Origin of the sequence: Tenacibaculum skagerrakense, from assembly GCF_004345825.1 — a bacterium.
Lineage (GTDB): Bacteria > Bacteroidota > Bacteroidia > Flavobacteriales > Flavobacteriaceae > Polaribacter > Polaribacter skagerrakensis.
In genome coordinates, this window is record NZ_SLXM01000006.1 from 230,686 (window position 1) to 288,356 (window position 57,671).

Genomic DNA, 57,671 nt, shown 5'->3' on the forward strand with positions numbered 1-57,671 from the left:
CAAATACCATTCAATTTAGATTTGATACTTCAGATGGTATTTCAATTGGGTATAGAGTTGTTAACATAAATCTTCTTGATGCCTCAAACACCAAGTTATTATCAGATTCTTTTTTTGAGGAAGATAATCCAAATACCTGGATTGCTCCTGAGAATAGTTCTGTATCTAAAGGTAAAGATATATGGTTTAATGAAAATTTATGGAATCATTATACTTTAAAAAACAACCAAGGTTTTTGGTATGGTAAAACAATTCCTAGTAGAAGAACAATTAGAGCGAAATGTGCTGATTGCCATACTCAAGATGGAAGGGATCTTGAGATTTTTAGCTATTCTAATTTATCAATTATAGAACGTTCAAAATTTCATGGGCTAACGGAACAAGATGGAAAAGACATCGCAGCATATATTAGAAGTTTATCCGATGGAAATAATATAGCTAGAGTTGGTAGACCTTGGAATCCACCTTATCAACCAGGGCCCATTCTTAAAGATAAGTCTACATTAGAATGGACAGCAGGTGCAGGTTTAGATTGGGTTTTAGAAAAGGATGCTGATATGTTTCCTTATCTTTTTCCAAATGGAACTTCAAAACAAGCAGTAAAAGACGTTTTTGACTCTAATAAAATGGAAGATCGTACGCTTTTGCCACTAGCAATTCAATTTCCAGATTGGAAACATTGGTTGCCTATTGTTCATCCAAAAGATGCCTATTCAAAGAATGAATGGTGGAACAATTTAGAGTCAACTAAAAATCCGGTTAAAAATTATGAAGCTATTAGAGCAGATTTTGTTACTAATTATAATGAAAGTAATATTAAAAGTTTCAATGTTCCTCAGAAGTTACGTTACTTAGGGGTGGGACTTGACGGGAATTCAGGATTTAGATATTTTTTTGAAATAGGTTCTACAGATAATAAACATTGGAGGTCTAAAGGAGGTCAAGCTAATGCAAATTTAAAAGAAGGAATTGATTTAGAATTAGCTAAAACTAGCTTGGCAAGGTTGATGGCAGTTAAAAATTTTGAATTTATGAATGAATTCAATTTACAAGATAAAGCCCCTTTACTTGTGCCAGATCCAGCTTTAGATCAACCAGGAGAAAGACAATGGCCTGTAAAATGGTATTCAGTTTTTGAAGTTCCAGCACATTTTACATCAGACAATAGTAGGCATTATGAAACTCAACAAGATAAAACAGGTCATTATGAAACAACTACTTGGTATAACTTACAGTTTGTTTTAAATGGAGGGAATGGATTTGTTGGAGGTACAACTCCTACAGATTTTAATTATCATACACCTTTTATGGGATTTGCTGCTCATTATTCTGGAATTAATGAGCCGCTACGATATTTTTCTGCCATTAACCACATGTATCAAATTAGAACTTGGTCTGGTAATAATGGACCTGGTAATACTGGCTTTAGAATTAGAAATCAAGGAATTTGGGAAATGATGGGAACTAGTAACAGTAATCAGGAATTTTGGAATCCTTCCTATGATATTGTTAAACAGTTAGATGCTATTGAACCTGGATTGTCCGATAAAGTTTTAGAAGCCTTATTACTACAATTTTTAACCGAGGTAGAAAAGTATGATGTAAATACTTGGCCCAGAACAATGCATGGAGGAAATTTTGAACTAGATTCGGCCTCTAAAACCACGGAAGATTTAATTAATATTCCACATTTCGGAAATCCTAATCAGGGTAGGGTCAATGAGCGATATGCTGATAAATTTTACGATATTATTCCTAGAATTCAGAATAACTTTAATGTTAGTTGTAGTATAACTAACCGAATTATTAATTGGTGTAAGGAAGCTTGGCCATTAATTGACTTTGAAAAATATTTAGAGGATAACTGTTCTGATTCTAACTGTATTTCAGCAGATATAAAATCAGGAAATACTTATAGAATAATTACTACTCATGACAAATGTTTGAATGCAGTTGAAGCAAATGGTTATAATATTACACAACAAGTTTGTAATAATTCTGATTTAGAAAAATGGGTTATTGAAGATGCTACTAATGGTTGTTATTATATAAAAAATGTAGCTAGTCAAAAATATATAAGTGCTACAGGCGATAATAATGGAGATCATGTTGAAGAGGCTAATTTTACAGGAAATGACAATCAACAATGGCAAATTATTGAAAATAGTAATTGTAAATTAAATATTACAGCTAAAACATCAGGTAAATGTTTAGACTTAAAAAGTGGAAGTAGTGCTGATGGTACTCATTTTCAGTTATGGTCTTGCGTTACAACCAATGGTGAAAACCGAGAGTTTACATTTGAGTTATTGACTGAAGGTACTTTAGGGACAGATGATGTTTTGTTAGCTAGCATCTTCGTATTTCCTAATCCTGTAAAAGATGTTATATACATTAATACTTCTGATTTAATTTCTAGGGAAGATATCGGTTTGAGTATATATGATATGTCGGGGAGATTAATTTTAAATAAAAAATCAGTTGAAAACGTTACAGAATTAAATGTAAGTGCTTTAACAACTGGGGTTTATTTTTTACATCTTTTTAATGATGGGAAGGTATTAAAGAAAATGTTTATTAAGGAATAATTTAAGTGTCAAAAAAATCCGCCTAAAAAAGCGGATTTATTGAATTTGAAAAAAGAACAATCAACTTATTCTGCTGTTGCCTCAGCAACAACAACCTCTTGTTGATAGTTTTGTTGAGTTTGCTTAGTTTTTGTGTTTTGTGATAAGCCACAAGGTGCTGTACTACCACACGAAATTAATCCTAAAGAACCAACAATACAAATTGCAATAAATACTACTCTTTTCATTTTATCTTATTTAGGCGTTAAATTTACAAATTTTTAATTAATCTATCAGAATTAATCTTCTCCGATATAACGTTAAAGCCAACCATTTTATTTTGAATACGTGTCAATAAATTTTTTGTGATTGGTTTTCCATCGTTCCATTCAGTAATTGAAAGCCATTCTTGAATATCATTAAGTTGTTGTTCATACCTTATCGATAATGTTTTATCGATATCTGGAATTTCTTTAAAGTTTTCAGTACAAGAATTAATAATATTCAAGACTGTTTTTATTTGTTCAGGATTGTTTGCTAATACTTCGTCTCTAACAGCAATCACAAAACAAGGCCATGGAGTAGGGCAATCACCAACTCTTCTAAAAATACCTTCGTCTACATAGGGTTTAGTAGTAAAATGCTCCCACATAAAATAATCGGCGTCACCATTGGTTAAAGCATCTATTCCTCCCTGAAGATTTTTAACTACTTTAAATTTTAATTTATCAATGTCCCAGCCATTATTGTAAGCATTAACAATAGCCATTAAATGCGATCCAGAACCAAATCTACTGATAGCTACAGTAGCATGTTCTAAATCTTGTATTGTTTTAAATTTTGATTTTGCCCCAACGTGAATTCCCCAAACTAAAGGACTTTGTACAAAAGTTTGTAAGATTTTTGAAGGATTTCCATCAATGATGTCTTTAATAATCCCTTCCGTTAAAACAATGGCAATATCTATTTCGCTTTCTCGTAAAGCTTTACACATGGCTCCAGTTCCACCAGAAAAATCTGTCCAACGAAGGTTGATTTTTTGTTTTGTGTACTCTTTGTTTTTAAGTGTAATGTACCAAGGGTAGTTAAAATGTTCTGGAACACCACCAACTTTTAAATCCAGCATTTATTCAACTAATTTATCTAACGTGTATATAATTAATTTTTCTACTAACTGCTTTGGATTAGCACTAAAAGTTCCTATGGCTCTATTAGCCAAAATAGCATTCATAGAGCAAGCATGATGTCCTAATAATTTTGATAATCCGTAAATAGCAGAAGTTTCCATTTCTAAATTGGTAATTCGATTACCGTTGTAGTTAAAACTATCTATTTTCTTATTGATGTTTGGGTCTTGTAAAGGCAATCTTAATACACGGCCTTGAGGTCCGTAAAAACCACCCGCAGTTGCTGTAATTCCTTTATAAGTTTGCTCTGAAAAAAGCTTTGTTTCTAGTTCTTTAGAGTTTTCAATTATAATTGGATACGCTTTTTTACTTGACCATTGCGTATGTGCTACAAATGCTTCTTCAATTTCAGGATTTGAAATGTCCTCAATTTGATAAGCGTGTAGCATTCCGTTAATGTCAAGAGAATGTGAGCTTAGTAAAAAAGAATCAACAGGAATGTCATGTTGTAAAGAACCAGAAGTTCCAATTCTTGTAATATGTAAAGCAGTATGCTTTTCCTTTACTTGTCTAGTTTCTAAATCGATATTAACTAATGCGTCTAACTCGTTTATAACAATATCTATATTATCTGGTCCAATACCAGTAGAAATTACAGATAAACGTTTTCCTTTGTAATATCCAGTTGAAGTTTTAAACTCTCTTTTTTGAGTTGTAAATTCAATAGAATCAAAGTGTTGTGTTACTTTGTCAACTCTATCTTGATCTCCAACAAAAATAATATCGGTAGCTATATGTTCGGGTCTTAAATTTAGATGATAAATACTACCATCTGGATTTAAGATTAGTTCAGAATTTTGAATATTCATTAAGATGTTAATTTCAATAACTTGTCGTTAGCATTCATATACAGATAACTGTATTTTTTTGCTCCGCCAAGATACGAAAAATCAGAACGTAATTCTCTGTAGTAGTTAATTTGATTATTCAACACCTTAATTCCGTCTTTATTTAACTTAACTGGATTAAAGGAAGAAAATAACTTTTTCAATTCTTTAATCTTGTGCGCGTACTGAAGATCTCCAAATCCGTAAATATCTTGTTCTTCTAATAACTGTTGAATCAATTTAGTTTCAGAACTTGGTTTTGAGTTATATGCAGTTTTTATAATAGTGTTTTCAATGCTGTTTAAACCGTTATTAACAGATGGAAAGCGTTTTAAGTGTGCACTTATAGCTTCAGTTAAATAAATAAAAGGAGATGAAGGGTTGAATTTATGAACTGTTTCAAGTCGTAAAGGACTGTCTGAACAATACAACTGCCAAATATAATCGGCATATTCAATATCATCTTGTGTAAGTTGAACTCTATTTTGATATAAATTGATAAGTTCTTCTTTAGTTAAATGAGCAAAACCAACCATTTTAGAACGGTTTTCAGATTTACCACTTTGTATGATGGTGATGTTTCTTCCTTTTCGGTATTTTTTTAACCAACTAACTACGGCCAACATATTTACTTGGCAAAATAAGTCGTAATCAAACCATAAAACAATTTCATCTTGATTTTGTTTACAGAGGTTTCTGTATTCTTTTAGTGTAAAATCTATAAATGTTTTTTTGGTTACTTTATAGGCATTATGTAAAAAATCAAAACGTGTTTTCCAAAAATCTTCACTTCCAACATCTCTCGTAGTTTTACCTTCACATAGCATTTCACGCCACGTGATAATTTCACCTTCTATAGAAAGGTTTTCTAAAATTTTGGTTGTAGAATCACCATTTGTGATGTGTAAAAAAGAACTCATTTGTAGGGACTTAATAAAAAAATTTATCAATATTAATAAAAAAAAACAATACTCTTAGAATATTGTTTTGTTTGTGAATTATTTTTACGATATTGATAAACTTTATGTTAAAAAAGTAAATTTTAAAAAACAGTGGTAAGGCGATTTCTAAAACCTGTTAACAGTAAAATTTAGCTAACCACCAACTCTTTTTACATTGAAACCTTTCTCTTTTAAAAGTTCCATAATTGTATCTCGATAATCACCTTGAATAATTATAGTATCATCCTTAAAGCTTCCGCCAACTGAAAGTTTTGTTTTAATTTCTTTGGCTAATTTTTTAAAATCTTCAGTAGCTCCATTGTAACCATCTATAATTGTGGTAGGTTTACCTTTACGTTTTTCATATTTACAAAGTAAAGGTTCTTCTTGTAACCAAACATCAGGTTTTTCTTCAGGAGTTGGTTCTTCAAATTGATGATCAGGAAAAAGGTTTTTAAGTTGATCTTGTAAATCCATAATTACTTAATTAACCCAAGTTCTCTTAATCTTTCGTTTAAAAATTCTCCAGCAGTAATATCTTCAAATTGCTTAGGGTTTTCAGTATCAATACAGTTGTCTAAAACATCTAATTTCATGTCAGATATTGGATGCATAAAGAAAGGAATTGAATAACGTGAAGTTCCCCATAATTCTTTAGGTGGATTTACTACTCTATGAATTGTAGACTTAAGTTTGTTGTTACTATGTCTAGATAACATATCTCCAACATTAATCATTAATTCGTCTGGTTCAGCAATGGCATCAATCCATTCTCCTTCATGATTTTGAACCTGTAAACCTTTACCATGAGCTCCCATTAAAAGAGTAATTAAATTAATATCGCCATGAGCAGCAGCTCTAACAGCCCCTTTAGGTTCCTCTTTAATTGGAGGGTAATGAATAGGTCTTAAGATACTATTCCCATTAAAAATATATTGATCAAAGTATGTTTCCTCTAAACCTAAATGTAATGCTAAAGAGCGTAATACATATTTAGCAGTTTTTTCTAACATTTTATAGGTTTGTTTTCCAACTTCATTAAACTCTGGAAGCTCTTCTACAATAACATTATCTGGATACTCTTCTTCTAACTTTGGATTATTTTCTACATACTGTCCAAAGTGCCAAAACTCTTTTAAGTCTCCTTCTTTTTTTCCTTTAGCACTTTCTTTTCCAAATGAAACATAACCACGTTGACCACCAATACCAGGAATTTCATATTTCTGTTTTGTATCAACTGGTAACTCAAAAAACTTTTTGATTTGCTCGTATAAATTCTCTACTAATTCATTGTCTAAAAAGTGTCCTTTTAAGGCAACAAATCCTATGTTTTCGTAAGCATGACCAATTTCATTAATAAATTTTTGCTTTCTACTTTCATCTCCAGACAAAAAGTCTCTTAGATCAACACTAGGTATTCTATCCATTGTTAATAAGTTTGTTTATTACTTAGTGTAAAGGTAGTAAAATAGGAGGTATGCTCTAAAATTATTTATTAACAAAAGGAATTAAGTAGGTAAGTGTATAATTAAAACCGAAACCTGTACCGCTATCTAGTACTTCATTGAATCCAGGAGCATATAAGGTTTTAAAACCTAATTGATCTTCCATAGCAGTTACAATTTTAAAAGAACCACTAAATCCGACAAACAAGTTTTTAAATGTTTCTGCTTTAATTCCAAAGACAAACTCTAACCATTGGCCTGTTAATCCTGTTTCTGTAATTGGAGTTGTAACAGGTGAAGTGGGAAAGTAAATTGGAACATTAGTACTTCCAGTAGTAACATTTGGAGTATAACTATTTAATGTATGATCAAAAATAGCAACACCATACCTTCCTCCAACATAAATTTCGTTATTCATGTCGAGCCAGTTATTATAGGTGTTATAATTAGCACCAATTCTAATATAGTTTCCTTTTGAAGATGAAGTTGTATAGTCTTCAAAAGTGATTTCTTCTTCGTAACCAATTTCAGCAGCTAAATACCAACGAGAAGAAATACGGTAATCACCTACAATTTCTAACCCATTATAACTCTTATCAAAAAAACTTAATCCTGCTTTACTAAGATCTAAACCAAGACGAAGCCCGTAACCAGTTTTGTAAACAATTGAGTCTTGTTTACTTTCTTTTTTAGCCAACAAGTTTTGCGAATTAATACAAGTAAAACTTAGAAGTAAACAAAGATTAATGAAAAATGTTAACGTGCGCATTTTGTTGTGAAGTTATAGATTCTAAAGTTGTTATAGATAAGCTGTCAATCCAGTCTGTTTTTTCAAAAGTGATGTCTTTAAATACATATCTAAATCCACAAGAACGAGATAAGTATTCTTCTTCAGGTGTATATCTTATAGTTAAAGTTGCAATTTCATTATTGGCTACATTCCCATCAACTTCATTTCTTTTAAACGTATAAATTGTTTCCGTAGCATTTGAATTTAAAGGAATAGCAATGCTATCTACTGAAATATTTCTGTATAAACTATCTGATTTACCTTGAGCAATAATAGACAAGCGTTGAACAATTTTTAATTCATCATTTTCAACTTTATCATAAAAGCGAAGTACCAAACTTGGTGTAGGTGAGCTGAATTCACAAAAATCATCTTTTTCACAGGAAATAACTGTAATCATAAGAAGTGCGAAAACAAATAACTGTTTCAAGATTTTCATAATACCTTATTTTTCAAACAATACTACGGTTTCAATATGAGCAGTATGTGGAAATTGATCAACCAAACTGATTTTCTTTAAATTATATCCAGCTTCAATTAATTGCTCTGTATCTCTTGCTTGCGTAGCTGGGTTACAAGATACATAAACCATTCTATCTGCATTTAGATTTATGATTTTTTTAAGTGTTTTTGGGGCAATTCCAGCTCTCGCAGGATCTAAAATTATAGTTCTAATTTTATTATTAAATTCAGGATGTTCTTGTAAAAATTTACCAACATCAGCAGCGTAAAACTCAACACCATCTATATTATTTCTTTTGGCATTTTTCTTTGCGTCTTGAATAGCAGAAGCAACGATGTCAACACCGATAATTTTTGTATTTGTTCCTTTAGAAGCTAAAATTTGACCAATAGTTCCCGTTCCACAGAATAAATCCATTACAACTGTATTATCAATAGCTTCTTTATTTTCTAGAGCGTATTCAATAACTTTCGAGTACAATTTCTCGGCAGATTTAGGATTGGTTTGAAAAAAGCTTTTCATACTTATTTCAAAGTTTAAGCCTAATAGTTCCTCTACAATTTTATTTTTTCCGTATACTAACTTAATTCTTCCAGAAGTAGCAATAGTTCTATCACCAGTTTCGTCATTAATGGTGTGTAATAAACCGGCAACTCTTTCTCCAAAAAGCTCAACTAAATAGTTTGCGAACTTATCTAAATTGAACTTATTTAAATCACCTGAAGTAGTAACTAAATTAAAAAGTAATTCATTGGTTTTATATGATTTTCTAATAACAAAATATCTGAAAAAACCTTCTTTTTTAGGTCCATGCCAAGGGGCTAATCCTGTATTTTCGCAATACGTTTTTATGTTTTTGATGTTGTCTTCAACAGCTTTATCAAATAAACCAGAATCTTTTTTAAGATTTTCACCCATCCACCAAACACCTCTTTTCTTAAAACCAAGTGTAAATTCATCTACATCGGTGTTTTTCTCTGTATCAAAACCAATTGCAGAGAAACTGTATTCCATTTTATTTCTATAGTGAAATAGGTTAGGAGAGCTTACAAACTCATCAAACTTCTCTTCAATAGTAGCAACTTTTCCTATTTTTTTAAATAAATCTAAGGTACTCGTGTATTTATATTGATGTTGTTTTTCAATTGGTAATTTTATGTAAGGTGCCCCAGGAATCTCTTGATAATTCATTTCAACTTCATCTTCCGAAGGTTTAAGAACTTCAATTAATTTACACTCGGCATATTTTTTTTGAGATTTTGCAACTCTAGCTTTTACTAGTTGTCCCGGTAGTGTATTTGGTACGAATACTACAAATTCACCCAATTCAGATCGAATTTTACCAATACCTTTACCGCCAAAGGCATACTCTTCAATTAGCAATTCAATTACTTCACCGCGCTTTACAAATTTATTGCGTTCTCTTCTTGGCATCTGTTATAATTTAAGGTCTGCAAAATTAGTAAAACTTAGGTGGTTATAAGTTTCTATAAAACAAAAAAATCGTCCGAAAGGACGATTTTCTATTTGATGTTAGTAAACTTTAATCTCTAGGATTAGATGTCGTACTAATAGTATTGTCGCTATTTACTGTAATAGTATAATCTTCACAATAGTCTAGTGTTACAACTTCAACGAGTTCTTCACCTCCTTTTAGTACAATAGTATATGTGATTTCTCCAGGAGCATAACTTGTTGTCGCGGAAGTTCCATTCGGAGCAATATTGTTTAGATTTTCAGTATTTCCTCCAGTCGTCTTTACTTGTACGCTTACTTCATCGGTTCCTAAATTAGAAACTTTAGCAGTTGGGTTTTCATTATCACACCCTGAACAACTTTGTAAAAATACAATTGCAGACATTAATAATAATACTGCTGTTTTCTTTAATAAATTCATAATTTGTAATTTAAAATTATTAATTGTTACTACATCTTTAGACACTTTTTGAATTATTATGTCACAAATGAAGCTATAATCTAAAAAAAAATGAACCTTTTTAATTATTTCATCGTCAATACTATGAAAGCTAACTAATGAAAAACAAGGATAAAGAAATAGATGCAAAGTTAATTTTAGACTACCAGTCTGGAGATTCTTATGCATTTGTTGCATTAGTAAATCGATGGCATGTTTGGTTTTGCAAGCTAGCGAATTGGTATGTAAAAGATACCGCAATAGCTAAAGATATAGCTCAAGATAGTTGGACAGTAATTTATCATAAACTTACTGAATTAAAAGACCCATATAAATTTAAAAGTTGGGCGATAAGCATTGTAAATCGCAAAGCAATTGATTTTTTGAGAGATCAACAGCGAACTGATAAACGAATTGAAGAATATCAATTAGCCATTTCTAAAAATAACGAAGAAAATGAAGAAGCTGATGATGAAGTAAAAGTTATTTTATTAAAAGAGATTAAGAATTTAAGTATAGATCATCAACAAGTATTACAATTGTTTTATGTGCAGAATTATTTATTAAAAGAAATAGCAGAGGTTTTGGGTATTTCTGTAGGAACAACAAAGTCGAGGCTATTTCATGCTCGAGAACAATTAAAAAAAGTAGTAATAAAATATAGAAAAAATGGAAGAATATAAAGATTTAGATGAGTTAATTAAAGAGACACTAACGAAAGAAGAAGCAAAATTTTATGATGAGTTGGAAGAACAAAATTTGTGGCAAATGATGTTTGGTGTTTTTAATGGGAAAAATAGTTGGATTACTATTGTGATGAGTATTGTTCAGGTAATTTGGTTTGGAGTGTTTGTATATTGTGCAATTCATTTTTTTAATGCTACCCAAACAAATGAACTAATTCGTTGGGCAGTAGTTGGTTCAATAAGTTTGATGGCATCTTCTATGTTGAAGTTTTACACTTGGATGCAAATGGATAAAAAGGCTTTGTTAAGAGAAATAAAACGATTGGAATTACAAGTTTCATCTTTATCAGGAAAAATATCGAAGTAACATTTTAAAGCGAAGTTAATATTTAATAAATTGCGCATCTCTTAGGGATGATTTCTCTCCCACGCTGCTTTTTCGAAGCTTTTTCGAAAGAATAAAGGTACAGTAGGAATGGTTATTTTATAAATTTTTAAAAATTAAAGAAATGGCTGTTTTAGAAAAATTAACTTCACAGCAAGCAATCGATTTAGAAAACAAGTATGGTGCCCATAACTACCATCCGTTACCTGTAGTTTTAAGTAAAGGAGAAGGCGTTTATGTGTGGGATGTAGAAGGAAAAAAATATTATGATTTCCTATCGGCGTACTCTGCAGTAAATCAAGGACATTGTCATCCAAAAATTGTGGATGCTATGGTGAATCAAGCAAAAACCTTAACCTTAACATCTCGTGCTTTTTATAACGATATGTTAGGTCAGTATGAAAAATTTGCAACTGAGTATTTTGGTTTCGATAAGTTGTTACCAATGAATACAGGAGCAGAAGCTGTTGAAACTGCATTGAAAATATGTAGAAAATGGGCTTATGAAGTAAAAGGAATCGATGAGAATGAAGCAGAAATTATTGTGTGTAAGAATAACTTTCACGGAAGAACTACCACAATTATTTCATTTTCTAATGATCCTGTAGCACGTAAGAACTTTGGTCCCTTTACAAAAGGATTTATCAAAATTGAGTACGATAACTTAACAGCTTTAGAAGATGCGTTAAAAAACAACAAAAATGTAGCAGGTTTTATGGCTGAACCAATTCAAGGTGAAGCTGGAGTTTATGTTCCGTCTGAAGGATATTTAGCAGCAGCAAAAGGATTATGTGAAAAGTATAATGTGTTATTTATAGCAGATGAAGTTCAAACGGGTATCGCAAGAACTGGACGTTTATTAGCTACTTGTGGAAACTGTTCTTGTGAAGATAAAAACTGTTCTGGAACACCAGAGGTAAAACCAGATATTTTAATCTTAGGAAAGGCGTTAAGTGGAGGTGCATATCCAGTATCTGCTGTATTAGCAAACGACGAAATTATGAATGTAATTCGTCCTGGAAATCACGGTTCGACTTTTGGAGGAAATCCAATTGCAGCGGCTGTTGCAATAGCTGCATTAGAAGTTGTAAGAGATGAAAACTTAGCCGAAAATGCAGATCGTTTAGGAAAGATTTTCCGTGAAGAAATTGGAAAGTTAGTTGACGAAACGCAGTTAGTAACGTTAGTTAGAGGTAAAGGATTGTTAAACGCCATTGTAATTAACGATACTGAAGAAAGTGATACCGCTTGGAATATCTGTATGAGATTACGTGACAACGGATTGCTAGCAAAACCAACTCATGGGAATATTATTAGATTTGCTCCGCCTTTAGTAATGAATGAAGAAGAATTAAGAGATTGTATTTCTATTATCAAGAAAACAATTTTAGAATTCGAAAAATAAAAGACATCAGGTTTTTAAAAAACTAATATCAACCATAAAAGCAAAAGATTTGGAAATTAACTTCCAAATCTTTTTGTTTTTATATTAAACTGCTAACTGCTAACTGCTAACTGCTAACTGCTAACTGCTAACTCTATGTTAATTAGCCATTTCATAGATATTTAAATGTCTTTTTAATACTCCTGATGGTGTATCTTGAGTTTCATCAAAAATTCGAGTATCTCCAAATAAAATAAAGCTATCTTTTGCTCTCGATACTGATACATTTAACATGTTAGGTTTGTTATCTTTTTCAAAAAACATAGTGCCTTCATCATTAGCTGTGTAAACGGAACTGAATAAAATGATATCTCGTTCTGCACCTTGTAAAGCATGAACTGTTCCTAATTTAATATCGTTTACTTTGTAACCAGCATCTATCAACGCTTTTGAAAGTTCTCCTTTTTGACTCGCAAAAGGCGTAATAATTCCTAATACTTCTTCAATGTTATCAACCTCGTAAGTGTCTTGAATTTTTTCTTTATTCTGTTGTAACCAAGTAATAATAGCTTTAACTTCCTGTAGGTTCTGACGGCTGTTGTATTTTTGTTCGCTAAAACCTTCTATATGATATGCCATCATTGATGGAAAAGCTTGGTCTTTTTTGGCTTTACCTTTCATAGGTTTTAAAATACCGTCATAGGCTAATTCATTACAGAAATTAATAATTTCATCATTACATCTTCTATGTTCTAGTAGGATTAACCCCTGTTCTTTTTTATCATCAATTGGAGTTTCAAACTCACAAGAATTTTGAGCCATTTTCATAATACAACCGTTTGAAGCTAAAAAACCAGATTCTTCTAAATATGGGATTTCTTGTTCGTTTTGAATGATGTTTAAACTTGATAAATTTCCTCTGTCTATTCTAGAAGGAATTGTCCAAATAGGTTCAATTTGTTTTAAATCGCCAATTACAAAAGCTTTCTTAGCTATAGAAAACACAGGAATACTTACTTCAGGGGTAACTTGGCCTGCTTCATCAATAATTAATAAATCGATAAAATTATATAATGGAAAGTATTGAAATATTGGTTTTCCATTCTCATTTTCACCTTGAAATTGACTATATAAAAAATGACTTGGAGCAGTATAAAAAGTAGATACAAAACAAGGTGTTAACATTGCTCTACGTTTCCATTTTAATATGATAGCTTGTTCACCAGTTCCTTTTTCTGTGTTTTCTTCTAGCGCTTCTTTAGTGGCTAAAATCCATCTGCCTTCCCAATAATGAGTAGCTAAAAGAAATGCTTTATGACGAAGAGAAACATCAATCTCATCATAATAAAAACGAGGTGTAAAGTTTTTAGTTTCTAGCTTTTCAAATTCAGATTCCCATAATCTTTCTTCTTTAAGAATAGGAAAACTTTCAATAGCTACTTTTTGTCGCCAATCTTTTAGCTTTAAATTTGATTGTAAGGCAACAGTTAAATTCTTAATCAGTTCTTTTATTAACTCATGAATTTTTGTTTTATCGTTGAGTATTGATTCCTTAGTTTTAAAAATACAATCATTACTTTCAGAAGTACCACTAGAGTTTGAAGTAAAGTATTGGTTGACTAATGAAAGATACTCGGGTTTTTTAAAAGCAGCTTTTAACGAGTTTAATATCGTTCGCCATTCATTAATCTTTGTGATGTTTAAAAGATCTCTATCAATGTAATCAGTTTCATTGATAAGAAATTTATTAATAAACTTAATAGATTGTAAATAGTTGTTAGGAAACGTAACGCTATCAATCAAAAGTTCTTCTATAACAACAATTTCATCTTGAATATGTTCAATAGCATCTTCAATAGATTCTAATTGATTTTCAAAATAGGCGTTGAATTGTGATAGAAAATAATATTCAGCCTCATTTAAATATTCTGGGTTTTCAAGATCACATAAAGTCCCTTCGTGTTTAAATAAATTACCTTTTAAGTAATTGACATCACCCAAATACTTCTCATTTTTTCCATTGGAAGGTAAGTAGGTAGCATATCCTTTAAAATCTGGAATCCACCTTTCTGATAGCTCACTTAAACTACTTTTAGAATTGATAAAACTATCGATAATGTTGGTTACTGCTTGGTTATTATTTGAACAAGCTAATATTAACGGAGCTTCCTCTCCAATAATTGCACTTTTTACAAGTTCTGTTGCTACTAAACTTTGTAATAATGTTGTTTTACCAGTGCCTGGAGGACCATTTACAGCTGTTACAGAACTTTCTTCAGCAGATAAATAAGAGAGTAAAGTTTTACGTTGGGTTACAGACAAAGGAAAACGGTTAGACATTTGACCAAGATGTAAGTGATTGTATCTTAAAAAATCATTGTCTGTAATTGCGTCTCTCTTTTGTACTTGTGTAGGATTAATTATTTTTGAAAGTAAAGGCAATTGCTCTTCATTCTGTAATAAATTATCATATAAGAAAACAATACTTTTTGCGGTGGATATTTTAGAACTTATCGCAAAATAGGTTAGTTGAAATTTTGTGTAATATCTATCAACTCTGTAATACGTTAAGTTCTTAAAAGTAATTGCGTAAAACACTTCGTTTATATAGTTCCAATATTCATTCCATGGAATAATTTCATCTTCATTTTCTGAAACAGGAGGCTCAATTTCTCTAGCACTTTCTACGTTATCAATTGAAGTAAAGATGAAATCATTTTTAAGATCTGCTATTGGCGTCATATAGTTTCGCACAATCAACGGAAACAAATCTCTTGGAGCAGTTAATTGTCCTAATCTATTTACGGTTGCATTCATCCAAAAAGGATAAATAGTACGTTGTTTAAATTGAGGATTATCAGTTTGATATTCTAAATGAAATGGAGCAATTAAAATTCTAATTTCTTCAATTTTTCGCCATTGACTACTCTCTTTTTTAAGAACTCCACGCAGTCTGTTAATTCTTCTCTCTTCAGCATCGATTAATTGAACTGCTTGTTTTTGGTTAATAAAAGCGTTGCTTAAGTTAGAGTCGTTTTGATGATATAGATTTTTAATTTTGGTAATGTCGATAGCTAAATTTTCACTATCAACTAAACTGTTTTTATAGTATTGCAACCATTTTTTTTCTGCCATATTAATCCCCCGATTTTTGTAGAAGTTGGCGAAAATAGAAGAATTAAAAAGTTAGGAACTCTTTTTGTGCTACTTTTTATTAACGAAAAAAAGCAGACTTTTAAAAAGTCTGCTTTTTGTATCTTGATTGTAAAACTGTTACAAAAATTAGTTTCTTAAAAAAAAGTGAATTAGTTTATTGTAATTCGTTTAGTCTTTCTTGCATTTTTTGTGGGTCACCAAAATTTTCCCATCCAATATAATTGAAAATCCAAATGTAATATAAAAGAGCAAAAATGCTTAACACAATTCCAATGATTGCTAAAATTCTTCCTGTGTTTAAATTTGAGTAATTCTCATAAACACTTGGATTTTTATCATATAATTGTTTGTCTTGCTTATATAGTACTAAGGCAATAACTCCAATAATAATTCCTAAGACACCATAACAACAGCAAGTTAGTATAGATAATATTCCTAAAACTAAAACAGGGGTTGCATTAGGTAGTTTTCGTTGTTCAAATTCAAACATAGTATATTTTTAGTTAGTTTATTAATTTATTCATTTTTAGAACGTAAGCTATAATAATAACTGAAACGTTTAGAATAGCCAAAATAATTAAAATTTTAGAAGTGATTTTTTTCTTTACTAAAAAGTGAAATATTACAGCTAATACAAATGTAATTGTTGTGTAAATTGCAGGAAACATTTCAAAAGCTTCTTTAAATTCTCCTTTAGAAACCATAACAGCAGAACGTTGAAAACCACAACCCGGACAGTCAAAACCAAATATTTTTTTATTCAGACAAGGTAACATGTAGTCTTCTGTTTTACTTTTCTTTTCAGTTTTCATTTTAAATGAATCTATCAAATTCTCCAAGGCGGGTTTAACCTGTTATCACCTCCATAAAATAGTATCAACTGATTTCCATCAAAATCTTTAAGTTTAGCTTCTCTCCATAACCAGCTTTCATCCTTTGGTTCTTGCTCAAAAAGAATACCTTGTTCTTTTAATTCTTGAACTTTATCATCCAAATTTTCACATTCAAAATAAACGTAAATTCCGTTTACTTGAGGTAATTCATCTACTAAATGAATAGAAAATGTAGAGGTTCCGTTAGGACATTCAAATCGTGCGTAATGAGGTAAAGATTTAACAATAAGTTTTAATCCTAATTTTTCGTAAAAAGGGATGGCTTTTAAAAGGTTTAAAGAAGGAACAGTAACTTGATTTAGATTCATATTATTTAAGTCTAAAGTCTAAAGTCTAAAGTCTAAAGTCTAAAGTCTAAAGTTAATCAAACTTCTAACTTCTAACTTTAAATTATTCATTTCAACTATTTAAACATATCCATTCCAGGAATATTAGGCATACCACTTTTAGCAGCAATGGCCATTTCTTGTTCGTTTATTTCTCCAGCTCTTTTTAAAGCTTTGTTTAACGTTAAAATTAAATAATCTTCTAACTCTTCAGTATCATTTAATAAGCTCTCATTTATAGAAATAGCCTTTATTTCTCTATTAGCAGTAACGGTTACTTTAATGTTTCCATCAGCGCTAGCTTCATCAATTAAAACCGTATTTAAACGTAGTTTTGTTTCTTCAACTTTTTCTTGAGCTTTTTTAAGCTTATCCATCATTCCTGATAAATCTCCAAACATAATTTAAATATTTTTTAAAATAATTGTGTTGCAAAATTACTACATTACTGAACCAAAATAAATCAAATGAAAAAAATTCTTTTATTAAGTATTAGTTTAAGTGTTATTTTTGCTTCCTGCAAAAAAGAGAAGATGAAAAATAACAGTACTCCGCCAGTAGCAGAGAAACAACCAAAAAAACTAGAAAAGCACGGAGATATTCGTATCGATGATTATTTCTGGATGCGTTTAACCGATGACCAAAAAAACGCAGAAAACAAGGATGAGCAAACTCAAAAAGTATACGATTATCTAAATGCTGAAAACAAGTATTTTGAAGATGTAATGGGGTATACCAACGATTTTCAAAAGCAATTGTTTGAGGAAATGAAGGGTAGGATTAAAGAAGACGATGAGTCAGTGCCTTATAAAAGAAACGGTTATTTTTACATAACACGTTATGAGAAAGGACAACAATATCCTATTTATTCTAGAAAGAAAAGTAATTTAGAAGCTCAAGAAGAAATCATGTTTGATGTAAATAAAGAAGCAGAAGGACATGATTATTTTCAGTTAGGAGGTTTAAATGTTTCTCCTGACAATAAATTAGCAGCTTTTGCAATAGATACTGTAAGTCGTCGTCAATATATCATTCAGGTTAAAAATTTAGAAACCAATGAGGTTTATGACGATAAAATAGAAAACACTACTGGAGGAAGTGTATGGGCTAATGACAATAAAACATTATTCTATACCAAAAAAGACCCAGTTACACTTCGTAGTTATCAAATTTACAAGCATACTTTAGGAACAGATACTTCAGAAGATGTATTGGTTTTCGAAGAAGAGGATGAAACTTTTGGAGTATTTATATCTAAAACAAAATCTAAGAAATATGTAGTTATTGGTTCTTACAGTACAGTTTCTAGTGAATACCAAGTTTTAGAAGCTGACAATCCTGATGGGACTTTTAGAGTAATTCAACCACGAGAGCGTGATTTAGAGTATGATATTGCTCACTACGAAGATCATTTCTACATAAAAACTAACAAAGATGGAGCAACTAACTTTAAGTTAATGAAGACTCCAGAAAATAATACTACTAAAGAAAATTGGGTAGATGTTATTCCGCACAGAGAAGATGTGTTTTTTGAAGATTTCTCAATTTTTAAAGATTATTTAGTTTTAGAAGAAAGAAACAACGGATTATTCAAAATAAGAATAAAACGTTGGGATGGTAAAGAAGATTATTACTTACCGTTTGATGAAGAAACCTATTCTGCTGGTGTATACTCTAATCCAGATTTTGAAACAGATGTTATTAGGTACTCTTACAATTCTATGACAACTCCTAGTTCTGTTATTGATTTTAACATGAAAGATCAGTCTAAAGAAATCAAAAAAGAGCAAGAAGTATTAGGAGGAAAGTTTAAGAAAGAGAATTATGTAAGTAAAAGAATTTGGGTAACTGCCAGAGATGGTAAAAAAGTTGCCTTATCGATTGTACATAGAAAAGATACCAAGATAGATAAAAACACTCCAGTTTTACAATATGCTTATGGTTCTTATGGGTATACCATTCCAGATGGTTTTTCAACCACTCGTTTGAGTTTATTAGATCGCGGATTTATTTTTGCATTAGCACATATTAGAGGAAGTCAGTATTTAGGTAGAGAATGGTATGACGATGGTAAAATGTTGAACAAGAAAAATACATTTACCGATTTTATCGACTGTTCTAAATATCTAATTGAAAATGGTTATACGTCTCCGGAGCATTTATATGCTATGGGAGGTTCAGCAGGAGGACTATTAATGGGAGCTGTTATTAATATGAATCCAGAACTATACAACGGAGTAATTGCAGCAGTACCATTTGTAGATGTGATTTCTACGATGTTAGACGACAGTATTCCGTTAACAACTGGAGAATATGATGAATGGGGGAATCCTAATGATAAAGAATACTACGATTATATTAAATCGTACTCGCCTTACGATCAAGTAGAAGCAAAAGAGTATCCTAATATGTTAGTTACTACAGGTTTGCATGATAGTCAAGTGCAATATTGGGAGCCTGCGAAATGGGTAGCTAAATTACGTGAATTAAAAACCGACAATAATTTATTGTTCTTACATACGAACATGGAAGCTGGACATGGTGGAGCTTCTGGAAGGTTCGATTCATTAAAAGAAACAGCAAGAGAATATAGCTTCTTTTTAGCTTTAGAGGATAAGTTAGAAAAATAATTATATTTTTGCACCGATTTAAACCTGATGGTAATCACTATCAGGTTTTTTTATGAAGCATTTTGATGGATAGAAACAAAGTAATAGTAAACTCCGTACTAGAATTAATTGGTCAAACCCCCATAGTGAAACTTCAACGTATCACTAATGACTTACCAGGGAGTTTCTATGCTAAAATAGAAGCGTTTAATCCAGGTCATTCTGCTAAAGATAGAATTGCGTTACATATAGTAGAAAGTGCTGAGAAAAAAGGAATTTTAAAACCAGGAATAAGTACTATTGTCGAAACTACCTCTGGAAATACTGGTTTTAGTTTAGCTATGATTAGCTTAATTAAAGGATACCGTTGTATTTTGGCAGTTAGTGATAAATCTTCTCAAGATAAGATTGAAGTACTTAAAGCTATGGGAGCAGAGGTACATGTTTGTCCGGCTAATGTTCCAGCTACAGATCCAAGATCATACTACGAAACAGCAAAACGATTACATAGAGAAACTCCAAAATCGATATATATCAATCAATATTTTAACGAGTTAAATATTGAAGCTCATTACACCACTACTGGTCCAGAAATATGGGAACAAACGCAAGGTAAGATCACTCATTTTATTGCTGCCAGTGGAACAGGAGGAACTATTTCAGGAACTGGAAGATATTTAAAAGAACAAAATCCAAACATTAAAGTTTTAGGTGTAGATGCTGTAGGTTCTGTGATTAAAAAATATCATGAAACTAAAGAGTTTGATCCTGATGAAATTTCTCCTTATAAAATTGAAGGTTTAGGAAAAAATTTAATTCCAACAGCTACCGATTTTGACATTGTTGATGTGTACGAAAAAATAACTGATGAAGATGCGGCATTCGCCTGTAGAGAGTTAGTTAAGCAAGAAGGATTGTTTTGTGGTTATACATCAGGCGCTGTAATTCAAGCAACAAAGCAATATGCTGAAGCAGGAATGTTTGATGAAAATAGTCTTGTGGTAATGGTGTTACCAGACCACGGAATTCGTTATATGGACAAGGTATATTCTGATGATTGGATGAAAGAACAAGGTTTTATGTAAAGTTACTTGATAAGTATTTTATATACTTGCAATAGTTATTCCGAATTTATTTCGGAATCTCATCCTCCTAAAATGTGAATTCTTTACTTTGAGAACCTGAAACAACTTCAGGTTGACGTAATAATTTATATTTAGTAAGCGATTTAAAATTTTTATATTTCTATTTGTAAAGTAGATACTTACTTCTAATCTTTCTAAATTTTTCCAATCCTTCTTTCCAAGAGTTTTTAATTTCTTTTTCTGTAAGATTATTTTCTATTTGTTGTTGTAACTGTTTAGTTCCAGCTAGTTTGACAAAAAAATCATTAAAAAATTCTTCTTTTTTTTCTGTTTGACGATACGCTTTTACTAACCATGATAAGTTTATTTCAGATAATTGATCTGTATTACTTAAATCTTCACCATAACAAGTTTTCTCTTTGTGTTTAGGATATTTAGCCCCTTCATTTGAAAAAGGAGTGAATTTATAGTCAAATCCTTTTAAAAATGGAGAACCATAAATTTGAAATTGATTTTCGGTTCCTCTTCCAGCAGAAACATTAGTTCCTTCAAAAAAACAAAGACTAGGGTAGAGGTTTATAGAAACATCATTTGGTAAGTTTGGAGAAGGTTTTACAGGTAAACTATATTTTTTATCATGCGAGTAATGCTCCATCTGGATAATTGTTAAATCACATTTCATCTTATTGTGAAGCCATCCTTCACCATTAATCATTTTTCCATACTCGCCAATCGTCATTCCATATACTACAGGAACAGGATGCATTCCCACAAAACTTTGATGCTCTTGTTCCAAAATAGGTCCGTCTATATAATGAGCATTCGGATTTGGTCTGTCTAAAAAAATCAAAGGAATATTATTTTCAGCACAAGCTTCCATTACATAATGAAGTGTAGAAATATAGGTGTAAAATCGAACACCAACATCTTGAATATCAAAAACAACCATGTCTATCCCTTTTAATTGTTCATTTGAAGGTTTTTTATTTTTTCCATACAAAGAAATAATAGGTAAACCTGTTTTGGTATCAATACCATCTTTAATGAGCTCACCAGCATCAGCCTTTCCTCTAAAACCATGTTCTGGAGCGAATACTCTTACAACTTCTATATCTTTTGAGTTATGAATGTAATCAACTAAATGGAAAGAGGTAATATCAGGATTGAATTTTGATTTCTTTTGGATAATAGAAGTTTGATTGGCAACAATAGCTACTTTTTTACCTTTTAATAGAGGAATATATTCCGACGTTCTGTCTGCACCAGTTATAATTTTTTTCTCAATTACATTTTTGGTATTATTTGCTGTTGGAGGTATTTGTTTACAAGATACCTCACAAAAAATACTGAAGATAAACAAGAATAAATATGTACTTTTGATGGTGTTATAAATCATGAATTTTTGAATTACGAATTATTTATTGCCAAACGAATTATTGCAGGTAAAGAGCATAAAAGTAGTATATCATCTCCAATAATAAAAATTGCTATTGTAGCTATTACACTTGGTATTGCTATTATGTTAGTTTCTGTGGCTGTGAGCTCTGGCTTTCAGCAAAAGATAAGAGATAAATTAGCAGGATTCAAAGGGCATATACAAATTTCAAATTACGATAATAATAATTCTGATGTTTCTACAGTACCTCTAAGTTTAGAACAAGATTTTTATCCGAGTTTTAAAAATATAGAGGGAATAAAAAAGGTACAGCCTTTTATTAATAAAGGAGGAATTTTGAGAACTCCGACCGATTTTCAGGGAATTGTTTTTAAAGGTGTAAATGCGGATTATGATTATTCTTTTTTCAATGAATTTTTAGTTGAAGGTAGATTGCCAAACTACAACCAACCTAGAAATAGAGAAGTACTAATTTCTAAATCTATTGTAGATAGATTACAACTGCATTTAAACGATACATTACAAGCATGGTTCGAGAGTGCTACTGCCACTGGTTTTAAAATGAGAAAACCGGTAATAGTGGGTATATATAACACAGGATTTGAAGAGTTTGATAATGCAATCATGGTTGGTGATTTAAAGGAAGTGCAAAGAATCAATAAGTGGAAAGAAAATGAAGTTGGTGGTTTTGAAGTAATGTTAGAGGATTTTGATGAGTTGCAAGAAAAAGGAAATCAGGTTTACAGTAATATTGGAGCTACTTTAAATGCAGTTACTATTATCGATAACTATCCAGCTATTTTTGAATGGGTAAAATTATTTGATAATAATGTCTGGTTTATTATCGCAATTATGGTCGTAATCGCGGGAATTAATATGATAACAGCTTTGTTAGTATTGATTTTAGAGCGTGTTCAAATGGTAGGAATTTTAAAAACACTGGGAAGTTCTAATTGGGAAATTCAAAAAGTGTTTTTATATAACGCTTCTTATTTAATAGTAAGAGGTTTGTTTTGGGGTAATATTATAGGGTTAGGATTGTTATTAATTCAGAAGTATTTTAAAATTATTGAATTAAACCCTGAAACATATTACGTTTCTACTGTGCCAGTTAATATTAACATACTACATTTTGTATTGTTAAACTTAGGAACCTTAGTATTGTGTTTACTGATGCTAATTATTCCTTCAAAAATAGTTTCGAAAATTCACCCATCTAGGTCAATAAAATTCGAATAAAAAAGCATCCACAAATGTGAATGCTTTCTATTATTAATAATATTTTTCAATATTATTTTTTAGAATACTTTATTGAAGCTTCAATAAAACTTAAGAATAATGGATGCGGATTTAAAACTGTACTCTTATATTCTGGATGATATTGTACTCCAACAAACCAAGGGTGAGAAGGAATTTCTACAACCTCTACCAACCCCGTTTTAGGATTTACTCCAGTAGCTAACATACCAGCTGCTTCAATTTGCTCTTTATAATCACTATTAAATTCATAGCGATGTCTATGACGCTCGCTTATAAGTGAGTTTTTATAAGCATTATAAGTTTTAGAATCTTTAACCAATTCACAATCCCAAGCTCCTAAACGCATTGTTCCTCCCATATTGGTAATTTCTTTTTGCTCTTCCATTAGGTTAATCACTGGATTAGGAGTTTCTTCGTTCATTTCAGTAGAATTTGCGTCTTTTAAACCTAAAACATTTCTTGCAAATTCAATAACAGCCATTTGCATACCTAAACAAATACCTAAAAAAGGAATGTTGTTTTCGCGAGCATACTTAACAGCATCAATTTTTCCTTCTATACCTCTTTCACCAAAACCAGGAGCTACTAAAATACCATCAACACCTTTTAATTGTTTTTCCACGCTACCAACTTCTAATTCTTCTGAATGTATCCAACGAACATTGATCTTAGTTTCATGAGTAGAACCAGCATGAATAAAAGCTTCAGTGATTGATTTGTAAGAATCATGTAATTCAACATATTTACCTATCAATCCAATTTCAATCTCTTGCTTAGGATTTTTATATTTTTTTACAAAACAATTCCATTCTTTTAAGTCTGGTTGTTTATCAGCAGGTAGGTTTAATTTCTTTAAAACAACATTGTCTAAACCTTCATCAAACATTAGGTTAGGAACATCATAAATAGTTTCAGCATCTAATGATTGAATAACATCTTGTTGTTTTACATTACAGAATAATGCTAATTTTTTCTTTATATCTTCAGAAATTTCATGCTCCGAACGGCACACTAAAATATCTGGACCAATACCACTTTGCATTAACATTTTAACAGAATGCTGAGTAGGTTTTGTTTTTAATTCTCCTGCGGCTGCTAAGTAAGGAACAAGTGTTAAATGAATTACAATTGCATTGTCTTCGCTTAATTCCCATTGTAATTGTCGAACAGCTTCTATATAAGGTAATGATTCAATATCACCAACGGTACCACCTATTTCTGTAATTACAATATCAAATTCTCCAGTATTCCCTAATAGTTTAATTCGGTGTTTAATCTCATCCGTTATATGAGGAATAACTTGTACTGTTTTCCCTAAGAACTCTCCTTTTCGCTCTTTATTTATTACAGATTGATAAATTCTTCCTGTAGTAACATTATTAGCTTGTGAAGTAGGAATGTTTAAGAAACGCTCATAGTGTCCTAAGTCTAAATCAGTTTCAGCACCATCATCAGTTACATAACATTCTCCATGTTCATAAGGATTTAAAGTACCTGGGTCTATATTAATGTATGGATCTAATTTCTGTATAGTAACGGAATATCCTCTTTCTTGTAGTAATTTTGCTAAAGAGGCAGCAATAATTCCTTTTCCTAAAGAAGAAGTAACTCCTCCAGTTACAAATACATATTTTGTGTTGTTCATGCAGTATTAGGTTTGCGCAAAAGTAATAACAATCCTACGTTCCTCAATGAAAAAATGTTGAAAAATGACAAGCTCAAGGGCTCAAAAAAAAATTATTAAAAAAAATATTCAATAGCTTGTCAGAAAGAAAAACTGTTGTATATTTGCCAACGCTTTTAGCAGTCGGAATTTCACTATTAGCAAATTTAATTTTTGAATATTTCAAGTATTATTTATAATGAGTAAAAGAACTTACCAACCATCGAAAAGAAAGAGAAGAAACAAACACGGTTTCCGAGAAAGAATGGCTTCTGCTAATGGTAGAAAAGTATTAGCTAGAAGAAGAGCAAAAGGAAGAAAGAAATTAACGGTTTCGTCTGAATCAAGACCGAAAAAATAATGATTTAGAGTTGTTTATATCAAGGTGTTACTTTTTAATAGTAACACCTTTTTTTATACCCAATCAATTTTTATATTTTTACACAACACACAAAATAACACAACACAAATGCCTAAAAGAAAAGACCTAAAATCGATTTTAATTATTGGATCAGGGCCAATTGTAATTGGACAAGCATGTGAGTTTGATTATTCTGGTTCACAAGCATTACGTTCTCTTAGAGAAGATGGAATAGAAACGATTTTAATCAATTCTAATCCAGCAACTATTATGACAGATCCATCAATGGCGGATCATGTTTACTTGTTGCCGTTAAAAACAAAGTCATTAATACAAATTCTAAAAGAGCATCCACAAATTGATGCTGTACTTCCAACAATGGGAGGACAGACTGCTTTAAACTTATGTATTGAAGCTGATGAAAAAGGTATTTGGGAAGATTTTGGCGTTGAGATTATAGGTGTTGATATTGATGCTATTAACATAACAGAAGATAGAGAAAAGTTTAGAGAGTTAATGGAGAAAATTGATGTGCCTATGGCGCCTCAAGCTACTGCAACTTCTTATTTAAAAGGAAAAGAAATAGCACAAGAATTTGGTTTTCCATTATGTATTAGAGCATCATTTACTCTAGGAGGAGCTGGAGCTTCGATTGTATATAATGAAGCTGAATTTGAAGAATCATTGACTAGAGGATTGGAAATTTCTCCTATTCACGAGGTAATGATTGATAAAGCGATGATGGGATGGAAAGAGTACGAGTTAGAGTTATTAAGAGATGATAACGATAACGTAGTAATTATCTGTTCTATTGAAAATATGGACCCGATGGGGATTCATACAGGCGACTCTATTACGGTTGCGCCAGCAATGACACTTTCTGATAGAACTTATCAGAAAATGCGTGATATGGCAATTAAAATGATGCGTAGTATTGGAGAATTCGCAGGAGGATGTAATGTGCAGTTTGCAGTTTCTCCAGATGAGAAAGAAGATATTATTGCAATTGAAATCAATCCACGTGTATCTCGTTCTTCGGCATTAGCATCTAAAGCAACTGGATATCCAATTGCAAAGATTGCAGCTAAATTAGCTATCGGATATACCTTAGATGAATTAGATAACCAAATTACTAAATCTACTTCTGCTTTATTTGAGCCAACATTGGATTATGTAATCGTAAAGATTCCTCGTTGGAATTTTGATAAATTCGAAGGTTCAGATAGAACATTAGGGTTACAAATGAAAGCTGTAGGTGAGGTAATGGGAATTGGACGTTCTTTCCAAGAAGCATTACACAAAGCTACTCAATCCTTAGAAATTAAACGAAACGGTTTAGGAGCTGATGGAAAAGGTTATAAAGATTATAATCAAGTTATTGATAAATTAACTCATGCAAGTTGGGATCGTGTATTTGCTATTTACGATGCTATTGCAATGGGAATTCCTCTAAGTAAGATTTATGATATCACTAAAATTGATATGTGGTATTTAAAGCAATATGAGGAATTATTCCACTTAGAGAAAGAAATCTCTAAGTACACAATTGATACTTTAGACCGTGAATTATTATTAGAAGCTAAACAAAAAGGTTACGGTGATCGTCAGATTGCTCATATGTTAGGATGTTTAGAAAGTGAAGTTTATAAGAAACGTGAGGAGTTAAAAATTAAGCGAGTATACAAGTTAGTTGATACTTGTGCTGCTGAATTTAAAGCACAAACTCCATATTATTATTCAACATTCGAAAATGAAGTTGAAACTGCTGATGGAAAAAAGTTACCTGCGAACGAAAGCATTGTTTCAGATAAAAAGAAAATAATAGTTTTAGGTTCTGGACCAAACAGAATTGGTCAGGGTATCGAATTTGATTATTGTTGTGTGCATGGAGTTTATGCTGCTAAAGAATGTGGTTACGAAACGATTATGATTAACTGTAACCCAGAAACTGTTTCTACAGATTTTGATACAGCTGATAAACTATACTTCGAACCAGTATTCTGGGAGCATATCTACGATATTATCAAACACGAAAAACCAGAAGGTGTTATTGTTCAGTTAGGTGGTCAAACGGCTTTAAAGTTAGCTGAAAAGTTAGATAGATATGGTATTCCAATTATCGGAACTAGCTATAAATCACTCGATTTAGCTGAAGATAGAGGAAGTTTCTCAACGTTATTAAAAGATAATAATATTCCGTATCCAAGATTTGGTGTAGCAACAAATGCAGATGAAGCTTTAGCCTTAGCTGATGAATTAGATTTTCCAATTTTAGTGCGTCCATCATACGTATTAGGAGGTCAAGGAATGAAAATTGTAATCAACAAAGAGGAATTATTAGAACACGTAGTAGATTTACTGCGTAAGATTCCAAATAATAAATTACTGTTAGATCACTACTTAGAAGGAGCAATTGAAGCTGAAGCAGATGCAATTTGTGATGGAGAAAATGTGTACATCATTGGAATTATGGAACACATAGAGCCATGTGGTATTCACTCTGGAGATTCTAACGCTACATTACCACCATTTAATTTAGGTGAATTAGTAATGGAACAAATTAGAGAATATACTAAAAAGATAGCTTTAGAATTAAATACGGTAGGTTTAATAAATATTCAATTTGCTATTAAAGATGATAAAGTATACATTATAGAAGCCAACCCAAGAGCATCTAGAACTGTACCTTTTATCGCAAAAGCATACAAAGAGCCTTATGTTAATTATGCAACTAAGGTGATGTTAGGAGAAAAGAAAGTAACTGATTTTGATTTCAATCCACAGTTAGATGGGTATGCAATCAAACAACCAGTTTTCTCTTTTAACAAGTTTCCAAACGTAAACAAAAAACTTGGGCCAGAGATGAAGAGTACTGGAGAGAGTATCTTATTCATCGATAGTTTAAGAGATGATGATTTTTATGAATTATATGCTAGAAGAAAAATGTATTTAAGCAAATAAATTCAAAATTATAGTAGTAAAACTAAAAGCCTAGAGAGATTTCTTTAGGCTTTTTTTTGTTGATTTTTTAACAGAATGTTAACTGGTTGTATATGCAACTAATTAAGGATATAGTCTTAATTTTGTTAGAATTCAATTAAATTAATGGGTTTAGATAAAACATTAGCGCCTTGGTTAGGAAAAACAATGAAAATGATAGACAATCATATTCAAGATATGTTTCATGAATTGAATGTTAGTTTAACTAAAACCCAATGGGTACTTCTTAAAAAACTTCACGAAAAAGATGGGGTTCCTCAGCAAGAACTTGCTTATTTAACAGGTAGAGACAAGACCTCGTTAACAAGATTAATCAATACGATGGAGAAAAAAGGATTAGTAGCAAGAATTCCTTCAAAAACCGATAAAAGAATCAATCATATTTTTCTTACAAAGAAAGGGATTCAGCTATATGATGAAACATTACCCATAATTGAAAACTTTGTTGAATCATTACAAGAAAATATTTCAGAAGAAGAAATTCAATCAACCATAAAAGTCATTCAAAAAGTACAAGAAAATTTAATATCAAAAACTATAAACAGTTGTAGCAACAACTAAATGTAACATATGAGAAAACTAATCATTACCGGAATTGGATTAGCTGTATTAGCTTTATCTTTTTTATTTTCAAAGTATTTAGAAAACAGTAAAGAGAAACCAAAATCAAAAGCAACAAAAATTGAAAAAACGGCTTTTGTTACTGAAGTTAAGAATAAGGAAATTCCTGTTGTTATCACTGCAAATGGAAACTTAATTGCAAAAAATAAAGTTGACATATATTCTGAGGTTCAAGGAGTATTACAAGCTACAGGAAAAGATTTTCGAGTTGGTACACCTTATAAAAAAGGACAAACCTTATTGAAAATTAATAGCCAAGAGTTTTACGCTTCAATTCAATCACAACGAAGTTCTTTGCAAAACTTAATAGCTTCGGTGATGCCAGATTTAAGATTGGATTATCCAGAGTCTTTTCAAACATGGAGTACTTACTTACAAAATTTTAATATAAACTCGAGTTTACAACCCTTACCTGAGCCTAAATCAGATAAAGAGAGATATTTTTTATCAGGAAAAAACATTTATACCTCTTTTTATAATATTAAAAATTTAGAAGTTAGACTAGGTAAGTATAATATTAGAGCTCCATTTGATGGTATTTTGACCGAAGCTTTAGTGACAAACGGTACATTAGTTCGTTCTGGACAAAAGATGGGGGAGTTTATTGATACTTCGGTATTTGAATTACCATTATCGGTTAATGCAGCTTTTGCAGATGTTTTGGTTAATGGAAAAAAAGTTACGTTACACAATCTTGAAAAAACAAAAACTTGGGATGGAGTTGTAACGAGAATCAATGGAAGAATTGATCAAGCTTCTCAAACCGTTACAATTTATATAGAAATTAAAGGAGAAGGATTAAGAGAAGGAATGTATTTAGAGGCTAATGTAGCAACTCAGCCGGTATCTGATGCTATTGAAATCAATAGAAAACTTCTGGTAGAAAATAAATCTGTTTACTTGGTAAAAGACTCTGTTTTAAGTTTGGTGGATATACAACCAGTTCATTTCAAAGAGAATACAGTTGTGGTTAAAGGACTGCTAAATGGTTCTAAATTAGTTGTTAAACCAATTGCCGGAGCTTATTCTGGAATGCCAGTAAAGATTTTTTCAGAAAACGAATCAACTGAAAAATAAATTGTTATGAAAAAAATAATAGCGTATTTTATAAAATATCCGGTTGCTGTAAATATCATAATTATTGCATTTGTAATATTAGGGTATTTTGGTTTTTCAAACTTAAAGTCTTCCTTTTTCCCGCTTACAAGAATCAAATTTATTACTATTAATGTAGTGTATCCAGGAGCGTCACCTCAAGAAATAGAAGAAGGGGTTGTGCTTAAAATAGAGGATAACTTAAAAGGATTGGTAGGAGTAGATAGAATTACATCAACTTCATCAGAAAATGCAGCAAGTATTACTGTTGAGACATTAAAAGAATACGATATTAATGTTGTATTAGCTGATGTAAAGAATGCAGTAGATAAGGTGCCTAATTTTCCAACAGGAATGGAACCGCCAGTTGTTGCAAAAGTTGAGAATATTAGAGAAACGATAAGTTTTGTAGTTACGGGTGATAATATTTCATTGAAATCATTAAAATCAATTGCAAGAGATATAGAAAATGACATACGAAGATTTGATGGAGTTTCGCAGATAGGGATTTCTGGTTATCCTGCAGAAGAAATTGAAATTGCCGTTAATGAAAATTCTTTGTTAGCGTATAATTTAACATTCAATCAAGTAGCAAATGCTGTTGCTAGTTCTAATATTTTAACTACTGGAGGTTCTGTTAAAACTGAAGCTGAAGAGTATTTAATTCGTGCTAATAATAGAGCTTATTACGGAGTGGAATTAGATAACATAGTTGTTAAAGCAGATCCGTCTGGAAGAATTATAAAATTGAAAGATGTAGCAACTGTTAGAGATATTTGGAATGAAACGCCTAACAGAAATTATTATAACGGAAACTTGGCAGTAAGAATGCAAGTTAGTAATACCAATAATGAAGATTTATTATCAACTGCTAAGAAGATTAATGAGTACATAGCTAAGTTCAACAAGGAACACGAGAATTTAAAAATAGAAATCACTAGAGATTCTTCAATTACGTTAAATCAGCGTACTGAATTGCTGTTTAAAAATGCTTGGCAAGGAATGTTACTTGTGATGTTGTTTTTATCGTTGTTTTTAAGACCAAGATTAGCATTTTGGGTAGCCGCTGGGTTACCGGTAGCATTTTTTGGGATGTTCATGTTAGCAGGATATTTTAATATTACTATTAACGTGCTTTCGTTATTTGGGATGATTATCGTTATCGGAATTTTAGTAGATGATGGTATTGTGATATCTGAAAATATTTATCATCATTTTGAAAAAGGTAAAAATCCAATTCGTGCTGCAATAGATGGTACAATGGAAGTAGTACCGCCTATTATATCAGCAATTACTACTACCGTTTTGGCGTTTTCTGTGTTCTTTTTTTTAGATGGAAATATTGGTGAATTTTTTGGAGAAGTAGCAACCGTAGTTGCCCTAACTTTAGTATTATCTTTAGTTGAAGCATTAATTATTTTACCTGCTCACGTCGCACATTCTAAATCCTTAGACAGAAATCAAAAGATTTATAAATTCAACAAATATGCTGAAGATGTAATGGATTTTATGCGTGATAAGTTATATGCTCCAGCGTTAAAATTTGTGTTGGAGTTTAAATTTATTGGTTTGGTAATTCCTATTGCTTTATTAATGATAACGATCGGAGCTTTTAAAGGAGGTATCATTAAAGGTACTTTTTTTCCGTCAATAGCGAGTGATCGTGTTTCTGTAAACCTTACAATGCCACAAGGAACAAATGAGAAAATAACGGATAGTATTATTTCTGTTGTTGAAGAAAAAGTATGGGAAGTAGGGAAGGAGTTTACTCAAAAATATGGTAAAGACGGAGAATCGGTTATTGAAAATGTACTAAAACAAATTGGTCCAGGTTCTGCTCAAGCATCTTTAAGAATTAACTTATTACCTGGTGAAGAGAGGACTTTTGGTTCTCGTGAAATAACAAATGTAATTAGAGATCGAGTAGGTAAAGTGTATGGTGTTGAGTCACTTACTTTTGGTTCTGGAGGAAACTTTGGAGGTAGTCCTGTTTCTGTATCATTGCTTAGTAATAATATCAATGAGTTGAAGGCTGCTAAAGATGAATTGAAAGATGAATTAAAGAAGAACGGAGAACTTAAGGATGTAACAGATAATGATCCTTTAGGAATTAAAGAAATAAAAATTCAATTAAAAGATAATGCCTATTTATTAGGTTTAAGTCTTAATGAAGTAATGTCGCAAGTAAGAAGTGGTTTTTTTGGTAGGCAAGCACAGCGTTTTCAACGAGGACAAGATGAAATTAAAGTTTGGGTACGTTACAATAAAAACGAACGTTCATCTATTAAAAATTTAGATGACATGAGAATAGCTACTCCTTCTGGAAGTCGTGTCCCATTCTCGGAGATTGCTACGTACGAAATAGAACGAGGTGAGATTTCTATTAATCACTTAGATGGTCAAAGAGAAATTAAGGTAGATGCTGATATGAAAGATGCTCAAGCGAGTGCTACAGATGTTTTAGTGGATATTCAAGAGCGAATTATGCCACAAATTAAAGCTAAGTATCCATCAGTTACTGCGCTGTACGAAGGTCAGAATAGAGAGGCTTCAAAGGTATCTAGCTCTGCAGCATTAGTAGGACCAGTTATTTTATTACTTATATACATTGTAATTGTGTTTACTTTCCGTTCATACGGGCAACCGTTTATGTTATTGGTAATGGTGCCTTTCAGTTTGATAGGAGTGGCTTGGGGACATTTAATACATGGTTTTGCTGTTAATATTTTATCATTATTAGGAATTATAGCATTAATTGGTATTATGGTGAATGATGGTTTAGTATTGATTAGTAAGTTTAATGGTTATTTGAAAGAAGGAATGAAGTATGAGGAAGCATTGTTTGCTGCTGGTAAATCAAGATTTAGAGCAATTTTCTTAACTACTATTACTACGGTAGCGGGTTTAGCCCCACTTATTTTTGAAACGAGTAGACAAGCTCAATTTTTAATTCCTATGGCAATATCCATCGCATACGGAATCATGGTAGCTACTCTTTTAACGTTATTAACCTTACCAGTTTTATTATCGATATCAAATTATGCGAAAGTATATTTTTATTGGTTATGGGATGGTGAAAAACCTACTCGAGAGGAAGTTGAAAGAGCAATAAAAGAATTAAAATCAGAAGAGGAAGAATTAGCATAAAAGCAAATCATATGAAAAAACAAATAGTAATTGTACTTGGACTTTTAGCATCGAATTGTACTTTTTATGCCCAAGAAATATTAAGTAAAGAAAAGGCTTTAGAACTTACTCTAGCTAATAATTACGATATACGAGTAACCAAAAATAATGTTGCTACTGCAGAAAATAATAAGAGTATTTACAATAGTGGTTATTTGCCAACCATTACTGGGAATGCAGGGGCAAGATATAGTAACAACGATACAGATATTGAATTTCAAAGCGGAACTGTAAATACTGTTACGGGTGCAGAATCAAAAACGTATAATGCTTCTATAGGTTTAAATTATACAGTTTTTAACGGATTTAATCGGCAAAATGCGTTTAAACGCTTAAAAGAGAGTTATAATTTATCTGAGTTGCAAGCTCGTCAGGTAATGGAAAATACCGTTATTACGTTGTTTATAGCGTATTATGAGGTGGCTAGATTGTCTGAAAATGTAACTACTCAAAAGCAGGCATTAGAAATTTCTAAAGAACGTTTTAAAAGAGCTAAGTATGGTTTTGAATATGGACAAAGTACAAAACTAGAATTATTGAATGCTGAAGTAGATGTTAACAATGATAGTATTACGTATATAGATGTTCGTAGACAGTTAAAAAATGCAAAGCGCGATTTAAATGTAGTCTTAGGTAGGAATGTAAATACGTCTGTAGATGTTGATACTGATGTTTTATATGATGCACAAATTAGTTTAGATAGTATTTTTAGTCAAGCAAAATCTAAAAACGCCAATTTACTTCAGTCTAAGAAAAATATTGAGCTAAGTCGTTTAGACGTTAAAATCAATCAATCGGGTTGGATGCCTAACGTAAGTTTAACAAGTTCGTATGCTTGGAATAAAAATACAGGTGATGCTACCAACGCATTTAGTCCGATTAGTAACACACAAACAGGTGTTAGCGCAGGATTAAATTTAACATGGAATCTTTTTGATGGAGGTAGAACTCAAACCAACGTTGCAAATGCTAAAATAGCGTTAGAAAATCAGGAAATTAGAAAAGAGCAATTGCAAGAACAATTAGAAAGAGATGTTGCTAATGCTTGGGAAACGTATCAGAATAGTTTATTTGCGCTTAAAGCTCAAGAAAGAAATGTAGTAACTAATAAATTAAATTTTGAGCGTTCTAATGAGCGTTATAAGTTAGGACAAATTACTTCAATTGATTTTAGACAAGCTCAAATTAATTTGATAAATGCTGAGTTGAGTAGAAATAATGCAAAATATGTTGCTAAAAATGCAGAGTTGCGTTTGTTTCAACTTTCAGGGGAGCTATTAGATAATAAGAATTTTTAGATATATCTTATAAAATATAAAAAGCCGAAGTATTTACTTCGGCTTTTCTTTTGGTGATTTAATCTATTACCCTTCAATTAAAAGAAGCCACCACCTCCTTGTTTTTCATTGTCATCTCTTCTTCTTCTAGACTTTGCTTTGTTTTTACCACCTCCAAAGTTGTAGTTAAATCCTAAGTAAGCAGTTCTACTTTCCCATTTAAATCTACCATTTTGAGTAAATGGATTGTCTGAAGCGAATTGAAATTGCATTGTGTTAAATATATCGTTAACTCTAAATGTTACGTTTCCTTTCCCATCAAATACAGAGTAGTTAGCTCCTAAGTTTACCATTTTCATTGGATCTACTTTCCACTGAATATCTTGTACAGAACCACGATACATTGCAAACAATTGTAATCTTAATTTCTTTGAAACTGTAAAGCTGTTACTAATTCTTGCGTTAAATACTTCATTTTGTACTTCTAATCTAGGCGCAGATGGATTTGATAAATCTGCTACACCAAATTGCTTTTGTGAGTAGAAATCCATACTAGCATTTGTTCTCCACCATTTTGCAATTTTATAGTTAGATGAAAGCTCAATTCCGTATGCATCTGTATCATCAAAATTTTGGAAAGTTAAAATCTGTCTAACATTATTCGGATCAGCTGGATCTCTAAATGTAACTCTAGAGATTACATCGTTAATATTTCTATAGAAAGTACCTAAAGTGATTGATCCTCCTTTAATTTTTCTTGTATAGTTTACTTCAATAGAGTTTGTAAACTGCGGTAATAAGTTTTCGTTACCTACAGATGTAATTAAAGGCGTACTCCACTCTCTAATCGGATTAACTTGTTGAATGTTTGGTCTATCTACACGTTTACTATAGCTTAACTGAAATTGATTTTTTTCAGATGGGTTATAGGTAAAGAATGCAGAAGGATAGATTGTAAAAATATCATCTGTAACTCTTTCTGTACCTACTGTCTCAACATTAAAAATTCCTTCAATATTAAATTGCTCTAATCTTGCACCTAACTGCATAGTAACTTTTCCAAATGTATGTCCATAGTTAGCGTATCCAGAGAAAATTTTTCTATCGTAGCTAAATGAAGAGTTATTAAAGTTAGTTTGGTCAGTTATGTTGGTGTTGTCAGTTCCGTCTTCGCGGTACTCAAGACCTAATTCTAATTTACCCTTTTCAGAAATAGGATTCGTATAATCTAAATTGATTAATATATTATGACGCTCGTTATTAATATCATTGAAATAATTTAACTCACCATCATTTGGATTTAACAAGTCATTGTTAACTAATAACTGCGGAGAATCATTTAAAGAGTATGTAGATTCAAACTCAATATTATGTCCTTTCTTTTCAAAATCATGCTTATAATTTACATTATACGTTTGGTTATGACTGTTGTTATCTTGTGTGTTTGGAGCGTTACTAACTAAATTGTTAGAAGCATCCGATACTAAAACACGTCCATTTGCACCATTGTCAGACCAGTTTTGAGTGGTATAAAAAGAAAAAGTGTTTTTGTCATCAATGTAAACGTCTGCTCCAATTTTAAATAAATGAGATTCATTTTCATTAATGAATAAGAAATCTTGGAAATTTACACCATCTCTATTAATGAAACCAAAGTTAAATCTGTCTCCACCATTGAAACCATAGTTACCAAAAAAGTTTACGCTTCCTGTTTTGTAGTTCATATTTGTTGAAGCATTATAACGAACGTAATGTCCAGTTTCAATACCTGTATTTAATGAACCATTAAAGCCCATATTGGCATTCTTATTCAAAATAATATTGATAATTCCGCTCATGCCTTCTGGGTTATATTTTGCAGAAGGATTAGTAATCAATTCAATACTCTTAATTGATGAAGATGGTAATTGACGTAATAACTGTGCTACAGGAATATTAGTTGGTCTTCCATCTATCAAAACACGTACATTTTCGTTTCCACGTAAGCTAATGTTTCCAGTTTGGCTATCAACACTTACAGATTGTACATTGTTTAATAGTTCAGATGCAGTTGCACCAGCAGATGTTAAATCTTTTCCAACATTGATTACTTTACGATCTACTTTTTGTACTACAGTAGAGGTTTCTGCTCTAACTTCAACTTCATCAAGTGTAGTAGCGTTTTCTTCTAATGCAATTGTTCCTAGATCAATATTTCTACTTTTATTACTAATTGTAATTTCTCTGCTGATTGTTTTGTATCCAATAAATTGAATTTCAACAAAGCTTTTTCCTTCTGGTACTTGTGTAACACTGAAATCACCTTTTTCATCAGTAATTCCTCCTGTTAATACTTTTTTAGCAGTATCTCTAATAATAATATTTACATATGGTAATGGCTTTTTTGATAGTTTGTCGATAACTTTTCCAGAAATTTTTCCTGGTCTGGGCAAGTTTTCTTTTTTCATTTGTGCGAATGTACTGGTACTTATAGCTAAAACCAGTAATAGTAAAATTCTTCTCATCTCTTATGTTGTTTATTGTAGTTCTTCAATGCATAAAAGACTACGAGAAGATACGTTTTGTTACCTCGTTTAACATTGTTTAACGAATTCTTAACTAAAAACGAATTTATAAGAAGAAAGGATTTTAAACGTGAGCAGGAATATTTGTAGTGCAAGTATAAACTTCACCAACCCTTGCCAAATCTACGTTTTCGAATACAGTTTGCGCCTCCTCTTTAAAGCATTCAACATCCGAATATCGACTAGAATAATGTCCAATAATTAATTTTCCAACATTTGCATTTTTAGCAATAGTGGCAGCTTGTTCTGCTGTAGAATGTTTTGTTTTTTCACAAAGATGTTCTAACTCTTTTAAAAAGGTAGCTTCATGATATAATACATCAACGTCTTTGATTATTGGAACAATATCTGGTTTAAACATTGTGTCGCTACAAAAAGCAAAACTTTTTGGCTTTTCTGGAGCTATAGTTAATTCTTCATTAGCAATAATTTCTCCAGAGCTTAGCATAAAATCTTTACCTGCTTTTAAATTATGATAATCACAGATTTCAATTTCATCATATTGTTTTATGTTATCAATATGTAAGTTTCTCGATTTCGGCTTTTCTTTAAAAAGATAACCATTTGTATATACTCTGTGATTCAAAGGAATAGTATAAACAGCAACTTTATCATCTTCAAAAATTAACTCACTTTTATGTGAAGTCAACTCATGAAAAACAATATTATATTTCACATGAGACATAGATAATTTTAACTGAAGTTCAGTAACCTGTTTGATACCTTTAGGTCCGAATATATGTAAATCTTTTTCTCGATTTAATATTCCGAAAGTAGAGAGTAAACCAATTAATCCAAAAAAATGATCACCATGCAAATGAGAAATAAAAATATGATTGATTTTTGAAAAACCAACTTTATACTTTCGCATTTGACGTTGTGTACCTTCTCCACAGTCTATCAAGAAATGTCTGTTATTTATTTCTAGATATTGAGATGTTGGATGTGCATTTACTCTTGGTGTTGCCGAATGACAACCTAACACTGTTAATTTTAAACTCATCTAATTACAAAACGTTTAGAAATCACTTCATTTCCAGTTTGAATTGCGTAGATGTACATGCCTGAGCTTAAATCATTTCTCTTAAAAGGAAGTTCATTAAGTCCTTTTTGAGCATTGATTTTCTTGGTAAAAACTGTTTTTCCAAGTACATTTCTAACGCTAATTAAAACTTCTTGTTGGGTAGTTGAGTTAAAAGTTATGGTTGTAGAATTAAAAAAAGGGTTTGGTGATGCCACCAATTTATTCACTGATTTTTCTTGTGAAAAAACCACTGAAGCACATAATACAGTAAGGATAAAAAGTAGTTTTTTTATCATAATAAAAGGGGATATTATTTGTTAAAAACCTAAATCTCTCTGGATATTTTCCATTTCTAACACATCTTCTGCTTCTTGTAAAGTAGGAACTATGTTAAAAGTCTCAGGGAAATTATCCACGTCAACATTCTGATATACAACTACAAAAGTTGTGCCGCTTTCCTGATGTATATCAGCACTTTCCAAAAATAACGAAATTTCTTCCTCATTTGCAAGTAGATTCGATGAAATGTTAATAATCACATTATTTTCAGTTAATTCTACATGTTTATCTGCAAATAAATTATAAAATTCTGAAAAAGAATTTTCTTCAGAACTAATGAGAACGTATCCCTCTTTGTATTCGGTTTTCATGTTTTTATCTTTTTATTTGTTGCGCTAACAAATAAATCACAGCCATTCTTACCGCCACACCATTTTCAACCTGATTAAGAATAATAGACTGCTTACTATCAGCTACATCACTTGTTAATTCTACACCTCTGTTTATAGGTCCTGGGTGCATTATAACAATATCTTTGCCAATATTATCAAGAATCTCTTGATTGATTCCAAAAAGCTGTGTGTATTCTCTTGTAGAAGGAAAGTATTTAATATCCATTCTTTCGTGTTGAACACGTAAAACATTGGCTACATCACACCATTCTAGTGCTTTTTTAAGGTTGGTTTCCACTTCAACTCCTAAACTTGAAATATACCTAGGAATTAAAGTAGTTGGTCCACATACTTTTACTTGTGCACCTTGCAATTGCAGCGCGAAAATATTTGATAAGGCAACTCTAGAATGTAAAATATCTCCTACAATCACTATTTTTTTCCCCTTTAAATCAGAATTTAATGCTTCTCGCATTGAAAAACTATCTAATAAAGCTTGAGTAGGATGTTCGTGAGTACCATCACCAGCATTGATAATTTTAGCATCTACATGTTTTGACAAGAAAACTCCTGCACCTACATTTCCATGACGCATAACAACAATATCAACTTTCATTGATAAAATGTTGTTAACCGTATCTATAAGTGTTTCACCTTTTTTAACAGAAGATTGTCCAGCCGAGAAGTTAATAACATCTGCTGATAAACGTTTTTCTGCTAACTCAAAAGATAATTTTGTACGGGTACTATTTTCAAAGAATAGATTAGCAATTGTGATATCTCTTAAAGAAGGTACCTTTTTAATTGGTCTATTGATAACTTCTTTAAAGTGAGTAGCAGTTTCAAAAATAAGATCTAAATCATTTTTGTTAAGATACTTTATGCCTAATAAATGTTCTACACTTAACTGCTTCATTATTAATCGTTCTTAGATAGTTTGGATACTAAGTATATTTGGTCTTTAGAATGTGTGTCTTTCCAGTTTACTACTACTTTTTCTTCATTGATAGCATCTACCTGTCTTCCTCTGTAGTTAGGCTGAATTGGTAAATGTCTACTAAACCTTCTGTCAATTAAAACTAATAGCTCAATACTAACAGGTCTTCCAAAAGCTTGTAAGGCTGTTAATGCAGCTCTTACACTTCTTCCTGAGTATAAAACATCATCAATAATCACAACCTTTTGATTCTCTATTAGAAAATCGATTTTTGTTGGTGTTGCTTCTAAAGGTTCATCTTTTCTTCTAAAATCGTCACGATAAAAAGTAATATCTAACAATCCTAATTTTAGATTTTTAATATTGTAATCTTCAATTAAAATCTTTTTTAAACGTTCTGCTAAAAAAGTACCACGAGGCTGTAATCCAATTAAAACGGTATTAGAAAAGTCGTTATGATTTTCGATTAACTGACAAGCTAGTCGATGCAGAATGATTTCAATTTCTTTAGACGTAAGTAGTGTTTTTCTGCTCATTTTATGCTATCAATTTACATGATAGTTCCAAAATTCAAAAGTAGTACAAAAATGATTGAAGGCAAAATTAAAGTGCTGGAAACATTCAGGTAAATGAATAAAATTATCTTTACATTTGCCATCTTTTAGAAAAGTCCGGAGTAATTATGATGAAATACATTAAAAATAAGAAGATTAACATTAAAGATGATACATTGGCAGGAATCACAGTTTCTTTAGCTATGATTCCTGAAGTAGTTGCTTTTGCCTTTGTAGCACAAATTAGTCCAATTGTAGCTTTATTCGGAGCTTTTGTAGTTGGATTGATATCTGCAATGTTTGGAGGAAGACCAGGATTGATATCTGGAGCAGCTGGTGCTGTGGCAGTAATTTTTGTAACTATGATACAAGAAGGTCATGCCAAAGGATTGCTGTTTGATCAACCTATTGAAAATATGGGATATTTCTATTTGTTAGCCGCTGTAGTTTTGATGGGAGTTATTCAAGTAGTTGCTGGGTTATTTAAACTAGGAAAGTTTGTGCGCTTGATTCCACATCCCGTAATGATGGGGTTTGTAAATGGTTTAGCCATTGTAATATTTTTGGCTCAATTAGGAATGTTCAAAGAAAACAAGAAAGATGTTTTCGGGCAGAACATGCGAAAAACAACTTCTAAAGAATTAATTTATAATGTAAATAATAATGAAGTTAAAGATCTAATTTCTGATACTGTTTTATTTACCATTGATGGCAATTCAGTTATTAATACTACGACAAATACTAAAGCTTTTACAATTTCAGAAGGACAAGTATTTGATATAAATTCAAAAAAAGTTGTTTTTAATGTTGGAGAGGAAGGTTTTTATGCGGTTAAGGATAGTGGAGTAGTAAAAACGTTAATGCAAGGAAATAGGTTATATACAATGATAGGTTTGGTATTATTAACCATGTTAATTGTTTGGGGATTACCTAAACTTACCAAAAAGGTTCCTGCAGCCTTAACAGCTATATTAATTGTAACCTTTGTTTCTATTGTTTTCGGATTAAACTCAATTAATGTTGGAGATTTTATTAGAGATGGAGGAGGAGCAGGTTTAAATGGAATTGATGAAATCTCTAAAAAATTGAATTTAGTTGATTTATGGAGCAACTTACCATTTAATTTAGACACGTTAAAGTTTATAGCACCGTACGCTTTTTTAGCAGCTTCAGTTGGATTGATAGAAACATTAATGACCATGAATTTAGTGGATGAACTGACTGATTCTAGAGGTAATGGAAATAAAGAATGTGTAGCTCAAGGAGCTGGAAATATAGTAAGTGGTTTGTTTGGAGGTACAGGAGGTTGTGGAATGATTGGACAAACGGTAATTAATATCAATGCCGGTGGAAGAGGAAGATTATCTGGAGTTACTATGGCAGTTACGTTATTAATCTTTATTCTTTTTGCAGATAAGTACATCGAGCAAGTTCCTATTGCAGCTTTAGTGGGAGTAATGTTTATGATGGTAATCGAAACTTTTGCTTGGTCTAGTTTTAGAATTATAAAAAAGATTCCTATAGCGGATGCTTGTGTATTAGTTATTGTCTCTGCAGTTACTGTATTTTTTGATTTAGCTATCGCAGTTTTTGTGGGTGTAATTATATCAGCATTGTCTTTTGCTTGGGAAAACGCTAGAATGATTAGAGCTCGTAAGCGTTTTAAACCAGATGGAACTAAAGTTTATGAGATATGGGGACCTTTATTCTTCGGAAGTATTACTGCTTTCAATGAGAAATTTGATATTAAAAATGATCCTGAAAATGTAGAAATTGATTTTGTTGAAAGTAGAATTTCAGACCATTCAGCGTTAGAAGCTTTGTTTGTATTGGTTGAGAAGTATCAAGAAGCCGGTAAATCTATCAAATTAAAACATTTAAGTGAAGATTGTAAAGTGTTGATGTATAAAGCGAGTGAGAAGTTTCATGATGTTATAGTAGAAGACGTAGATGATCCAAGATATCATTTAGCAGCAAATCCTGAAGCGTTTCCAAAACCTTTACATGAATATAAATTTTAAATAAAAACTCCTGAGAAATCAGGAGTTTTTATTTTTTGAATATCCATATATCTTGTTGTGGTTTCCCGTTTGTCGTTTCACCAGGGATGTGTTTTAAAACTTCAAAATTAGTTTGCTTAGCAATACCTGTCATAAAAGGCGTTGGTTGATAAGAGGAAAATAATCGATTTCCTTCTTTCTTAAAATCATGTACAATTAATTCTCCTAAATTGTATTTTACCAATTCTTTTTCAGTTAGTTTAAAACTATGAACATTACCATGTGTAGTTATAAATAGAATTCCATCGGGTTTTAAAACACGATATAATTCTTCAAACCATTTATAGTGCTGTTCTAGTGATAGGTGTGTGAAAATTGAAATACCATATACTACATCGAACTTTTCATTTTCGTAAATTAAAGGAGGAGTTACTTTGTTGTGTTGAAACTTAATGTTTTTTAAGTTTTCGGAACACCATTTTACATATTTTTGGTTATAGTCACACCCAAAATATTGATTGCTATTCCCAGCAATTTTAGGTAAATGTCTTAACACTCTTCCTGTACCGCAGCCCCAATCAAGAAAAGAAATATTTTCAATTTTTTTGAACTGAGAAATATGGTTGTATAACCATTTAGCTGTTGGAATTCCATTAGTATAAAACTTTTCATAATGTAATTGAAAGGTCTCATATATGTAAAAATCAGGAGGAAGTTTTACATCTGGATTCAGTTTTTTAAATACTCTATTGCTCTTTCTATTTTTAAATTTTTGTCGATAAAAGTTAATTTGCTCTACAAGCGTCAGTACATTAATTCTAGCCAAAAAACGTTTAATCACAATTTTTTTCATGATTATTTTTGAATTTTAAAAACAGGCAATCTCATATGTGCTGGTTCATAATGTGGAGTTTGCATATAGATCCAATTTAATTGCATTACAGAACTTTTAGCAAAGGTAGTATCTGTTTTAATTTTAGCTTCAAATTCAGCTTTTATTAATGGATTTTTACTTAAAAAATCTTCGGCCTTGTCTTCAAAGACATAAGGAGAAAATCCTTCTTTACGTTGTAAAATAGTATCAAAGAAATTCCAATTAAAGAAACTGTCAACAGCTTCTGCTTCTAGTGTTTCTAATAAGTATCTAATTCCATTTTGATTGGTTGGAATCAAATAATCTCCTTCTAAGAATTGTATCTCTTCTAAAGAAGATTCTATTTCTGTATTGTAGTGTAAATAATGTCCTTCAAAAGGATTACTTACAGTTTTAAACGATTTAATGTGTTGTACTTCAACAGTAATAATAGTATCGTTTTTTAAACGAGTAAATTCAATATTGTTGTTTTGTAACCTGTCAATTACTTTACACCAACCTTGAGGAATAAGATAAGCTTTTGGTATGGTAACTTCTTTTGTAGTTATAAAATTATTAAAGTAATTAACTTCTTTTTCAAATGGCTTGGTTTTGTCGTAAAACAAACGTTTTCCATTGGTCACTTTACTATCAATATAGCTTCCTTCATATCCTTTAAAATTGAATTTTGTAGGATTATCTCTGTTAACTGCAAATTGAATTGGATATGTTTTGTTTTCGACGATTTTTTCTACAGCTTTGGCTCTTAAATCTTTTATTTTCGTTGAGTTTTCTTCTGTAAAATCTAACATAGAAAAAAGTAACTCATAAGTTTGTTCAACTCTTATTTTATAGGGTTTTAACATATGTGTTTCTACCATCATTCCAAAAGTGTTGAAGAGCGTAGTGTAACCTGTAGAGTAACGTGGTGAATCCATAAATTGCGACCAACCTTTATCTGGTGTTGTTCCCCAAACATTTACATACGGAGTAATAGCAATTCCTTTTTTATTTAATGAATTTTCTAAATAAGGACGAATTTCATTTTCTAAATAAGTTCCTAAATCACCACCAAATTTGTTATGCTGCGTAAATAAATGTGTAATTGCATATTGATAATCTGCACCATTACTTACATGATTGTCAATAAAGACATCAGGATTTACAGCATGGAAAATTTCTGAAAAAGACTGTGCGTTTTTAGTGTCTTGCTTAATAAAATCTCTGTTCAAGTCAAAGTTTCTAGCATTACCTCTAAATCCATATTCTTTAGGACCATTTTGATTTGCTCTTGTATGAGAATTTCTATTCAAGGCACCTCCAATATTGTAAACTGGAATCACACAAATTAATGAGTTTTTATATACTTTTTTTAAAGAATCGCTTTGAACTATATTCCTAAGTAATAACATTGAGGCGTCAATTCCATCCGATTCTCCGGGATGAATTCCGTTGTTGATTAAAATTCTATTCTTTTTAGATGTTTTAATCTCGTTTTTATTGGTTTTTCCATCTGTGTTAAATACTATTAAGTGTAACGGATTACCACTATCAGTTTTTCCAAATTCTAACATAGAAATTTCAGAATAACTATCAGATAGATCTTTGTAATAAGAAGTTACTTCTTTATAAGTAGGAGTTTCAGTACCTTCTGATTTTTCAAATAAAGTAGTGAAATCTGTTTCTTTTTTTTGATTACAAGAAACTACTATTAAAAGTGAAAGTATTAAAAGTTTTTTCATTTATTCTATGTTATATTTTATCGGTAAAGTATAACCAACTTTAACTTTTTGTCCTCTCATTACACCAGGTCTCCATTTTTTTAAAAGTTTAACAACTCTTACAGCTTCTTTATCACAAGGTTCACAAAGTTTTTTGGTTACATTAATATCAGATATTTCTCCATTTTTATTTATTTTGAAAGAGACAAGAATTCTACCAGAAATTTTATTTTTAAAAGCATATTCAGGAACTTTAAAATGTTTAATCACATGTTTTCGGATTCCATTGTTACCATTAGGATAATATGGTGTTATAAAAGTTTCTTTATAAGTGTATTCTTTTCCTTTTTCATCCCAGCTGGTGCCTTTTTTTAATTTCCCTTTTTTGTAGTACTCTTCATAATTTTTCCTTTCATTGGTAAATTTCACGAATTTACCATGCTTTTTTCTGTTTTTGAAAAAACCTTTTTTAATAACTGAGTCGTTTTTAAATTCATAAGTTCCGTTTCCATTAGTAACGGTTTTTTTACCAGTTCTGTCCCAAAAAGATATCATTTCAGATTCTTTTCGTTTTTCAGAAACTGTCGATGGATAATAGAATTCTTCAGACATGATTTTTCCATCTTCATACCAGAAAGTCCATTTTCCAGATTTTAAACCATGTTCTAGCTTTCCTTCAGAAGATTTTTTGCCATTGGTATGAAAGAATGTTTTTAGATAATCTCCTCCTTTAATATTAGGGTATAAAGTGTGATAAACTGAATGCTTAATAAAATCTTTTTGATCTTTATTTTCTTTATACTCAATCATCTTATATAATTTTTTTCCTTCTATATAGATAGAATCAATAAAAACTGAATAAGAGTCATAATTCGATTTGAGATTCAGATTTCCTTTATTGAAATATATAGTGTCTCCAGCTTTAAAAGTTATATTTTCCTGAGCAAAAGAATTGAAAATAAATAAATAAGTTATAGTTCCGAATAAAATTGACTTTTTCATAAAATTTAGTTTGTGTTTATTTGTTAAACTCTTACAGAATCAGGAACTAAGCCAGTATAATCTCCATTATTTCTAATGACATCTCTTACTATAGAGGAAGAAATATAACTTTTACCAGAAGAAGTTAATAGGAAAACAGTTTCAATTTCAGATAGTTTACGATTAGTATGTGCAATGGCTTTTTCAAATTCGAAATCAGCTGGATTTCGTAATCCTCTTAATATAAAATCAGCACCAATTTCTTTACAAAAATTTACTGTTAACCCTTCGTACGTAACCACTTTAATTCTAGGTTCATTTTTAAAAGCTTCTTCTATAAACTGTTTTCGTTTTTCTAGAGGAAACATATATTTTTTATCTGCATTGATACCAATGGCAATAATTAGCTCGTCGAAAAGTGTAACTCCTCTTTCTATAATATCAAAATGACCTAAAGTGATTGGGTCAAAAGATCCTGGAAAAATAGCACGTCTCATGTATGTTTAGTTTAGTTGATTTTGAATTGCATTGTCGAAAAGTTCAGTTAAAGTAATTCCTGCTTCACTTGCTTGCTGAGGTAATATACTTTCTTCAGTTAGACCAGGAACAGTATTCATTTCTAAGAAATGCGGCTCTCCATTCACCAAAATATATTCCGATCTAGAAAAACCACTCATGTTTAATGCTGTGTATACTTTTTTGGCAATAGCTTTTACTTTATTTTCCTCTTCTGTAGTTATTCTAGCAGGTGTAATTTCTTGTGATTTACCTTCGTACTTTGCCTCATAATCAAAGAAATCATTTTCAGACACAATTTCAGTTATTGGTAAAACAAGTAGTTCACCTTTATATTCAATTACACCAACAGAAACTTCTGTTCCTTCTAAAAAGCTTTCAATTAAAATTTCATCATCTTCTTGGTAAGCTTTATCAATAGCATCGTATAATTTATGTGCTTCATATACTTTAGAAATACCAAAGCTTGATCCGGCATTGTTAGGTTTTACAAAACAAGGTAAGCCTACTTTTGCAACAATTTCATCAGGATTCACCGAGTTTCCTTTATTTAAATATACAGAGGTAGCGGTTGGAATCTCATATTTTTGTAAAACACTTAGCGTATCACGTTTGTTAAACGTTAATGCCATTTGATAAAATGGAGCAGAGGTGTGTTTTATTCCTAACAAATCAAAATAAGCAAGAATTACTCCGTTTTCTCCAGGAGCACCATGAATAGCATTAAAAACACAATCAAACGTAATTTTATTTCCTTCAATTTCTACAGAAAAATCGTGTTTATTTACAAGGTATTGTAGTTCATTATCATCTACATAAAACCATCCATCATTTAAAATATGTATTCTGTAAGGATTGTATTTTTCTTTGTTTAAATGTTTATAAACAACATTTCCACTTTTAATAGAAATAGCTACTTCAGATGAGTAACCTCCCATAATAATGGCGATATTTTTTTTCATTATTTTTCGTTAAGTATTACAAACTTACCAAAAAAAGTATTTTAAAAATTGATGTTTTTAATTTAGTATTATTTTTAATGTACATTTGTCTCGTCTTACAAAAAATAGATTATGAAGTTTATTCAGTTTTTAAAAAGTAAAACGTTTTTAATCCAAATAGGTTTAGCTGTTGTAGGATTATTATTGTTTATTTTCTTATTACAATGGTGGTTAGGATTTACTACAAATCATGATCAAAAAATTCAAGTGCCTGATTTAAATAAAATGGGACTGTTTGAAGTTGAAAAGAAATTAGAAGAATTGAATTTAACGTACGAGATTATAGATAGCGCTAGCTACAATCCTGATTTTCCTAAAAAATCAGTTATAGAGCAAACACCTGAAGCTGGAGATTTTGTAAAAGAAAAAAGAAAAATATATTTAACATTAAATCCGTCTAAATATAAAGACGTAGCAATACCAGATTTAAATGGTAAAACTAAAAGACAGGCGATTACTCATTTACGATCAATTGGTTTCTCTGTAGGAGAAAACTTTACTTACGTTCCAGATATAGGAAAAGATGTAGTACGAGGATTGAAACATAAAGGAAAACAAATTGGTTTAGGAGATAAATTACCTAAGAAATCGGTTATTGATTTAATATTAGGAGACGGAAACGGTAATTAAGAAGAATTTTAATTGATGCAGGAGGAAGATTACGATTTACAAGACGAAAGTTCAGAATTATTTGAACACTATAGATTTACAGCTACAGATGGACAAGATCCGTTACGAGTTGATAAATTTTTGATGAATTTTATTGAGAATGCTACAAGAAATAAAATTCAACAAGCTGCTAAGGCAGGAAATATTTTAGTAAATGATTTATCGGTTAAGTCAAATTACAAAGTAAAACCTAAGGATGTGGTTAGAGTTGTTCTGTCGCATCCACCACACGAAAACTTATTAGTAGCAGAAGATATTCCGTTGAATATTGTTTATGAAGATGATGATGTAATTGTGGTAAATAAAGAGCCAGGAATGGTAGTTCATCCAGGTCACGGGAACTATTCAGGAACTTTGGTTAACGGATTGATTCATCATATTGAAAATCTTCCTAAAAACAGTAATGAACGTCCAGGTTTAGTTCATAGAATAGATAAAGATACTAGTGGTTTATTGGTGATTGCAAAAACTGAATTTGCAATGGCACATTTATCTAAGCAGTTTTTTGATAAAACTACAGAGCGATTGTATTACGCTTTAGTTTGGGGAAATGTCGAAGAAGATTCGGGAACTATAGAAGGACATATTGGAAGAAGTATAAAAGATAGAATGCAAATGTCTGTTTTTCCTGATGGTGAATTCGGAAAACCTGCAATTACACATTATAAAGTAATTGAACGTTTTACTTATGTAACTTTAGTAGAGTGTAAACTAGAAACAGGAAGAACTCATCAAATTAGAGCGCATTTCAAATATATTGGTCATACGTTATTTAATGATGAGCGTTACGGTGGTGATATAATTTTAAAAGGAACTACGTTTACGAAGTACAAACAATTTGTTGATAATTGTTTTAAAGTATTACCAAGACAAGCATTACACGCAAAAACGTTAGGATTTGTACATCCTACTACAGGAGAATTTATGCAATTCAATTCTGAAATTCCTGAGGATATTGAGCAATGTTTAGAAAAGTGGAGAAGTTACTCTGTAAATTCAAATGAGTTTGATATCGACTAAAAAAGTCAATCGCTGAGAATCGCGTATTTAAATTTTTTAAGGTATTTGTACAGAATATTGAAATCTCAGAAAAGAGGAATAATGATTTGTTATTCCTCTTTTTTTGTAATCTTAAAAATAGTTTTAGTTCGTAGCTTTTTCTGCCAATCTATAAACTCAATCTTTTTTATCAATTCAGGATATTCAGAATAAACTTTTTCTACTGTATAATTTTCTAAAGGTATTTTAAAATCAAACTTTTCATGTAAAATATAACATTCATTAATGTCATTCTTTTGAAGATGAGTTTGAATATCTTCAGGTTTTACTACTTCGTTTTTTACATTTTCAGCGGTATAAAAAGTAGATTTCAAATTAACCAACATTGAATATATTGGTCTTTTTGTACTGATAATATACGTTGGAGTATCGTTAAAATTAGCATGTATATAATGAAATAATTTTACAGTTCCATTCATAGGTTTAAAAGTCATAATAACTAGTAATAAGACATTTAAGTACAGACTGAACTTAACTACTTTTCGCTGCCAAACTTTAATTTCTTTGTGTTCAAAGTATTTCATAATACCATATACACTGATGAAAATGAACAAATAACTTACAGGAAACATAAATCTAATTTCCTTATGAGCTATTACAGAATGTATAATGATAAAAGGAATGATTGCCCAAACAAATATGTGTTTTTTCAAAGGTTTAACACCAGCTATAAATCCTGCAAATAATACTAAACTGATAGGAGGGATGGCTTTTCCTAAGAATAAGTATAAATAGGCGAAAAATGGTGAAGTACCAAAGTTCGAAGCCTTATCGTCTAAAATATTTGCCTTTACATAATTGTAAGGAGCAATAGTGAACTCATCATAGAATAGTGTGTCTAAATAAACGCCAAAAGCAATAATTATTAAAAGGGGTATTATACTTATGAGTAATTTTAGAATTGAAGTTTTTTCAATTAAAAGTAAAAATAGATATGCTCCAAAAACACTTAATCCCAATTGATATCTAAATAAGAACGATAAACCCCAATATGTTCCTGCAATAGCAAAACTAATATTGCTTTGTTTTTTAAAGAGTTGGAGAAAACCAAGTAATAAAAATAAAGCAGCAATATTTTCTGATGAAAAACGAACAGATGTAAAAGGAATAAACCAAAGGAGTAGGGTTGAAGCGTAAAATATGTTAGCCCATTTAGTTGTTTTAAAATAGTTTTTAATTACAATTTTATTTAAAGAAATGATTACATACCAAAGTAGTAAAGCACTCATTAAACGAAAGAGTAAAGTAATCGTGAATGGATTTTTTAACCCAATAAAATCGAAAAACTTAATAAAAGTATATGCTATCCAAGGTTGTATTGAAGGACGCATTTTTTCTCCAAATTCCCAAGGTAACTCCTCTGCAGAAATTTCACCTAATTTGTATTGAGCAAACTCTAGTATTTGGAAATGTTCATCTGATTGTAAATGACCAACACTAAAAAATGCAGTAATAGTAAAAATTACAAGGGAAGCAATTTTAACCTTTTCTTGAAAATTATTATAAGCGATCATTTACAAGGCTCATTATTCTCTCAAACTGTTCATTCAATCCCATATCTGAATTATCGAATTCGATAGCATCTTCTGCTTTAACTAGAGGCGAATCTTTTCTCGAAGAATCAATTCGATCACGTTCTTGAACATTTTGAAGTATTTCATCATACTTAACATTATCTCCTCTGTCAATTAATTCTTTGTATCTTCTAACTGCTCGTTTATCAGCAGAGGCAGTCATGAATAACTTAAGTTCAGCATCAGGAAAAACAACAGTTCCAATATCTCTTCCATCCATTACAATTCCTTTGTCTTTTCCCATTTGCTGTTGTTCTTGAACCAGCTTTTTTCGAACTTCAGATATCTCTGATACCTTACTTACTAATTTAGAAACTTCTATTGATCTAATTTCTTTCTCAACATTAACACCGTTCAGGTACATTTCTGCAAAGCCTAAAGCAGGATTGAATGTAAAGCTTAATTGAATTAGGTTAAGATCGTTAATAAGTTGCTGTTTGTCAAAAGAATTTTTGTCAATTATATCGTTTAGCATAGCATACAATGTAACAGCTCTGTACATTGCTCCAGTATCTACATATATATAATTTAAATGCTTTGCAAGTTGTTTAGCAATGGTGCTTTTTCCAGTAGAAGAAAACCCGTCAATTGCTATAATTATCTTTTTATTGCTCATATCCTAGTTTGAAAGCAAAGATAAACAAGTTAATAGTTTGTAGAAATATCTCGTCTATAATCTTTATTAAAGTCAATAGTTAATCCGAAAGTACTAACACTTGAAGCTGAATGAAATCTAGAATAAGCATAATTTAGTTTTACTTTATTCATTCTCAAACCAAAACCAAAAGAAATACCACCAAAAGTTCGAACATTTTGAACTTGTAATTCTTTACCTCTTCGAAAATTATATCCTATTCTTAAATTTACAGCTCTTTTAGGAAATAGTTCAGCGCCAATAATTACATGTCTAAACGCATTGTCTAAAAATGAAATTTCTTCTTCAGTAACGTTTCCTTCTAAGTCAGATATTGAATTGGATGGGTTTGCAACACTAATATTCCATTGTTGTAAATTATCAATAGTCCCATAAAGACGAAAAGGAACATTTTCAAGCATATAAGAAGCGCCTATCGCAATTTCAAAAGGAATTTTCTCAGAGACACCATTAAATGAGGTGATTTGAGTTCCAATATTTCTTAGTACTAGCGAAAAAATATAAGGTTTTTCAATATTATAGTAAACGGCACCAAGATCAACTGTAAAAGCACTTGAAGAAAAATTAGCAATAGAAGAATAAATTAACCTCGCATTAGCACCAATACTTATACTTGAATTTGGAATTTGATAAGCATAACCGGCAGATAAAGCAACATCACTAGCGCCAAAAGTACCTGTTTCATTACCTTCTTCATCCGCTTGAATAAGAGTTCCATAGTTAACATAGGTGATGTTAGAATGAAAAGTAGGAGAGTGTCTATTAAATCGATGAGCATAAGAAACAGAACCTATCGAAATATCAGCTAAATAACTGGTGTAATTTACGGAAAGTCTGCGGTCTAAATCGATATTAATAACAGCAGGGTTCCATTTAGGTTGGTCTACGTCATCAACTAAGGTTAAGATTTTTCCTCCTAAAGCAATTTGTCTAGCATCGGTAGCCGTATTTAAAAAGGAAAAAGAACTTGTTCCTGCTACTTGTGCTATTGTATGTATTACAACGAAAAAAAATAAAATTGAGGTGATTTTTTTCAGCATTATTTTAAATAAGATATAATAACTCCGCTAAATTAACGTATTAATTACAACTATAGTGTTTTTGGATGGAATAAGCCTAAAATAAATTAGGCTTTTAACAAAAATTAAATATATTTGTATGTTAGGTATATAGTGTACCTTGTTTAATAGTCCCCGCCTATTATGTTTAAGTACTTGAAAATAAATCTCAAACCGATTCTCAAGCTGGCAATGCTATTGCTGAGCTTTACTGTTTATGGGCAAACTATAGATAAACCTGTTTTAAATTTTTCATCTGCGTGTGCTACTGATAGCTTTAATAATTTCAGTTTCAGTTTTACCTATCGAGATGGTATTTTCGACTCAGCTAATACTTTCAGGGTTTTTCTTTCTGATGAGAATGGTGATTTTTCTAGTGCTACACAAATATTAAGTGTAAATAATCAAAATTTTAGCCCACTAATACCGATTAACGGTTCGTTTAGTGTTCCGAATGGTACTTATGGTTCAGGATATAGAATAAGAGTTGTAGCAGATAATCCGTCAGTTACTAGTCCAGATTCTGATCCTTTTGGCGCTTATGATATTACTTCAGAACAATTAATATTAAACAACTTTACAGATGTTGCTTTATGTAATGGAAATCCTGAAACTATAACGTTAAATGAGATAGATTCAAATTTCAACTATAAATGGTATCGTAATAATGTTCAAATTGTTGGTCAAACAGGTCTTTCAATTACGGTTTCACAACCAGGAGAGTATTATGCAGAAGTTGATTATGGATCGTGTACAGATGCTGTTATTTCTAATAAAGTTAATGTAATAGTTGTTAATTCTTCAAGTTTAACAATTCTTGGAGATAATACTGTAGATTTATGTGCTGACCAATCTTATGATTTACAGGCAAGTATAGATGATCCAAGCTTTACGTATAAATGGTTTAAAGACGGAGTGCAAATTACAGGTTTGCCAGATTATTTGCCTATATATACTACACCAACTGCTGATCAATTTGGTGTGTATCATTTGGAAATTGAAATAGGAAACTGTTCTAGTAGATCTCAGGATGTTACGTTACAGCAAAAATCAGATGCTTCCTTTAATGTTACTATTAGTGGCAATCCATTCGATATTATTTTCCCAGGTGAAACAATTGAATTAGTAGTCACACATGATGCTTCAGGTACGGTTAATATACAATGGTTTAACGAATCGGGAGAAATACCAGGGGTGTCTGGAGATACATTAAATGTTTCAGGCCCAGGAGAATATTACGCAGTTGTAACTGAATTATCAGGAGATTGTCCAGTATCTGCTACATCTGATACTAGAACAATTTTGGGAGTTAGTGAAATGTTTGTAACTATCAGGCCTGGAACAGATTACCAAGAGTGTAATTCTGCTAATACGGAGCTTGCTTTGGTTGGAATAAGTGTTACGGCTACAGATGGGAATGATTATAATATTTCTCAAGAAAAAATAAATAAACTATTATCTCCTGATCCTGGAGGTACAGTTTTAATGAAACTTCAGTGGTTTAAAGACTCAGTTGCTATAACAGGTGCAGAGGCTCAAACCTTTAATGTTAATTCATACAACGACAATGGTGATTATTATTTAAACATAACTATTGTGACGCTTACTGCAGATTCTAATGTTGTAAATTTATTATTGGGTGTTGGAGATGTTGAGATTTCATCATCTTCTCCTTCTAATGCATTATGTCCAGGAGAATCATTGTTCTTAAGTATTGATGATTTTCCAGGTTACACCTATACTTGGTTTAAGGATGGCATTGCAATGACTGTTTCAGATCCTTTGAATGTAGAAGTATCTGAAATAGGAACTTATAATGTGACTTTAGATGGATTTGGTTGTCAAATAAATGTTACTGAGGTTGAAGTTGTAGAGTTTGATGACACTGTTTTAGAGGTAAGTCCTTCAACGAATGCAGTATTACCTGCAGGAGGTACTATTACTTTAACAGCTAGTGGAGCTGATTCTTACGAGTGGTATGATCAAGCTGGAAATTTGTTATCAACAAATGAAACACTAGACGTAGGAAATTTAGGTACCTATACTGTTATAGGTACAGTAGGAGGTTGTAATGCTCAACGAGAAGTAAATGTAGTTGAAGATGATGGGATGTTGATTATACCTAATATAATAACACCATTTAATGGAGATGGTGTTAATGATCGATGGGAATTACCGAACAGATTTGCTTTTCAGCCTAATGTTCAGATTATTATATTTAATTCAAGAGGGGAACAAGTTCTGAATACAACCGATTATCAAAATAATTGGCCTCAGGACAATAATTTAAAAGATGGAATGTTATTCTACTTTAAGGTTATTAAGGATAATAACTTAGTTAAAGCGGGAACCATTTCAGTATTACAATAATTTGTATGGTTAAAAACATTACTTTATTTGTACTATTAACATTACTTCATTTAACTTGCCTATCTCAGGTGAGTATAAGTGAAGACCAGTATAATGGATTTTCGTCAAGAAGTTTTATGCAATTTAATAACTTCATGACGGTGCCTACTTTTTCAATACTACACAGAGAAACCGCTACAATAGAGGCTATTACTAGAAGTGCAAATATAGAATTTGAAGATGCTTCACGTTTACATATTCTTAGTTATTCAGGGAAAATGCAAAGAAATGTTGGTGCTGGTATAGCTGTTTTTCAACAAGAAATAGGAGTTTTTAAAGATTTTGGTGCAGTAGCGAATTACGCGTATCAATTAAAATTAGCAGGAGATAAAAAATTAACATTTGGTTTTAACTTTTTCTACAGTAGAAGAAGTATAGATAATCCGCGTGTACTTTCAAACGGAGATGATCCTTTAATTAACAATTATCAAGACAAACCAGTAGTAGTATTTCAACCTGCAGCAACAATGTCTTTTGGAGATTTAGATGTGGGAATATTCTTTGAAAACCTAGGAGATTTTAACTTGAAATCTAGTGAATTTGTTAGTGATTTTGGTGATAAAACAATTTCTGGACATGTTGCATATACTTATAGATTTGATAATTCAAGCGGATTGTTCCAGAATATGTCTTTGAGAGGTTTAGGTGTAGCAAGAAAATTAAAAGATGATTTTTCATATGCAGGTAATGTGCTTTTAGAACTACCAAAAGCTGGCTGGGTAAAAGTAGGTTACGATAAAATATTTGGGTTAAATGCTGGGTTTGGTATAAACCTTACCAAAAACTTAGGTATAGGTTTTTCATATGAAAAGCAAGATAATTTAGGAGGAACTAACGAAGTTGGAATTTTATATCGTTTAGGAAGAAATAGAAGTAGAAGTGTTGCTAATAGAACACCTAAAGTTGATATAATTTTACCTGAGGATGAAGAACCAGAGATTTTAGATGTTAAGAAAAACGAGTATGAAGATCCTGAGCATAACGATTTATCAGATGAATTACAGGTTGCTCAAGATTCAATAAATAGCTTACATAAAAAAGTTGATGAGTTATTACGATTGGTTAAAAACCAACCTCAAACAAAAGAGATTGTAAGAGAAGTTCCTGTTGAACAGTCAAAAGAAGCTAGAGATCAATCGCTTCCTAGAAGTAAGGCTAAGCCATGGAGAGAAAGAACTGTTACTAGAACAGGAGGTGGCGCTGGTACAATGTATTATACAGCGATAGAGCAGTATAAGTCTTTAGCTAGAGCTAAATCTGAGGTTAAAAAATACAACAGAAATAAAAATAATAAATATAAAGCAAGATATGTTAGAGATCCTAAATATGATGTATATGTAGTTTATATAGATAGACATGCTAAGAAAGAAGATGCTGAGGATCAAAAACATGAAATTAATGGTACAACAAAAGGAGTTGAAGGAGAAGAAGCTAACAATGATTTAGGTATCAAAAAGAGTAAAACAGGAGCTGATAAGGTATATGTAATGAAAATTACTCTTGGAGCGGAAGGAGAATCTTATACTGAACCTAAGCCTCAACCACCTGCAAGAGTTCGTACAATGAAAAACCCTACAGGTCAAATACCTCCTGGTTATTATTTGGTTGTTAATGTATTTGGAAAGAAGGCGTATGCAGATAAATTCTTAGATGAATTAGAAAATGATGGTATAAAAGCAGACTTTTTCATCAATCCTGAAACAGGAATGAGACATGTCTACATATTAAAGACAGATAGTAGAGCTGAGACAATCAAGTTGTACAATAATAATTTAAATGGAAGCTATTATGATAGAAAGAATATAGTTGAAGTTAAATAATTGGTAAACATATGTTTAGTTTTTTTTAGTTTGAATTTGTTAAATTCTTTTCTTATATTAAATGTGCGTAAATAAATAATATTCAAATCCCCAAAAATGAATAAAAAAATACTAATCTCAATTTTATTTGTTTTAAACACTATACTCTCATTTTCTCAAATTGATGGTCAAAAAAAAGTGTTTGATAAAATACCACCTAACAGTAGCTTTAAGTCAAAGGCATACAAAGAGATTGTTGACAGATCATTATTAAAAAAACCTGATGTTGCTTTTACGCAAAGATTGGCTACAGGTGGAATTAATGTTCAAGGTAATATTACTTTTGTTGGTAATAATATTTTAAATAGAGATACTGATAATTCTGCTTTTAACTTTAATTATTACAATCCAAATACAGGTACAATTGGAGGTGATGTTACTACATCTATAACGCCCAATGATCCATACGATTCCGATTTAGTGATCGATTTCAATGGGAGTTACTTTTTTATTAATAATGGTAACTTTTTTATGGATTATATTGATATTGATGATGTAGAAGGTATTTCGGGGAATAGTACCACATTTTCATCATCAAAGTCAACATTAGCACTTCCAAATTGTTCTAGAGTTATTTATGCTGGTTTATATTGGGCTGGAGTTTATCCTTATGATACATGGGAAAATGCTGGTTCAAGGCAGGGGGATTATAGAGATATAAAGTTTAGATTACCGGGACAAAATTACCAAGATATTACTGCTGATGAAGTAATTTATGATAATGGTATAGCTACACAAAGACCTTATGTTTGTTATAAAGATGTAACTACTGATGTACAAGCACTAAGTGATCCAAATGGAGATTATTATGCAGCAAATATTAGAGCAACAACTGGATGGGATCAAAACAATGGGCTTGGTGGTTCTGGAGGTTGGGTTTTGGTTGTTATATACGAAGATTCTACGCAATCGAGTAAAAATATTTCTGTTTTTGATGGTTTTTCTACTATTGATGGATCTAACAGTACAGATATTTCTTTTTCAGGATTCACAACAATTCCTTCAGGTCCAGTAAGAACCCAATTATTAACTGCTACCCTAGAGGGAG

Annotated in this window: 49 protein-coding genes and 1 pseudogene (2 of these 50 only partly in view); 19 read left to right on the forward strand and 31 right to left on the reverse strand. The window is 31.2% G+C overall.

Going from position 1 to position 57,671, the window contains the following annotated elements; genetic code table 11:
• A protein-coding gene (locus EV195_RS11310) for a T9SS type A sorting domain-containing protein (RefSeq protein WP_132795063.1) crosses the window boundary here: on the forward strand, window positions 1–2,588 show its 3' portion. The gene continues 409 nt to the left of window position 1, outside the view; only the last 2,588 of its 2,997 coding nucleotides appear in the window; the start codon falls outside the window, past its left edge; its stop codon occupies window positions 2,586–2,588.
• Between the two features lie 65 nt (window positions 2,589–2,653).
• Here EV195_RS11310 and EV195_RS16715 read toward each other — a convergent pair whose 3' ends face one another.
• From EV195_RS16715 to EV195_RS11355, 10 genes are all read right to left on the reverse strand, one after another.
• The gene (locus EV195_RS16715; protein WP_165915725.1) at window positions 2,654–2,815 is read right to left on the reverse strand and encodes a hypothetical protein; all 162 of its coding nucleotides are present in this window, start codon (window positions 2,813–2,815) and stop codon (window positions 2,654–2,656) included.
• 23 nt (window positions 2,816–2,838) lie between these two features.
• On the reverse strand, window positions 2,839–3,693 hold the full coding sequence (locus EV195_RS11315; protein ID WP_132795064.1) for a substrate-binding domain-containing protein: 855 nt from the start codon (window positions 3,691–3,693) through the stop codon (window positions 2,839–2,841).
• Complete coding sequence (locus EV195_RS11320; RefSeq protein WP_132795065.1) at window positions 3,694–4,563, reverse strand: nucleoside phosphorylase; 870 nt, start codon at window positions 4,561–4,563, stop codon at window positions 3,694–3,696.
• Window positions 4,563–5,501 carry a DUF1835 domain-containing protein gene (locus EV195_RS11325; protein ID WP_132795066.1) on the reverse strand — a complete coding sequence of 313 codons (939 nt, stop codon included), beginning with the start codon at window positions 5,499–5,501 and terminating at the stop codon, window positions 4,563–4,565. Before EV195_RS11325 ends, EV195_RS11320 begins: the two co-directional genes overlap by 1 nt.
• Before the next feature lie 174 nt (window positions 5,502–5,675).
• Window positions 5,676–5,999, reverse strand: coding sequence for a translation initiation factor (locus EV195_RS11330; RefSeq protein WP_132795067.1), 324 nt, complete (start codon window positions 5,997–5,999; stop codon window positions 5,676–5,678).
• 2 nt (window positions 6,000–6,001) lie between these two features.
• A complete protein-coding gene (locus tag EV195_RS11335; protein ID WP_132795068.1) occupies window positions 6,002–6,949 on the reverse strand; it encodes an isopenicillin N synthase family dioxygenase in 948 nt (315 codons plus the stop codon).
• Window positions 6,950–7,010: 61 nt separating this feature from the next.
• Entirely contained in the window at window positions 7,011–7,736 is a 726-nt protein-coding gene (locus tag EV195_RS11340; protein WP_132795069.1) for a DUF6048 family protein, read from the reverse strand.
• Complete coding sequence (locus EV195_RS11345; RefSeq protein WP_243693104.1) at window positions 7,711–8,196, reverse strand: DUF6452 family protein; 486 nt, start codon at window positions 8,194–8,196, stop codon at window positions 7,711–7,713. The genes EV195_RS11340 and EV195_RS11345 overlap by 26 nt, the downstream gene beginning before the upstream one ends.
• A 6-nt stretch (window positions 8,197–8,202) precedes the next feature.
• The gene (gene rlmD, locus EV195_RS11350) at window positions 8,203–9,654 is read right to left on the reverse strand and encodes a 23S rRNA (uracil(1939)-C(5))-methyltransferase RlmD (protein ID WP_132795070.1); all 1,452 of its coding nucleotides are present in this window, start codon (window positions 9,652–9,654) and stop codon (window positions 8,203–8,205) included.
• A gap of 109 nt (window positions 9,655–9,763) precedes the next feature.
• Window positions 9,764–10,117: a hypothetical protein gene (locus EV195_RS11355; protein ID WP_132795071.1), complete on the reverse strand. Its 354-nt coding sequence runs from the start codon at window positions 10,115–10,117 to the stop codon at window positions 9,764–9,766.
• A 137-nt stretch (window positions 10,118–10,254) separates the two neighbouring features.
• Between EV195_RS11355 and EV195_RS11360 the strand changes: the two genes are divergently transcribed.
• The 3 genes from EV195_RS11360 (at window position 10,255) to rocD (ending at window position 12,611) form a co-directional block, all read left to right on the forward strand.
• Window positions 10,255–10,818, forward strand: coding sequence for an RNA polymerase sigma factor (locus EV195_RS11360; protein ID WP_132795072.1), 564 nt, complete (start codon window positions 10,255–10,257; stop codon window positions 10,816–10,818).
• Window positions 10,805–11,188, forward strand: a complete 384-nt coding sequence (locus tag EV195_RS11365) for a DUF6768 family protein (protein ID WP_132795073.1) — start codon at window positions 10,805–10,807, stop codon at window positions 11,186–11,188. The genes EV195_RS11360 and EV195_RS11365 overlap by 14 nt, the downstream gene beginning before the upstream one ends.
• 142 nt (window positions 11,189–11,330) lie before the next feature.
• The gene (rocD, locus tag EV195_RS11370; RefSeq protein WP_132795074.1) at window positions 11,331–12,611 is read left to right on the forward strand and encodes an ornithine--oxo-acid transaminase; all 1,281 of its coding nucleotides are present in this window, start codon (window positions 11,331–11,333) and stop codon (window positions 12,609–12,611) included.
• A gap of 138 nt (window positions 12,612–12,749) precedes the next feature.
• Here rocD and EV195_RS11375 read toward each other — a convergent pair whose 3' ends face one another.
• From EV195_RS11375 to EV195_RS11395, 5 genes are all read right to left on the reverse strand, one after another.
• The gene (locus EV195_RS11375) at window positions 12,750–15,725 is read right to left on the reverse strand and encodes a DEAD/DEAH box helicase (RefSeq protein ID WP_132795075.1); all 2,976 of its coding nucleotides are present in this window, start codon (window positions 15,723–15,725) and stop codon (window positions 12,750–12,752) included.
• Between the two features lie 175 nt (window positions 15,726–15,900).
• On the reverse strand, window positions 15,901–16,236 hold the full coding sequence (locus tag EV195_RS11380; protein ID WP_132795076.1) for a CCC motif membrane protein: 336 nt from the start codon (window positions 16,234–16,236) through the stop codon (window positions 15,901–15,903).
• A 13-nt stretch (window positions 16,237–16,249) separates the two neighbouring features.
• Entirely contained in the window at window positions 16,250–16,558 is a 309-nt protein-coding gene (locus EV195_RS11385) for a DUF2752 domain-containing protein (RefSeq protein WP_243693105.1), read from the reverse strand.
• A 14-nt stretch (window positions 16,559–16,572) separates the two neighbouring features.
• The gene (locus tag EV195_RS11390; protein WP_132795077.1) at window positions 16,573–16,947 is read right to left on the reverse strand and encodes a VOC family protein; all 375 of its coding nucleotides are present in this window, start codon (window positions 16,945–16,947) and stop codon (window positions 16,573–16,575) included.
• Window positions 16,948–17,042: 95 nt separating this feature from the next.
• On the reverse strand, window positions 17,043–17,366 hold the full coding sequence (locus tag EV195_RS11395) for a YbaB/EbfC family nucleoid-associated protein (protein ID WP_132795078.1): 324 nt from the start codon (window positions 17,364–17,366) through the stop codon (window positions 17,043–17,045).
• 66 nt (window positions 17,367–17,432) lie between these two features.
• On the opposite strand from EV195_RS11395, the gene EV195_RS11400 reads away from it, so the two are divergent.
• Together EV195_RS11400 and EV195_RS11405 are read left to right on the forward strand one after the other, a co-directional pair.
• Window positions 17,433–19,595 carry a S9 family peptidase gene (locus EV195_RS11400; protein ID WP_394851311.1) on the forward strand — a complete coding sequence of 721 codons (2,163 nt, stop codon included), beginning with the start codon at window positions 17,433–17,435 and terminating at the stop codon, window positions 19,593–19,595.
• 65 nt (window positions 19,596–19,660) lie between these two features.
• Window positions 19,661–20,659, forward strand: a complete 999-nt coding sequence (locus tag EV195_RS11405) for a PLP-dependent cysteine synthase family protein (RefSeq protein ID WP_132795079.1) — start codon at window positions 19,661–19,663, stop codon at window positions 20,657–20,659.
• A 160-nt stretch (window positions 20,660–20,819) separates the two neighbouring features.
• Here the strand turns inward: EV195_RS11405 and EV195_RS11410 are convergent, their stop codons facing one another.
• A complete protein-coding gene (locus tag EV195_RS11410) occupies window positions 20,820–22,055 on the reverse strand; it encodes an exo-beta-N-acetylmuramidase NamZ family protein (protein ID WP_132795080.1) in 1,236 nt (411 codons plus the stop codon).
• A gap of 6 nt (window positions 22,056–22,061) precedes the next feature.
• Here EV195_RS11410 and EV195_RS11415 point away from each other — a divergent pair, with 6 nt between their 5' ends.
• Window positions 22,062–23,294, forward strand: coding sequence for an ABC transporter permease (locus EV195_RS11415; protein ID WP_132795081.1), 1,233 nt, complete (start codon window positions 22,062–22,064; stop codon window positions 23,292–23,294).
• A gap of 52 nt (window positions 23,295–23,346) precedes the next feature.
• Here EV195_RS11415 and EV195_RS11420 read toward each other — a convergent pair whose 3' ends face one another.
• Window positions 23,347–24,960 (reverse strand): CTP synthase, encoded by a 1,614-nt coding sequence (locus tag EV195_RS11420; RefSeq protein WP_132795082.1) that lies wholly within the window; start codon window positions 24,958–24,960, stop codon window positions 23,347–23,349.
• A 217-nt stretch (window positions 24,961–25,177) separates the two neighbouring features.
• Between EV195_RS11420 and rpmH the strand changes: the two genes are divergently transcribed.
• From rpmH to EV195_RS11450, 6 genes are all read left to right on the forward strand, one after another.
• The gene (rpmH, locus tag EV195_RS11425; protein WP_075342879.1) at window positions 25,178–25,339 is read left to right on the forward strand and encodes a 50S ribosomal protein L34; all 162 of its coding nucleotides are present in this window, start codon (window positions 25,178–25,180) and stop codon (window positions 25,337–25,339) included.
• 108 nt (window positions 25,340–25,447) lie between these two features.
• Complete coding sequence (gene carB / locus EV195_RS11430; protein WP_132795083.1) at window positions 25,448–28,300, forward strand: carbamoyl-phosphate synthase large subunit; 2,853 nt, start codon at window positions 25,448–25,450, stop codon at window positions 28,298–28,300.
• Between the two features lie 144 nt (window positions 28,301–28,444).
• Complete coding sequence (locus EV195_RS11435) at window positions 28,445–28,900, forward strand: MarR family winged helix-turn-helix transcriptional regulator (RefSeq protein ID WP_132795084.1); 456 nt, start codon at window positions 28,445–28,447, stop codon at window positions 28,898–28,900.
• A 9-nt stretch (window positions 28,901–28,909) separates the two neighbouring features.
• Window positions 28,910–30,037 carry an efflux RND transporter periplasmic adaptor subunit gene (locus tag EV195_RS11440; protein ID WP_132795085.1) on the forward strand — a complete coding sequence of 376 codons (1,128 nt, stop codon included), beginning with the start codon at window positions 28,910–28,912 and terminating at the stop codon, window positions 30,035–30,037.
• 6 nt (window positions 30,038–30,043) lie between these two features.
• Window positions 30,044–33,202: an efflux RND transporter permease subunit gene (locus tag EV195_RS11445; RefSeq protein ID WP_132795086.1), complete on the forward strand. Its 3,159-nt coding sequence runs from the start codon at window positions 30,044–30,046 to the stop codon at window positions 33,200–33,202.
• An 11-nt stretch (window positions 33,203–33,213) separates the two neighbouring features.
• Window positions 33,214–34,539, forward strand: coding sequence for a TolC family protein (locus EV195_RS11450; RefSeq protein WP_132795087.1), 1,326 nt, complete (start codon window positions 33,214–33,216; stop codon window positions 34,537–34,539).
• 77 nt (window positions 34,540–34,616) lie between these two features.
• On the opposite strand, the gene EV195_RS11455 is transcribed toward EV195_RS11450, so the two are convergent.
• From EV195_RS11455 to pyrR, 6 genes are all read right to left on the reverse strand, one after another.
• Window positions 34,617–37,022 (reverse strand): TonB-dependent receptor domain-containing protein, encoded by a 2,406-nt coding sequence (locus EV195_RS11455; RefSeq protein ID WP_132795088.1) that lies wholly within the window; start codon window positions 37,020–37,022, stop codon window positions 34,617–34,619.
• A 124-nt stretch (window positions 37,023–37,146) separates the two neighbouring features.
• Window positions 37,147–38,085: a ribonuclease Z gene (locus EV195_RS11460; protein ID WP_132795089.1), complete on the reverse strand. Its 939-nt coding sequence runs from the start codon at window positions 38,083–38,085 to the stop codon at window positions 37,147–37,149.
• Window positions 38,082–38,402, reverse strand: coding sequence for a T9SS type A sorting domain-containing protein (locus EV195_RS11465; protein WP_132795090.1), 321 nt, complete (start codon window positions 38,400–38,402; stop codon window positions 38,082–38,084). The genes EV195_RS11460 and EV195_RS11465 overlap by 4 nt, the downstream gene beginning before the upstream one ends.
• Before the next feature lie 21 nt (window positions 38,403–38,423).
• Window positions 38,424–38,756: a hypothetical protein gene (locus EV195_RS11470; protein WP_132795091.1), complete on the reverse strand. Its 333-nt coding sequence runs from the start codon at window positions 38,754–38,756 to the stop codon at window positions 38,424–38,426.
• Window positions 38,757–38,760: 4 nt separating this feature from the next.
• On the reverse strand, window positions 38,761–39,693 hold the full coding sequence (locus EV195_RS11475; RefSeq protein WP_132795092.1) for an aspartate carbamoyltransferase catalytic subunit: 933 nt from the start codon (window positions 39,691–39,693) through the stop codon (window positions 38,761–38,763).
• 2 nt (window positions 39,694–39,695) lie between these two features.
• Window positions 39,696–40,250, reverse strand: a complete 555-nt coding sequence (gene pyrR, locus EV195_RS11480) for a bifunctional pyr operon transcriptional regulator/uracil phosphoribosyltransferase PyrR (protein ID WP_132795093.1) — start codon at window positions 40,248–40,250, stop codon at window positions 39,696–39,698.
• Window positions 40,251–40,396: 146 nt separating this feature from the next.
• Between pyrR and EV195_RS11485 the strand changes: the two genes are divergently transcribed.
• Complete coding sequence (locus EV195_RS11485) at window positions 40,397–42,289, forward strand: SulP family inorganic anion transporter (protein WP_132795094.1); 1,893 nt, start codon at window positions 40,397–40,399, stop codon at window positions 42,287–42,289.
• Window positions 42,290–42,317: 28 nt separating this feature from the next.
• Here EV195_RS11485 and EV195_RS11490 read toward each other — a convergent pair whose 3' ends face one another.
• From EV195_RS11490 to EV195_RS11510, 5 genes are read right to left on the reverse strand one after another with little or no spacing between them, the layout of a single operon-like run.
• Window positions 42,318–43,121, reverse strand: a complete 804-nt coding sequence (locus tag EV195_RS11490) for a class I SAM-dependent methyltransferase (protein WP_132795095.1) — start codon at window positions 43,119–43,121, stop codon at window positions 42,318–42,320.
• 2 nt (window positions 43,122–43,123) lie between these two features.
• Entirely contained in the window at window positions 43,124–44,863 is a 1,740-nt protein-coding gene (locus EV195_RS11495) for a M14 family metallopeptidase (protein ID WP_132795096.1), read from the reverse strand.
• A complete protein-coding gene (locus tag EV195_RS11500) occupies window positions 44,864–45,844 on the reverse strand; it encodes an energy transducer TonB (protein ID WP_132795097.1) in 981 nt (326 codons plus the stop codon).
• 23 nt (window positions 45,845–45,867) lie between these two features.
• Window positions 45,868–46,320 (reverse strand): pantetheine-phosphate adenylyltransferase, encoded by a 453-nt coding sequence (gene coaD / locus EV195_RS11505; RefSeq protein WP_132795098.1) that lies wholly within the window; start codon window positions 46,318–46,320, stop codon window positions 45,868–45,870.
• A 6-nt stretch (window positions 46,321–46,326) separates the two neighbouring features.
• Entirely contained in the window at window positions 46,327–47,301 is a 975-nt protein-coding gene (locus EV195_RS11510; protein ID WP_132795099.1) for a D-alanine--D-alanine ligase, read from the reverse strand.
• A 111-nt stretch (window positions 47,302–47,412) separates the two neighbouring features.
• On the opposite strand from EV195_RS11510, the gene EV195_RS11515 reads away from it, so the two are divergent.
• Complete coding sequence (locus EV195_RS11515) at window positions 47,413–47,970, forward strand: PASTA domain-containing protein (protein ID WP_132795100.1); 558 nt, start codon at window positions 47,413–47,415, stop codon at window positions 47,968–47,970.
• 15 nt (window positions 47,971–47,985) lie between these two features.
• Window positions 47,986–49,029 carry an RluA family pseudouridine synthase gene (locus tag EV195_RS11520; RefSeq protein WP_132795101.1) on the forward strand — a complete coding sequence of 348 codons (1,044 nt, stop codon included), beginning with the start codon at window positions 47,986–47,988 and terminating at the stop codon, window positions 49,027–49,029.
• A gap of 89 nt (window positions 49,030–49,118) precedes the next feature.
• Here the strand turns inward: EV195_RS11520 and EV195_RS11525 are convergent, their stop codons facing one another.
• Genes EV195_RS11525 through porQ form a run of 3 tightly spaced genes read right to left on the reverse strand, consistent with a single transcriptional unit; the run spans window position 49,119 to window position 52,337 of the window.
• On the reverse strand, window positions 49,119–50,582 hold the full coding sequence (locus EV195_RS11525; RefSeq protein WP_132795102.1) for a glycosyltransferase family protein: 1,464 nt from the start codon (window positions 50,580–50,582) through the stop codon (window positions 49,119–49,121).
• A complete protein-coding gene (gene cmk / locus EV195_RS11530) occupies window positions 50,569–51,258 on the reverse strand; it encodes a (d)CMP kinase (protein WP_132795103.1) in 690 nt (229 codons plus the stop codon). Before cmk ends, EV195_RS11525 begins: the two co-directional genes overlap by 14 nt.
• A 29-nt stretch (window positions 51,259–51,287) precedes the next feature.
• Window positions 51,288–52,337 carry a type IX secretion system protein PorQ gene (gene porQ, locus EV195_RS11535; protein WP_132795104.1) on the reverse strand — a complete coding sequence of 350 codons (1,050 nt, stop codon included), beginning with the start codon at window positions 52,335–52,337 and terminating at the stop codon, window positions 51,288–51,290.
• A 216-nt stretch (window positions 52,338–52,553) separates the two neighbouring features.
• On the opposite strand from porQ, the gene EV195_RS11540 reads away from it, so the two are divergent.
• The 3 genes and pseudogenes from EV195_RS11540 to EV195_RS11550 all read left to right on the forward strand — a co-directional run.
• Window positions 52,554–54,725, forward strand: coding sequence for a T9SS type B sorting domain-containing protein (locus EV195_RS11540; RefSeq protein WP_165915726.1), 2,172 nt, complete (start codon window positions 52,554–52,556; stop codon window positions 54,723–54,725).
• Between the two features lie 5 nt (window positions 54,726–54,730).
• Entirely contained in the window at window positions 54,731–56,584 is a 1,854-nt protein-coding gene (locus tag EV195_RS11545; RefSeq protein WP_132795106.1) for a PorP/SprF family type IX secretion system membrane protein, read from the forward strand.
• A gap of 96 nt (window positions 56,585–56,680) precedes the next feature.
• Window positions 56,681–57,671, forward strand: a pseudogene (locus tag EV195_RS11550) (SprB repeat-containing protein) (its annotated part continues 3,886 nt past the right edge of the window); the annotation flags it as partial.

Bases quoted from the DNA above. Each gene is read 5' to 3' on its own strand.
- EV195_RS11460 (WP_132795089.1), bottom strand. From the start codon at position 38,085: ATGAGTTTAAAATTAACAGTGTTAGGTTGTCATTCGGCAACACCAAGA.
- EV195_RS11515 (WP_132795100.1), top strand. From the start codon at position 47,413: ATGAAGTTTATTCAGTTTTTAAAAAGTAAAACGTTTTTAATCCAAATA.
- EV195_RS11345 (WP_243693104.1), bottom strand. From the start codon at position 8,196: ATGAAAATCTTGAAACAGTTATTTGTTTTCGCACTTCTTATGATTACA.
- rpmH (WP_075342879.1), top strand. From the start codon at position 25,178: ATGAGTAAAAGAACTTACCAACCATCGAAAAGAAAGAGAAGAAACAAA.
- EV195_RS11365 (WP_132795073.1), top strand. From the start codon at position 10,805: ATGGAAGAATATAAAGATTTAGATGAGTTAATTAAAGAGACACTAACG.
- EV195_RS11525 (WP_132795102.1), bottom strand. From the start codon at position 50,582: ATGATCGCTTATAATAATTTTCAAGAAAAGGTTAAAATTGCTTCCCTT.
- EV195_RS11395 (WP_132795078.1), bottom strand. From the start codon at position 17,366: ATGTTTGGAGATTTATCAGGAATGATGGATAAGCTTAAAAAAGCTCAA.
- EV195_RS11315 (WP_132795064.1), bottom strand. From the start codon at position 3,693: ATGCTGGATTTAAAAGTTGGTGGTGTTCCAGAACATTTTAACTACCCT.
- EV195_RS11495 (WP_132795096.1), bottom strand. From the start codon at position 44,863: ATGAAAAAACTTTTAATACTTTCACTTTTAATAGTAGTTTCTTGTAAT.
- EV195_RS11380 (WP_132795076.1), bottom strand. From the start codon at position 16,236: ATGTTTGAATTTGAACAACGAAAACTACCTAATGCAACCCCTGTTTTA.
- EV195_RS11485 (WP_132795094.1), top strand. From the start codon at position 40,397: ATGATGAAATACATTAAAAATAAGAAGATTAACATTAAAGATGATACA.
- EV195_RS11420 (WP_132795082.1), bottom strand. From the start codon at position 24,960: ATGAACAACACAAAATATGTATTTGTAACTGGAGGAGTTACTTCTTCT.
- EV195_RS11490 (WP_132795095.1), bottom strand. From the start codon at position 43,121: ATGAAAAAAATTGTGATTAAACGTTTTTTGGCTAGAATTAATGTACTG.
- EV195_RS16715 (WP_165915725.1), bottom strand. From the start codon at position 2,815: ATGAAAAGAGTAGTATTTATTGCAATTTGTATTGTTGGTTCTTTAGGA.
- EV195_RS11510 (WP_132795099.1), bottom strand. From the start codon at position 47,301: ATGAAAAAAAATATCGCCATTATTATGGGAGGTTACTCATCTGAAGTA.
- EV195_RS11545 (WP_132795106.1), top strand. From the start codon at position 54,731: ATGGTTAAAAACATTACTTTATTTGTACTATTAACATTACTTCATTTA.
- EV195_RS11435 (WP_132795084.1), top strand. From the start codon at position 28,445: ATGGGTTTAGATAAAACATTAGCGCCTTGGTTAGGAAAAACAATGAAA.
- EV195_RS11320 (WP_132795065.1), bottom strand. From the start codon at position 4,563: ATGAATATTCAAAATTCTGAACTAATCTTAAATCCAGATGGTAGTATT.
- EV195_RS11455 (WP_132795088.1), bottom strand. From the start codon at position 37,022: ATGAGAAGAATTTTACTATTACTGGTTTTAGCTATAAGTACCAGTACA.
- EV195_RS11500 (WP_132795097.1), bottom strand. From the start codon at position 45,844: ATGAAAAAGTCAATTTTATTCGGAACTATAACTTATTTATTTATTTTC.
- carB (WP_132795083.1), top strand. From the start codon at position 25,448: ATGCCTAAAAGAAAAGACCTAAAATCGATTTTAATTATTGGATCAGGG.
- EV195_RS11520 (WP_132795101.1), top strand. From the start codon at position 47,986: ATGCAGGAGGAAGATTACGATTTACAAGACGAAAGTTCAGAATTATTT.
- EV195_RS11375 (WP_132795075.1), bottom strand. From the start codon at position 15,725: ATGGCAGAAAAAAAATGGTTGCAATACTATAAAAACAGTTTAGTTGAT.
- rocD (WP_132795074.1), top strand. From the start codon at position 11,331: ATGGCTGTTTTAGAAAAATTAACTTCACAGCAAGCAATCGATTTAGAA.
- EV195_RS11470 (WP_132795091.1), bottom strand. From the start codon at position 38,756: ATGAAAACCGAATACAAAGAGGGATACGTTCTCATTAGTTCTGAAGAA.
- EV195_RS11340 (WP_132795069.1), bottom strand. From the start codon at position 7,736: ATGCGCACGTTAACATTTTTCATTAATCTTTGTTTACTTCTAAGTTTT.
- EV195_RS11410 (WP_132795080.1), bottom strand. From the start codon at position 22,055: ATGATTTATAACACCATCAAAAGTACATATTTATTCTTGTTTATCTTC.
- EV195_RS11475 (WP_132795092.1), bottom strand. From the start codon at position 39,693: ATGAAGCAGTTAAGTGTAGAACATTTATTAGGCATAAAGTATCTTAAC.
- EV195_RS11330 (WP_132795067.1), bottom strand. From the start codon at position 5,999: ATGGATTTACAAGATCAACTTAAAAACCTTTTTCCTGATCATCAATTT.
- EV195_RS11450 (WP_132795087.1), top strand. From the start codon at position 33,214: ATGAAAAAACAAATAGTAATTGTACTTGGACTTTTAGCATCGAATTGT.
- pyrR (WP_132795093.1), bottom strand. From the start codon at position 40,250: ATGAGCAGAAAAACACTACTTACGTCTAAAGAAATTGAAATCATTCTG.
- EV195_RS11335 (WP_132795068.1), bottom strand. From the start codon at position 6,949: ATGGATAGAATACCTAGTGTTGATCTAAGAGACTTTTTGTCTGGAGAT.
- rlmD (WP_132795070.1), bottom strand. From the start codon at position 9,654: ATGCCAAGAAGAGAACGCAATAAATTTGTAAAGCGCGGTGAAGTAATT.
- EV195_RS11465 (WP_132795090.1), bottom strand. From the start codon at position 38,402: ATGATAAAAAAACTACTTTTTATCCTTACTGTATTATGTGCTTCAGTG.
- EV195_RS11400 (WP_394851311.1), top strand. From the start codon at position 17,433: ATGAAAAAAATTCTTTTATTAAGTATTAGTTTAAGTGTTATTTTTGCT.
- EV195_RS11385 (WP_243693105.1), bottom strand. From the start codon at position 16,558: ATGAAAACTGAAAAGAAAAGTAAAACAGAAGACTACATGTTACCTTGT.
- porQ (WP_132795104.1), bottom strand. From the start codon at position 52,337: ATGCTGAAAAAAATCACCTCAATTTTATTTTTTTTCGTTGTAATACAT.
- EV195_RS11355 (WP_132795071.1), bottom strand. From the start codon at position 10,117: ATGAATTTATTAAAGAAAACAGCAGTATTATTATTAATGTCTGCAATT.
- EV195_RS11325 (WP_132795066.1), bottom strand. From the start codon at position 5,501: ATGAGTTCTTTTTTACACATCACAAATGGTGATTCTACAACCAAAATT.
- EV195_RS11360 (WP_132795072.1), top strand. From the start codon at position 10,255: ATGAAAAACAAGGATAAAGAAATAGATGCAAAGTTAATTTTAGACTAC.
- EV195_RS11440 (WP_132795085.1), top strand. From the start codon at position 28,910: ATGAGAAAACTAATCATTACCGGAATTGGATTAGCTGTATTAGCTTTA.
- EV195_RS11405 (WP_132795079.1), top strand. From the start codon at position 19,661: ATGGATAGAAACAAAGTAATAGTAAACTCCGTACTAGAATTAATTGGT.
- cmk (WP_132795103.1), bottom strand. From the start codon at position 51,258: ATGAGCAATAAAAAGATAATTATAGCAATTGACGGGTTTTCTTCTACT.
- coaD (WP_132795098.1), bottom strand. From the start codon at position 46,320: ATGAGACGTGCTATTTTTCCAGGATCTTTTGACCCAATCACTTTAGGT.
- EV195_RS11445 (WP_132795086.1), top strand. From the start codon at position 30,044: ATGAAAAAAATAATAGCGTATTTTATAAAATATCCGGTTGCTGTAAAT.
- EV195_RS11390 (WP_132795077.1), bottom strand. From the start codon at position 16,947: ATGAATCTAAATCAAGTTACTGTTCCTTCTTTAAACCTTTTAAAAGCC.